The organism is Pedobacter sp. Leaf216 (assembly GCF_001421515.1).
GTDB lineage: Bacteria > Bacteroidota > Bacteroidia > Sphingobacteriales > Sphingobacteriaceae > Pedobacter.
Genome location: NZ_LMKM01000008.1, coordinates 57,672 through 115,342, shown reverse-complemented (window position 1 = coordinate 115,342; position 57,671 = coordinate 57,672). Strand labels below are relative to the sequence as shown.

General features: G+C 38.8%; 32 protein-coding genes (2 of these 32 cut by a window edge). 30 read left to right on the top strand and 2 right to left on the bottom strand.

What is annotated here, in order from left to right; translation table 11 throughout:
* The 3 genes from ASE74_RS08050 to ASE74_RS08040 form a co-directional block, all read left to right on the top strand.
* Positions 1-301, top strand: the end of a protein-coding gene (locus tag ASE74_RS08050; protein ID WP_082458696.1) for a malectin domain-containing carbohydrate-binding protein. Its footprint begins 3,344 nt before the window's first position; the window shows 301 of its 3,645 coding nt (coding positions 3,345-3,645); the start codon falls outside the window, past its left edge; it ends in the stop codon at positions 299-301.
* A gap of 98 nt (positions 302-399) precedes the next feature.
* On the top strand, positions 400-1,968 hold the full coding sequence (locus tag ASE74_RS08045; protein WP_055906849.1) for a sodium:solute symporter: 1,569 nt from the start codon (positions 400-402) through the stop codon (positions 1,966-1,968).
* A 59-nt stretch (positions 1,969-2,027) separates the two neighbouring features.
* A complete protein-coding gene (locus ASE74_RS08040) occupies positions 2,028-2,960 on the top strand; it encodes a dihydrodipicolinate synthase family protein (protein ID WP_055906846.1) in 933 nt (310 codons plus the stop codon).
* Positions 2,961-3,300: 340 nt separating this feature from the next.
* Here ASE74_RS08040 and ASE74_RS08035 read toward each other — a convergent pair whose 3' ends face one another.
* Positions 3,301-4,170, bottom strand: coding sequence for an AraC family transcriptional regulator (locus ASE74_RS08035; protein ID WP_055906843.1), 870 nt, complete (start codon positions 4,168-4,170; stop codon positions 3,301-3,303).
* 223 nt (positions 4,171-4,393) lie between these two features.
* On the opposite strand from ASE74_RS08035, the gene ASE74_RS08030 reads away from it, so the two are divergent.
* The 24 genes from ASE74_RS08030 (at position 4,394) to ASE74_RS07915 (ending at position 50,255) form a co-directional block, all read left to right on the top strand.
* Positions 4,394-6,031: a fucose isomerase gene (locus ASE74_RS08030; protein ID WP_055906839.1), complete on the top strand. Its 1,638-nt coding sequence runs from the start codon at positions 4,394-4,396 to the stop codon at positions 6,029-6,031.
* A 10-nt stretch (positions 6,032-6,041) separates the two neighbouring features.
* Positions 6,042-6,710 carry a DUF3826 domain-containing protein gene (locus ASE74_RS08025; RefSeq protein ID WP_055906836.1) on the top strand — a complete coding sequence of 223 codons (669 nt, stop codon included), beginning with the start codon at positions 6,042-6,044 and terminating at the stop codon, positions 6,708-6,710.
* Between the two features lie 513 nt (positions 6,711-7,223).
* Positions 7,224-10,385, top strand: coding sequence for a SusC/RagA family TonB-linked outer membrane protein (locus tag ASE74_RS08020; protein WP_055906833.1), 3,162 nt, complete (start codon positions 7,224-7,226; stop codon positions 10,383-10,385).
* A gap of 11 nt (positions 10,386-10,396) precedes the next feature.
* The gene (locus ASE74_RS08015; protein ID WP_055906830.1) at positions 10,397-12,283 is read left to right on the top strand and encodes a RagB/SusD family nutrient uptake outer membrane protein; all 1,887 of its coding nucleotides are present in this window, start codon (positions 10,397-10,399) and stop codon (positions 12,281-12,283) included.
* A gap of 45 nt (positions 12,284-12,328) precedes the next feature.
* Positions 12,329-13,315: a hypothetical protein gene (locus ASE74_RS08010; RefSeq protein WP_157255373.1), complete on the top strand. Its 987-nt coding sequence runs from the start codon at positions 12,329-12,331 to the stop codon at positions 13,313-13,315.
* Positions 13,316-13,985: 670 nt separating this feature from the next.
* Positions 13,986-17,237, top strand: a complete 3,252-nt coding sequence (locus ASE74_RS08005; protein ID WP_082458694.1) for a SusC/RagA family TonB-linked outer membrane protein — start codon at positions 13,986-13,988, stop codon at positions 17,235-17,237.
* 12 nt (positions 17,238-17,249) lie between these two features.
* A complete protein-coding gene (locus ASE74_RS08000) occupies positions 17,250-19,076 on the top strand; it encodes a RagB/SusD family nutrient uptake outer membrane protein (protein ID WP_055906821.1) in 1,827 nt (608 codons plus the stop codon).
* 392 nt (positions 19,077-19,468) lie between these two features.
* A complete protein-coding gene (locus ASE74_RS07995) occupies positions 19,469-21,124 on the top strand; it encodes a polysaccharide lyase family 1 protein (RefSeq protein WP_055906818.1) in 1,656 nt (551 codons plus the stop codon).
* A 1-nt stretch (position 21,125) separates the two neighbouring features.
* Entirely contained in the window at positions 21,126-22,766 is a 1,641-nt protein-coding gene (locus ASE74_RS07990) for a polysaccharide lyase family 1 protein (protein WP_055906815.1), read from the top strand.
* A gap of 116 nt (positions 22,767-22,882) precedes the next feature.
* On the top strand, positions 22,883-26,044 hold the full coding sequence (locus ASE74_RS07985) for a DUF6298 domain-containing protein (protein ID WP_055906936.1): 3,162 nt from the start codon (positions 22,883-22,885) through the stop codon (positions 26,042-26,044).
* Between the two features lies 1 nt (position 26,045).
* Positions 26,046-27,446, top strand: coding sequence for a glycoside hydrolase family 140 protein (locus ASE74_RS07980; RefSeq protein WP_055906812.1), 1,401 nt, complete (start codon positions 26,046-26,048; stop codon positions 27,444-27,446).
* Positions 27,447-27,571: 125 nt separating this feature from the next.
* Positions 27,572-28,501 (top strand): glycoside hydrolase family 43 protein, encoded by a 930-nt coding sequence (locus tag ASE74_RS07975; RefSeq protein WP_235526034.1) that lies wholly within the window; start codon positions 27,572-27,574, stop codon positions 28,499-28,501.
* A gap of 191 nt (positions 28,502-28,692) precedes the next feature.
* Complete coding sequence (locus ASE74_RS07970; RefSeq protein ID WP_055906809.1) at positions 28,693-30,525, top strand: hypothetical protein; 1,833 nt, start codon at positions 28,693-28,695, stop codon at positions 30,523-30,525.
* A 354-nt stretch (positions 30,526-30,879) separates the two neighbouring features.
* Positions 30,880-32,214: a sialate O-acetylesterase gene (locus tag ASE74_RS07965; protein WP_082458693.1), complete on the top strand. Its 1,335-nt coding sequence runs from the start codon at positions 30,880-30,882 to the stop codon at positions 32,212-32,214.
* The gene (locus tag ASE74_RS07960; protein WP_055906803.1) at positions 32,214-35,027 is read left to right on the top strand and encodes a glycoside hydrolase family 2; all 2,814 of its coding nucleotides are present in this window, start codon (positions 32,214-32,216) and stop codon (positions 35,025-35,027) included. The genes ASE74_RS07965 and ASE74_RS07960 overlap by 1 nt, the downstream gene beginning before the upstream one ends.
* A 201-nt stretch (positions 35,028-35,228) precedes the next feature.
* Positions 35,229-37,907, top strand: a complete 2,679-nt coding sequence (locus ASE74_RS07955; RefSeq protein ID WP_235526033.1) for an alpha-L-rhamnosidase — start codon at positions 35,229-35,231, stop codon at positions 37,905-37,907.
* A 120-nt stretch (positions 37,908-38,027) separates the two neighbouring features.
* Positions 38,028-38,693: a DUF3826 domain-containing protein gene (locus ASE74_RS07950; protein WP_055906931.1), complete on the top strand. Its 666-nt coding sequence runs from the start codon at positions 38,028-38,030 to the stop codon at positions 38,691-38,693.
* A 115-nt stretch (positions 38,694-38,808) separates the two neighbouring features.
* Complete coding sequence (locus ASE74_RS07945; protein WP_235526032.1) at positions 38,809-39,948, top strand: exo-alpha-sialidase; 1,140 nt, start codon at positions 38,809-38,811, stop codon at positions 39,946-39,948.
* A 61-nt stretch (positions 39,949-40,009) separates the two neighbouring features.
* Complete coding sequence (locus ASE74_RS07940) at positions 40,010-41,488, top strand: acetylxylan esterase (protein WP_082458692.1); 1,479 nt, start codon at positions 40,010-40,012, stop codon at positions 41,486-41,488.
* Positions 41,489-41,494: 6 nt separating this feature from the next.
* Positions 41,495-42,391 (top strand): sugar phosphate isomerase/epimerase, encoded by an 897-nt coding sequence (locus ASE74_RS07935; protein WP_055906794.1) that lies wholly within the window; start codon positions 41,495-41,497, stop codon positions 42,389-42,391.
* Between the two features lie 154 nt (positions 42,392-42,545).
* A complete protein-coding gene (locus ASE74_RS07930) occupies positions 42,546-45,098 on the top strand; it encodes an L-rhamnose mutarotase (protein ID WP_055906924.1) in 2,553 nt (850 codons plus the stop codon).
* Positions 45,099-45,166: 68 nt separating this feature from the next.
* Entirely contained in the window at positions 45,167-46,252 is a 1,086-nt protein-coding gene (locus tag ASE74_RS07925) for a Gfo/Idh/MocA family protein (protein ID WP_055906791.1), read from the top strand.
* 159 nt (positions 46,253-46,411) lie between these two features.
* Positions 46,412-48,001 (top strand): SLC5 family protein, encoded by a 1,590-nt coding sequence (locus ASE74_RS07920; protein WP_055906788.1) that lies wholly within the window; start codon positions 46,412-46,414, stop codon positions 47,999-48,001.
* An 88-nt stretch (positions 48,002-48,089) separates the two neighbouring features.
* Positions 48,090-50,255: an amylo-alpha-1,6-glucosidase gene (locus ASE74_RS07915; protein WP_055906785.1), complete on the top strand. Its 2,166-nt coding sequence runs from the start codon at positions 48,090-48,092 to the stop codon at positions 50,253-50,255.
* 478 nt (positions 50,256-50,733) lie between these two features.
* Here the strand turns inward: ASE74_RS07915 and ASE74_RS07910 are convergent, their stop codons facing one another.
* Positions 50,734-51,507 carry an IclR family transcriptional regulator gene (locus ASE74_RS07910; RefSeq protein ID WP_055906781.1) on the bottom strand — a complete coding sequence of 258 codons (774 nt, stop codon included), beginning with the start codon at positions 51,505-51,507 and terminating at the stop codon, positions 50,734-50,736.
* Positions 51,508-51,781: 274 nt separating this feature from the next.
* Here ASE74_RS07910 and ASE74_RS07905 point away from each other — a divergent pair, with 274 nt between their 5' ends.
* The 3 genes from ASE74_RS07905 to ASE74_RS07895 form a co-directional block, all read left to right on the top strand.
* Positions 51,782-54,541: a family 78 glycoside hydrolase catalytic domain gene (locus ASE74_RS07905; protein ID WP_055906777.1), complete on the top strand. Its 2,760-nt coding sequence runs from the start codon at positions 51,782-51,784 to the stop codon at positions 54,539-54,541.
* Positions 54,538-55,650, top strand: coding sequence for a hypothetical protein (locus ASE74_RS07900; protein ID WP_055906773.1), 1,113 nt, complete (start codon positions 54,538-54,540; stop codon positions 55,648-55,650). Before ASE74_RS07905 ends, ASE74_RS07900 begins: the two co-directional genes overlap by 4 nt.
* A gap of 160 nt (positions 55,651-55,810) precedes the next feature.
* A protein-coding gene (locus tag ASE74_RS07895) for a glycoside hydrolase family 2 TIM barrel-domain containing protein (protein ID WP_055906770.1) crosses the window boundary here: on the top strand, positions 55,811-57,671 show its 5' portion. The gene runs 563 nt beyond the window's last position; 1,861 of the gene's 2,424 nt are visible here — the first part of the coding sequence; it begins with the start codon at positions 55,811-55,813; its stop codon lies beyond the right edge, outside the window.

Here is a 57,671-nt window from a genome sequence, read left to right as displayed (position 1 = left end):
TAATGCTGTTGATCAGGGAAATTTAACCTGGCAGATTTCAGTTGGCGTTGCCGACACCTATTCTTTAACGATTAAATACCATAATCCATCCGAAAAGCCTTTAACAGGAAAATTAACTTTCTCTTTAGCAGATGGAACCTTGATGAAGACGGAAAATATTGAATTTGCGCCAACAAAAACCGGTAAATGGAATTATTTGAGCACCAATACAGGGAGCATGATAAATGCCGGAACATATAAACTTAAATTGATTGCCATAGATGCTAAAGGATTAGCGGTTGATGCATTGGATGTTCAATAAGATAAGATTATATAATATGTGGCCAAAATCTTATATTAATGTAGATATTTAGACATGCATATTTGTTTTAACCAAATTAATAAACGAGCCAACAAATAATGAAAGGACTTCCTGTAGTCGATCTTGCAATTATCTTCATTTATCTTGTTGGAATGATATTAGTTGGGGTTTATTTTTCGAGGAAAAATAAAAACTCCGAGCAATTTACAAAAGCTTCGGGCCTGATCCCCGGATGGGCGATAGGTTTATCTATTTATGCAACATTTTTAAGCAGTAATACTTTTTTAGGCGTACCTGGAAAAGCTTTTGGTAGTAACTGGAATGCATTTGTGTTCAGTATTTCAATGCCGTTGGCCGCCTGGATTGCTTCAAAATACTTTGTTCCTTATTATCGGAATACTGGTGAAATATCGGCCTATACTCATTTAGAAAAACGTTTTGGAGCATGGGCAAGAGTATATGCAGTGGTGTGTTTTTTGTTAACGCAACTGGCCAGAATGGGATCTATATTTTTTGGAATCGCTTTGAGTTTACAAGCACTTACAGGTTATTCCATGCAGATGATTATGATTGTAATGGGCATTTGTATCATTGTTTATACTGTTTTAGGAGGAATTGAAGCGGTAATATGGACAGAAGTGGTACAAGCTGTAGTGAAAACTTTTGGCGCATTACTGATTCTGTATTTAATCATTTCAAATATGCCGGGAGGGGTTTCGAAGATTGTAGAGATCGGACAATCGGCAAAAAAATTCAGTTTAGGTAGTTTTAAGCTTGATTTTGTTGGTTCTTCGTTTTGGGTGGTGCTGCTTTATGGCTTTTTTATCAACCTGAATAACTTTGGGATGGATCAGAATTACATTCAGCGATACCATACAGCATCATCAAGTAAAGCCGCTTCAAAGTCGATCTGGTTATGCGTATGGCTTTATATACCTGCATCCTTGCTGTTTTTTATTATAGGATCTTGCTTGTATGCTTATTACGAGATTAATCCTGATCTGGTACAATCGATTAAGCACCAGGTAGCGATTGAACGTTTGCCTTTACATGCTTCGGCCGCTGAGGTTTTGAAGGTACAAAATGCATTACAACCAGCAGATTATGGTGATAAAATTATGCCCCATTTTATGGTCACTAAAATTCCGGTAGGATTGGTTGGATTGATTGTTTCGGCCATTCTTTCAGCAGCCATGAGTACCATCAGTTCTGGGATGAATGCCTCGGCTACGGTATTTTCGGTCGACATTTATAAAAGGTATTTTAAGCCGGGTATCACCGAAAAGCAGAATTTATCACTTTTGCATTTGGCAACTGTTGGCTTTGGCTTACTCGGTATGATTGCCGGCATCGCCATGATTGGAGTAAAAAGCATTTTAGACGTTTGGTGGGAATTATCGGGGATTTTTGCAGCAGGAATGCTTGGTTTATTTCTCCTGGGGATTATCAGCAGGCAAACTAAAAATCACGAAGCCATCACTGCAACAATAATCGGAATAGCCGTAATTATATGGATGACATTTTCTTCACTTCTTCCTCCGGAATATGAAGCTTTTAGAAATCCTTTACATAAAAATATGATTATCGTGGTTGGCACTTTAACCATTTTTTTAACAGGACTTTTCCTGACAAAAATTAAAAAACAAAAAACTAAAACTGCCCATTAAGATTTTTTTAGAACTTATCCAGGCAAATTATATAGAAAATTTTACCATATCATAATATAATGGAAAACTCACAAAAAGGGTTCATCCCGGTCATGCTTACGCCTTTTTTAAATAACGGGAACATAGATTACCCGGCGCTTACACAGCTGACAGAAATTTACCTGCAAGCTGGCTCATCGGGCTTATTCGCAAATTGTTTATCGAGCGAAATGTTCGAGTTAGATGATAAGGAAAGAATCCAGGCTATAAAACATGTAATAAAAGTAGTTAATGGAGCAGTGCCTGTTGTTGCTACCGGAACATTTGGAGGAGAAATAAGTAAACAGGCAGATTTTGTAAAAGAAGTAAGCGATACAGGTGTAGAGGCGGTAATTGCCATTACCAGCTTGTTGGCCGATGAAACGGAATCTGATGAGATTTTTAACGAAAGGGTATTTGATCTTTTAAACCAAACAGATAAAATTCCCTTGGGATTTTACGAATGCCCGGTACCTTACAAAAGAGTATTGAAACCACAACAACTGGCCGATTTCGTATCAACTGGAAGGGTAATTTACCATAAAGATACCTGCCTGGATCTGAATCAGATTAAAGAAAAGTTGAAACTGACAGAAGGCAGCACATTCGGATTATATGATGCCTATATTGTACATGCGGTAGAATCGTTAAAAGCTGGTGCATCTGGTTTATCATGCATTCAAGGAAATTATTTTCCTGAATTAATTGTTTGGCTGTGCGACCATTACAATGATGAAGCTTTTAAAGATGAAGTACAGGTGGTGCAACAATTCTTGATTGATAATATGGATGTAATGCATAATGTTTATCCTGTGGTTTCGAAATATTTTCTGCAAAAACGCGGACTTAATATTTCTACTTTTACACGCAGAAATGTAGGATCATTTACGCCAAGTGTAGTAAAAGAGGTAGAAACTTTGTTTGATGATTATACCTTGCTTCGCAATAATTTGAATATTAAGGTTTTTATATAAGTTTTTTGTCGGTTCGTCATCCTAAACTTTGTTTCAGGATTTAATTATTGCTGATTTCTTGCTTATTCATCTTCTTTTAACGCGGTCGTCATCCTGAACTTGTATCAGGACCTAATTATTGGTGATTTTTGCTTGTTCATCTTCTTTTAACGCGGTCGTCATCTTGAACTTGTTTCAGGATCTAATTATTGCGGATTTCTTGCTTATTCATCCTTTCCAAGCTGATTGATAATCGCAATGTTTTGGTTATTTTTTTCTTTTGCATTAAGATTCCCGCCTGCGCGGGAATGACGACCAATCATTTAACGCGGTCGTCATCCTGAACTTGTTTCAGGATCTATTAATTCAAATACTTCCTTTTATAATCCAAAGGTGTCATCCCGGTAACCTTTTTAAAGTGCCTGTAAAAATTTGAAACATTATTAAAACCGCAATCAAAACAAATCATTTCGGTGGGTAATTTGTTCTCAATCAGGAAACGGCAGGCATGGCTCACCCTTATTTCGATCAGAAAATCATAAAAGGTTTTCTTTGTCATTAGCTTAAAATACCTGCAAAAAGAAGTCACGCTTAAATTACTTAATGATGCTACTTCTTCAAGTGTAATGTCCTTTTTATAATTGCTCAGCGTATAATTGCAAATTTTATTAATGCGGAGTGTTTCAGATTCATTACTTTGATAAAAGGTATTTTTACTCGTTACAATGGTAGCATATTCATCCGTTTCGGCCAAAGTTTTTAAAATGGATAACAAAATGATAATGCGGTCTAAATTTGTTGCATCTACAGCAGCCCGCATTAAATCAACCAGTTTGTCTTTCGCTTTGCCTTTTATCACCATGCCACTTTTAGCTTTTTCAAATAACTTCGGAATCAGGTAAGCTTCAGGTAAAGTAAGCATGTATTTGCCCAGGCAATCGGGTAAAAAATGAATAACCATGGCTTCAGTGGTTAAATCTGGATTATTTTGAAAATACTCATCTTTACAGCGCCAGGTATGTGGCAAGTTCTCACCTAAAAGCACCATCTCATCAGGCACAAAATTGCTGATGTTGTCGCCAATAAATCGAACGCCTTCACCTTTTATTACATAATGCAATTCCAGTTCAGGATGGTAATGCCAGATGTTACCAAAATCAGGTTTGATATCATGCCGGATGCTAAAGGAACTTTGTAAGGTAATCGGAACTTTATGAAAATGAGGTTTCATGTTACTTGTAAATATTTGGTTAGTGCTGTATATTTTACAATATAAATTGTACCACAGCGGGTTAAAGTTAATTAGTTTAATGATAACATCCTATATTAATTTGATAAAAACCATTAGAAAATTATGTTTTTCATTGTTGAGTTTTGTATATAGCCTTATAGGCTTAACCAAAATATAAGCTGACTAATTATTTTTATATAAATAATTTGTTCATTAATAAAATATGAGACAGGGTAAACAAGGAGAAATTCTATTGGTTTCTAGCGGGGATTTAAGGCTTTCGGCAAATCAAAACTGCTGGCCTGCCCAATTGGAAATGGAGCAAAAACTAACTAAAGCAATCGAGCAGTTTGGTTGGAAGGTTAAACGCGCCCATCCTTACAATTCAACAAAGAAACATGGCTTTATCGATTCGCAAAGGATGGGTATGGATATTTTTCGCAATATCGATCCTGAGCAGCCTTTAATTGTAGCAGAAAGTGTTTGGCAATACTCTCATCACGTACTTGCGGGACTTACCACGCACCGCGGACCTATTTTAACAATAGCAAACTGGAGCGGCCAATGGCCCGGTTTAGTGGGCATGTTAAACCTGAATGGTTGTTTAACCAAAGCAGCTATCCCTTACAGCACTTTGTGGAGTGAAGATTTTACTGACGACTTTTTCACTGAAGGATTACAGGAATGGCTCTCTACAGGTAAAGTTAGCTACGATCAAAGCCATGTTAAAAGTTTTGCCCTCAGTAAAATTCCAACCAGTGATGATAAGATAGGTAGAACCTTTGCCAGAAATTTAAAAGCACGCAAAGTAATAATGGGCGTGTTTGATGAGGGTTGCATGGGTATGTACAATGCTATCATCCCCGACGAACTGCTTCATAAAACCGGATTCTTTAAAGAACGGTTAAGTCAATCAGCACTTTATGCATCCATGTTACAAGTAACAAATGTAGAAGCTGAATCTGTTTTAGAATGGCTTTTACAAAAGGGAATGACTTTTAACTGGGGCACTGATGAAGAAACCGAGTTAACCAAAAGACAAACCCTTGAACAGTGCAAAATGTACATTGCAGCGGTAAGAATTGCTGATGAATTTAGCTGCGACACCATTGGCATACAATACCAACAAGGTTTAAAAGATTTAACCGTGGCCAGCGATTTGGTAGAGGGTTTATTAAATAATGAAGACCGGCCACCTGTATTTTCTATAGATGGGAAAGCACTTTATCCCAAACGCGCACTACCACATTTTAACGAAGTTGATGAATGTGCCGGTTTGGATGCTTTGGTAACCTATAATCTTTGGAAAGAATTGGGCATGACTGGCGAAAACACCTTACATGATATCCGTTGGGGCGAATATTATAAAAATGAGGAAGTAGATGGTTTTGTATGGTTATTCCTGATTTCGGGCGCAGCACCAGCAGCACATTTTATTAATGGTTATGCAGGCGCAAGCAGCGATAGGCAACCTGCCATGTATTTCAGGTTAGGTGGCGGCTCGTTAAAAGGAATAAGTAAACCTGGTTTTATTGTTTGGAGCCGTGTATACATTATGGATAATGAAATTCATTGCGATTTAGGTGTTGGCGAAGTGGTAGCTTTGCCTGAGGACGAAACAAAAAGACGATGGGATGGAACAACGCCTGAATGGCCAATTATGCACGCCATTTTAAAAGGAGTGAGTCGCGACCAGTTGATGGCCAGACATAAAGCCAACCACATACAGGTGGTATACACCAATTATGAAGCCGGAGCACATGAGGCTTGCAGGATAAAAGCTGCTGCATTAGATGAACTTGGCTTAAAAGTGCATTTCTGCGGAGATGTGAACCTTAATAAAAAAAGAAATTCAATTTAAAATTAACAACATGAAATCATCAATTTTAGCCTTACTGTTAACGTGCTCGAGCATTACGGCAATTTTCGCTCAAAATAATACCCCAGCCGATAAAGAGGCTTATACCAAAATGATTACTGAGCGTTCTGCTAAAATTGTGACCAATATAGGCATTACCGATGCCAAGAAAACTGAAAAAGTTACCGGGATTATCGGGGATCAGTATAGTGCGTTAAACGATATTTATGCTGCAAGGGATATTCGTGTTAAAGAGATTAAAGAGAAAAACAAAGAAAATAAGGTAGAGCGCGACTCGGCACTTGCAAAAGATGCTCGCATTGTAGAAACATCGCTTGCAAAACTCCACAAAAAATACATCAGCAAATTGTCTGCACAATTAACAAATGAGCAGGTTGAACTTGTTAAAAACGGCATGACTTACAATGTACTGCCCATCACTTACAAGGCTTATCAGGAAGAAATTTTAACATTAACAGATGATCAGAAAAAACAAATTCTAACCTGGTTAACCGAGGCCAGGGAGCATGCAATGGATGCAGAATCATCAGATAAAAAACATGCCTGGTTTGGTAAATATAAAGGTAGAATTAATAATTACCTATCTGCTGCTGGCTACGATTTGAAGAAAGAAGGAGCAGAATGGGAGAAGCGAAGAAAAGCGAAAGCACAAGTAAATTAGTATACATAATGGATCAGATTTAAATGCTCCATTATTTTTTTCTTTTTTATTTAAGAATATTTCATTTATATATGAATTTTATTGTATCTTGTTTAAAGAAAATAACTCATTAAATAGTTAATAGTTAGTGTATTACATTCTTTGTTAAAATGATATAGTATTTAACTGTTTATTAATAAAATACCCATGTTTCACGGTTATAATAAGCCCTGAAGTATACTTTCTAACCAAAATTAAAATTTATAAAAAAAAAGATATGAGAAATCTAAATTAAAAAATTATCGTTCGCCGAAAATTTAAAACGCTATCCGATTCTTTGCCTAACTAGCAAGCTTTATGAGCAAAAAGAATCCCAACTAACACCTCCTTAACCGGAAAATTTTATTGGATAAACTTTAACTGGCAACATCAAGCTTGCCAGGTATGGATATGTTACTCTTTAATAAAGCAAATGCTGCTCGATTAAGGATAAAATAAATCTAATTAGTATAAAAAACTAACCAAATAACAAATATGAACTTAAAATTTTTACGAAAAACCTCATGGGTTTTAGTGCTCATGTTATTCACATATACCGCTGTTTTTGCCCAACAAAAGCAGATTACAGGTAAAGTGGTAGACAAAAAAGATGGGCAGCCCGTTCCCGGAGTTACCGTTGGGATCCGCGGTAAAACCAATAATGTAAGCACCAATGATAAAGGTGAATTTGCTTTAATTGCAAATCCTGAAACAGATGCACTTGTATTTTCTTATGTAGGTTATGTTAGACAGGTAATTGCACTGGCAGGTAAAACCAATATAAACGTAAGCTTTGTAGAAGATAGTCAGAGTTTAGATAATGAAGCGGTTGTTGTTATCGGTTACGGAACGAAGAAAAAATCAGAAATTTTAGGAGCTGTAGCAACCATTAGCGGGGCTGAACTTCAGGATATTCCTGCGCCAAATTTAGCAGGAGCATTGAGAAACAGGATTGCTGGTGTTGGTGTAAGTCAATCTTCAGGTAGACCGGGTTCGCCAATAACATTAAATATTAGAAATTCTACCACCACTACAGCAGCGGCTGGTACCACTGATGAACCCCTTTATGTTGTAGATAATATTACGGTAACAAGAGAGGCTTTTGATAATATTGACGCCTCAATGATAGAAAATTTAACATTTTTAAAAGATGCCTCAGCTGCAATTTATGGCGCAGCCGGTGCTAAAGGGGTTGTACTGGTTACAACGAAAAAAGGTAGAATAGGCCGACCAAGCATCACCTACAACGGCTATGTGGGCGTTTCTGATGCGATTAAAGTTCCAAAAATGTTATCTGGTTATGAGCATGCCTTATTGTTAAATGATACCTTCCGCTCACAAGGTGCTGCTGCATCGGAATATTTTGCTCCTGAGGATTTGGAATATATCAAAACGCTGGATTATAAAAGCTGGTACGATGAAGTTTGGCAAGCAGCTACTACACAAAGACATAACATCGGTATTTCTGGCGGGAGTGATAAAATTACCTTTTTTGCAGGAGGAAGTTATCAGGGAGAAAATGGAAACTATGCAGGGATGAAGTTCAATAAATATTCATTTAGAAGTGGTGTAGTTGCAACATTAGCCAACGGTTTAAAAGCTGATGTAAACTTTAATGTTGATTATGGTACAAAGGAACTGCACCATAATGCACAAGATAATGATGCTCCCTTTTTTGAAAGGCTGATAACTGTTCCAAGATGGGTTCCGATTAGTATTGATGGTAAATTTGTAAATTATAATGTTAACGGGGTTAACACCAGTAATATCAACCCGTTAGCTGTTTCAGAATCTGGTTATTACAATAATGGATCCAATAAATCTTACCGCATCAATGCAGCATTAACATATGAGCCAACTTTTTTGAAAGGTCTTGTAATTAAAGGCCAGGTTTCTCAATCAAGTGGCTCATCAAAAAATACACAATATATACCACCTTTTACACTTTACAATTTTGCTAAAAGAGGTAATAACCTCGAATTGTTCACCAATCAATCACCGGTGGGTACTGCGGCCACCTTTCAGCCAACAAGTGCAGCTAATTCAAGTTATACCCCAGGCTTAATTGATAACAACAGCTATCAGTTTTTTCTAACGCTTCAATATGCAAAAACAATTGCAAAACATAGTTTTAGTTTTTTAGCTGGTGCGGAGCAAAGTGAAGGCAATTCACAAAATTCAACTGTACGTTACACCAATCAGCTCATCCCGGGTGTTGATCAATATTTTGCTTATGATATTAATACATTGGTGGCATCAAACTTAGATAAAACAGCAGTTTCAAAGCGTTCTGGTTTTGCTCGTTTTAGTTATGATTTTGATAAAAAATACCTCATCGAAGGTATCGCCCGTATTGATGCTTCATCTAACTTTGCATTGGGCAACCGTTGGGGTGTATCGCCAAACATTGGAATAGGATGGGTGGTGAGTCAGGAAAAGTTCTTTAAAAACAGCAATGCGCTCAGCTTTATCAATTTCCTTAAATTAAAAGCAAACGTTGGTATTACTGGTGATGACCGTGTTGGTGTACGGTTATGGCAAGATCGTTTTCAGATTGATGTAACCAATGGATACGTGTACGGCAATGCCAATTCGAACAGTTTAAACCGTTCACGTTTGGCAAACCCTGAAATTACCTGGGAAAAGAAACGAACAATAAATGTTGGTTTAGAAACTTCGATGTTTAACAACAAATTGGATATTAGTATTGAGGCATTTCAAAATTATACTTACGATGGTTTTGAGTTGGGTGCAAACAATCAATATCCACAATATTTTGGCACACAAGCACCGGTATTAAACTACAGGCAACTTTATAACTGGGGTTCTGAGTTCAGTATTGGTTATAAAGCAAAACTTGCTACAGATTGGAATCTAAGCGCGAGCATGAATTTTTCTTATGGAAATTCTGTTACAGATAGAATCCTTTACACACCAGGAAACTTGATTAACAACACCTTTCCTAACTTACAATTATTCGGTACCGACCCGCGCAAATACAATACAAGCAACTACGGTTTAAGAAACCTGGGCATGTTCAGAACGCAGGGAGAAGTGGATGCCTGGATGGCAAAATATCCGAACTACAGGGTTTACGATAGAATTCCACAACCCGGATGGTTATATTATGAAGATACAAATGCCGACGGCGTAATCTCAGACAGTGATTTATCTCCTTTGTACAACAACACAAATGCATTCTTTTCTTCTGGTATTTCCTTAAATTTAACGTATAAAAACTTCAGTTTAAACACCAACATTAATGCAAGGTTTGGTGGCAAAATTTTCTACGATAGCAGAGCAAGAACAGCACCCTCAAAAACCAGAAATACTTTAACGATATGGACAGATCGTTGGACTTTAGAAAATCCAACAGAAGGTAAATATCCTAGGTTTGATGATCCATCATTAGGCATAAACTCTGATTTTTGGGCTGTTGATGGCACCATGATCCGGATCAATACCATGACTTTAAGTTATAAGGCACCTAGTGCGTTTGCAAGCAGATTAGGAATTGGTGGAGCCCGGATTCTACTTACAGGAAATAATCTTTGGACCATTGTAAATCCTCTACCTTATAAAGACCCATACACCTCAAGTGCCTGGGATTATCCAATGTTGAGAACGATATCATTAGGATTGAGTGTTAACCTATAATTTTTTGAGCAATGATTAATCAATTAAAAAACAATATAAAAAAGGCCATAGCTATTTTAACATTAGCTGCACTTTTACCCGCTTGTGTAAACAAAGATGAGTTTTTTTTACTGCCGGATACAGGAGGTATCGATCAGGCCATTTGGGATAATGATGGTTCAGTACAGTTACACCTTAACAGGGTGTACGATGTAGCCATGTATCAATTTCCTTTGCAACTGGTTCCTGATCGTTATGGTGTTCATTATGCAAGTGATGAAAATTACTTTCCGGATGGTGATGCAAATGCAAAAGCAGCACTCGGGCTGCAGGGTGTGTTAGGAAATAATGATGTGAGGTATACCGGTAATACGTATGGTGGTAACCCAGGCCAAAATAAATACTGGGATATTGCCCGGTGCAATGATGCCATTGCCAATCTTCCAACGAGTACAATGCTCACGCAAAAAAAGAATGAATTGCTTGGGCAGTATTATGCGCTTAGAGCAATTACCTATTTTGAACTGGTTAAGGTTTATGGTGGTGTTCCACTTCCGTTAAAACCGCAGGGAGATGATACCATTTACGATGAGGGTAGAAGGCCTGCCAAAGAATGTTTTGCTGCAATATTAAGCGATTTAAACAACGCAATTATTCTACTCGAAGGCTTTACACCGAATGATGCCGATGGCAGGGGTAAAATTACCAAGCTAATTGCTACCTGCCTAAAAGCGAAAGTGTTATTGTATTGGGCCAGTCCGCAGTTTAACCCCTTAAATGATGCAAAGCACCCTTACCAGGCATCAAGATGGGCTGATGCTTTAACGGCCAATAAAGAAGCTTATGATATGTGTGTTTCGGCAGGTAAAAAATTAATGCCGAATTATTTGGATATTTTCCGGGTAGAAGGTACCGCCAATACAGAAGCAATTCTGGTTAGAACCTATTCAAACACCATACCAAACAGGGGCAATGGAACCGAACAACGTGTTAGACCATCATCTGAAGGTGGAAATCCGAATACGTTTTATATGCCAACTACAAAAATGTTGGATGCTTATCCAATGAAAGATGGGAAACCATTAAATACCTCTACAGCTTTTCCATATGATGCTACCATGTTCTGGCAAAACAGAGACCCCAGGTTCGAAGCTACTTTTGCCACAAACGGATCGGTATATCCTTTAAGCGGAAATGCAAATAGAAAACAATGGACTTACAATTTAGCTACCGGCGAAAGTAGTGGAAACGCTGTATATGTTAAGCGCTTTTCTACACCAACTTTAACAGCAAGTGCATCTGTTTACAATAACTCTATCGGAGGCGGAAGCGGGATGGATTGGATTGAGCTTAGATTTGCTGAAGTAATGTTAAATTATGCAGATTGCTTGAATGAAACAGGAAATATAGCTGGTGCAAAAGATCTGGTACGACAGATCCGCACGAGAGCTGGGGTAGTAGCAGGCGATTCTGATTATGGACTTGCCTTGGCTGGCAGTACGCCACAATTGCGCAACTTAATACTGAACGAAAGACAAATTGAATTCGCGTTCGAGAACAAACGTAATTCAGATTTAAGAAGATCGCGCACCATGCATTTGTTAACAGGGAATATGGCTAAATTGGAAGTGCAGCTGGTAAATCCACCATCAGGATCAGATCAAAAAGATAAAAAGGTATTAGAAGATCCAACAGTTCCAGGAGGTACAACATTGTTCAGAGAAACTTTAAATATTAATGATAAAGCCACTTATACCAGGTATTTTAAAAATGTGGTGGTTACAAATACAACCTATCTACCATATAATGTACCCGAATTTCATTATTTCTATACCTTCCATAATGATTTTGTAAGTTTTGGCAATAAAATCCTTCCTACAGTTGGATGGGCTGGTGGCACATTTGACCCGCTTGATTAATATTAAAGAATAAATGTTCAGTTGATCTGATTAAAAATTAAAATAATGAAAACTAAATATATTTATAAGGTACTCATTGGCTTGTGCGTAGTTTTTTGCGCATCCTGTAAAAAAGAGTCGGCAAACATATTTAATATGTTCGAAGATGTAACAGTGACTTTCAACAACAGCGATCCACGTTGTGTTACCGATTATAAAGTAATTAACGATAAGGAAGAGGTATGGATTGATTTCACCTTAAATTCTGCTAAAGAGGATATGTATTCTTATGTGTTTGAGGTTTCTGCAGGTACACAACAATCTACACGTTATACCATTGCAATTACTGATCCTACCCAACGCAGAAATTTTTCGGCAGTGATTAAACTTCCAAATACAACTTTTCCGGCGGCAGCGCTTCGTGATGGTAAACAAAGTTATCGCATTTGTGCTTTGAACGAAAAAGGAGTGTACATTGGTGATGGATACAAAAAAGTAACCGTTGATGTAAATCCAAGTTTTATGATTTATGCTAACAGAGATATCTTTTTACCGGATACTGTTGCCAAATCATTACCGAGCTTTTTTTCACTTACCGATGCAACAGGTTTTAGTTACACAAATGCAGCAGCAAATGCGGCTAAGATAGATTTTGGAATTTATAGAAAACCAGGCTCCAATTCAACAGCTCAAACGCCAACCTGGGTGGTTAATTTATATTCTCCAAGCGTAGCTACAAATCCACTAACGGTTTATGATATTAGTGGCTTTAGCCCAAAAAGGACTACTAAATTTAGTCAGCCGGTTACCGGGCAGGCTACTGCCTTTCTTACAACGGCCATTTCGGGTTCTTCTATAGAAACTTTGGCCAAAGCAAGGGCAATTACATTTAACGAAACTACTCAAACACTACCTGCTAATGGTATTGCGGCGGGTAACGCCGTGTTTTTTTTAACGCCAGAAGGTAAATATGGTATGATGTATATTAATGCAGTTACTGCTGATCTGCAAAAAAGGCCTTACGTTAATGTGAGTATAAAAGTTCAACGGTAAAATTTCAAAATTTTATGTATTTGGTTTAAAAAGAGAGCAGAAATGCTCTCTTTTTTTTTGGCATAAGCATTTTTTGGGAGTTAGAATAAAGGTATTTATGATTAACCCTGCAAGTGTTTATGTAAATATTTCCTTACCAAAACCTTAAAATAAACGTTAAAACAACGTTTTTTGTGTAATAATCGGGTAGCCAACAAAATTCTACTATATTTTTATTTAAATATTACATTTATATATGAATATTATTTTTACCTTGTATCTCGGTTATTGTTCAGCATAAAATCAGAAAGATTGCTTTTTATTCAATGATAATATGATACAATACCTGGCCAAAATTATACATGAAATAGTTTAATATTAGGTGCAATTTTGAATTATAATATACTTTCTAACCAAAAATAATTATTCAGATCAAAATAAAGAATGAGCCAAATTTCCCATTTTACATTAATTTTTCTATCAAAGTTAATGACTTAGTTTTTCATTAAGCCATATACATCAGGTGAAATACCGAGTATTTCATTACAAACCGTTAACGCCCTCCACTTAAAAAGTTTACAAGTTATTACATCAGTATAATTTTAGCATTTAAAAATGTTGAGAAAAATTGTAGTGTAAAATGGCAGGTTAAATCTGCCGAAAATTGAGTTGAAACTAACCAAATATTAAGATGAAATTAAAATTTTTACGCAAATTTTCATTGTCATTGCTAATTATGATCTTAGCAAGCACTGTAATCTTTGCTCAAGACAGGAAGGTTACCGGTAAAGTGGTAGATCAGGCCGACGGCCAGGGAATCCCTGGAGTAAACGTAAGTTTAAAAGGCGCACCAAGTAATGTAAGTACAAATTCGGATGGGGTTTACACCATTCAGGTAAAATCCAATGCCGATGTACTTGTATTCTCTTATATAGGTTATACCAGGCAAACCATACCAGTTGGTGCACAAAATACCATTAATGTCAAACTTGTTTCAGACAATAAAAATTTAGAGGATGTAGTAGTGGTAGGTTATGGTACCCAGAAAAAAATAACACTAACGGGAGCTGTTTCAACAGTGAACATGAAAGCCATTGAAGATGTGCCAGCCTTATCATTAAGTGCGGCATTGCGCGGCACTGCTCCTGGTTTATCCGTATCAGGAGGTACGCAGCGGCCTGGGCAGGGAACTACCATTCAGGTACGTAACCCGATTGTATATTCTAAAGACAGTCAACAAGGTACAAATCCAATATTTGTAATCGATGATGTAATCAGAACACAAGCAGATTTTGATCTATTGGATCAAAACGTGGTAGAAAGTGTTTCTATCCTAAAAGATGCAGAGGCTGCCATTTATGGTGTTTCTGGTGCCAACGGTGTGGTAATTGTTAGAACCAAAAGAGGAAAGTTAGGTGCCCCACGCATTAATTTTAGCAGCTCGGTAGGTTTTTCTGATGCAACACAATTACCCAAAATGATGTCGGGTTTAGAATTAGGGAATTTTGTAAACGATTATTTAAATGCACAGGTTTATCAGCAAACAAGTGCAGGAGTGCTTACCAATAAAATTGTAAATGCCAATGGTTATATCGAAACTGCTGGCGTGCCTGAACTAACCAGGACCCTTACTCAATGGAATACACCTGATGAATTGGATTATTATTCAAAAAACAACCATAACTGGCTTGCAGATGCATTTAAAACCTCAAATCTTTACCGTCAATCATTAAATATTAGTGGCGGTACCGATAAAGTGACATATTTTGTTGGCGGTGATTATGTTACGCAAAATTCAAACTTTAAAGGGGTAAACTCGAGTAAATATGGTTTACGTGCAAGTATCGATGCTAAATTATCTAAACGTTTAACGGTTTCAGCTTCAGTTAGTGCTGATGTATCCTCTTCAAGAAGTTATTATTATAAATTAAATGGTACTTCAGAGAGTTTAGATAACGATGTGGCAACATTACAGAACATTAATCCCTGGTCTGAATACTTCATTAATGGCAATCCTGTAGTTTTAGGAGCCAGCAATACCGGAGGTTTGGAGAATATCAATTTCTTCCTAATTCAAAACTCAGATAATTTTACAAGTTCAAAATCTTACGTAATGAATATGTTAGGCAAGGTTACTTATGAAATTCCCGGTGTTAAGGGTTTAACGGCAACTGCCACCATCAATAAAAATATTAACAGTTCTAACGGTAAACAATACGGAACAACTTTTAACTATTATAAGTATTCTGGTTTAGGGGCTAACAACCACATTCCGGGAGGCACGCTTCAAGGTGTTTTTCCAATCAAAAATGGCGATAGAATCAGGCTGAATCCAATATTTGCAGATAATTATCAGTTAAATGCTGGTTTAAATTATAATCGGTCATTCGGTAAACACAACATTTCAGCATTAGCCCTTTTTGAACAAAGAGAACTTTCATCAGAAGGCGTTGCAGCACAAGCTGAAGGCATTGTTGCGGGTGGCTTGCCTTACCAAACCTTTACCGTAGGCACACAAACATCAAATCAATCTGGCCAGGTAAGTGAAACAGGTTTTCAGTCTTTAATTACCCGTTTAAATTATGATTATGACAATAAGTACCTTTTGCAACTGGTTTACCGCAGGGATGGAAGTTCGCGTTTTGCCCCTGGTCATAATTGGGGTGGCTTTCCTGCAGCATCAGCAGGCTGGGTAGTTTCTCAGGAAAAATTCTTTAAGGATAATTTCAAATTTATCGACTTATTTAAACTAAGGGCTTCAGTAGGGTTAACCGGTACTGATGCAACTAAAGCCTATCAATACCTGCCATCATATAATTTAGGTACAGGAAGTAGCGGCGGTGCTGTTTTTAATGAGATAGACAGAAGCATCGCGATTAGAACGAATATTGCTATTCCGAATGAGCTGGTAGTGTGGGACAAATACCTGAAAACCAATTATGGTTTCGATTTGGGTATTCTTAAAAATAAATTAACCATTTCCGGAGAATATTTCTGGACACATGGCTATGGCTTATTGTCTACCTTAACCTCATCTGTGCCTGCACTTATTGGGGCGGCGGTACCAACAGAGAATTTTGCGAAGGCAAACATGTTCGGTTACGAATTTAGCGTTTCTTATCGCGATCAGATAGGAAAATTCAACTATAGCTTAACTCCTTTTTATACCTGGAGCGATAATCGGAACATAAAGTATGATGTTTCTACAGCACAGTTAGGCACGATAGACGATAATACAGGGTACTCAAGTGATAGAGGTTATATTGGTTATAAATCTTTAGGGATCATCCGTACGCAGGCAGAAGCTGATGCAATTATTGCACAAAGAATTAACGGATCGGCAGTGCAAAACGATCCTAAAAAGGTTAAAGTACTCAATGATATTTTGCAACCTGGAATGATCAATTATGAAGATGTTAACGGTGATGGTATTATTGATACCAAAGACAGGCAATTTGTTAGCTCCAGACAAAACAACCATAACAATTTGGGGCTAAACTTTAATGTAGGTTATAGTGGCTTAAGTTTAAATGTGGTAATGGGCTTATCATGGGGTGGTAAAACAAGTATTGGCGGCTTAAAACCGAGTGGTACAAGCCCATCGGTATATGGCAACAGGCCAGCCTATTGGGCCGATCATTGGACACCTGCCAATCCTAATGCCGCTTATCCAAATCCATACTTTACCAGTATTTACGAAAATACCGATTTTTGGCTCGTATCTGCCACGCAGTTTAACATTACCAATGCCAACCTGGCCTATACAATACCTAGTAAGTTAACAGAAAAGCTTGGTATAGCAAGTATCAGGGTATTTGCACAGGCTACAAATCCTGTTCAGTTTATTAATCCATTTCCAGGTAAATACAGAGATTTCTCAAGCCCGGTGGGTACATACCCAACGCTTAAAACATATTCATTCGGTTTAAATGTTGGCCTTTAAAAATTAATTGTCATGAAAAAGATTTCAATATTAATAGCATCAGCCTGTTTAGCAACACTTACGTTTAGCTGTAAAAAAGTTCTGGAAAAACAAGATTTAGGTAGCTTTACTGCCGATCAGGTTTACAATGATTCTACCACAACAAAATTAAGTATAGATTATATTTATAGTCAAAATCAACCAGCCTGGTTTGGCAATGTAGGTGGTTTAAGCGCATCTGTAAATTCGCTTTCTGAAGAACAATATGGCGACAATGTATTTGTTAAAGGCACAGCAACAATCGAATCAGTAACCGATTTAGGCAACACAAATACAGCAGGAAACTATGTGAAAATCAGAACCATAAATATGTTTATCAGGGATGTTAACGCGGGTACTTTAGATCCAGCCGTGAAAAATAGATTTATTGCACAGGCATATTTCTGGAGAGCTTTCAGGTATTTTGAATTGGTAAAGCTTTATGGCGGTGTTCCGATTGTGCTGGTTCCGCTTGATGCAGTTGGTGAAGATGCAAAAAAAGCTGCATTGTTACCACGAAATACAACAACCGAAACATTTGCTCAAATTGCAAAGGATTTAGATTCCTGCATTAAATATATTCCTGCCAGATGGCCAAAAAATGATGATTACGGTCGCATAACAAAAGGTGCAGCCCAAGCTTTTAAAGGGCGTGTTCTGCTCACTTTTGCTTCACCGGAATTTAATCCTGGTAATTTAATTTCAAGGTGGCAGGATGCATATACAGCCAATACCCAGGCAATAACCACATTATCTGCCAATGGATTTGGTTTGTATCCTAAATTTGATGTAACCATGTGGACTACTGAAGGCAGTAACGGCGGAAGTACCCCCCGTAACCCTGAAGCAGTTTTAGCAACGCTTTACAATGCGGCAACAACTGATATCGGCCAAAATAATAATACCTATCCAAATGCAACTGTTCCTAAATATATAGGTACCACCGGAGGATCAAATCTTCCAACTTGGGACATGGCACAGGCATTTCCAATGAAAGATGGTAAGGATATAGGTGTATCTACAAAATATCCATATAACCTGGGCACATTTTATAAAGACCGCGATCCGAGATTTGAACAAACAATTGCTTATAACGGCTGTAACTGGCCACTATCTGCCAACCCGAATTACCGTTTGTGGACGTATTATTACAGTAAAAATAACGTATTAACCTCAACAGAAAGCTCTGTTAGTTCAAGTGGTTTATACTTACGAAAAGCCATAGATCCGGCACTTACGCTTGCAACGTTTTTAAATGCAGGTACAGATTGGTTGGAAATCCGCTATGCTGAGGTATTACTGAACCAGGCAGAATGTGCTGCCGAAATTGGCAATATAGGGCAAGGCCAGGAAGCTTATGCCAACATCACAGCAATAAGAAAAAGAGCAGGGATAGAAGCTGGTACAGATGGGCTTTATGGATTAACGGCCGGGCTCAGCGGACCCCAGTTGGTTACAGCCGTAATTAAAGAGCGACAAATAGAACTTGCATTTGAAGGCAAGCGCTTTTGGGATTTAAGACGCCGTAAATTACTGGAAACAGTACTTAATGGTAAAAGAAGAATGGGGGTAACCATTGTATTAAAAAATACCGGCACTAATACCGATTATTTATTAGGCTCGCGTGATGCCGCTGCAAGCACCAATTTGGATGCACTTTACACATCGAGCTTTACCGTAACTACTAAACAATTGGATACCTATAACATCGCCTATCAGCCTGGAGTTTACTTCTTTGGAATTCCCACGGTATCTTTAAATAATAATATCAACTTAGTACAAAACAATACATGGGGTGGAGCTTTCGATCCCTTAAAATAAATGACTAAAACTTTTTGGGGCGGTTTGCTCACCGCCCTGGTTTTTTAAATTTGGTTTGAAAAAGGGAACATTAATTTGTTTCCTTTTTTTTATTCAAGAATGTTACATTTATATATGAATATTATTTCTATCTTGTAACATGGCTGAGAGAATGAATTTAATTTGTTACAGCCATTTTAGCCAATTGATAAGATGATACAATAGCTAGCCAAAATTATACATAAAATAGCCGCTTATTGCGTGCAAATTTGAAAGATAATATACTTTCTAACCAAAATTATTTACAAGGATAGATATAGAAATGAGCCACGATATTCGATATTAAAGATCAGTTTTTCTGCTGAATCAAAAATATTCCGTAACTTCTTTATCTTCCCACGAGCAAACACAAAATGAAAAAGAACTTTTTAAATCTGTTGGCTACAACAGCATTAATCCTCTCGGCAAATTATACCTTTGCACAATATCCGAATATTCCGGCTGACGTTAAAAAATCTTCTGATTCGATGATGAAAGAAGCCTATCATCAATCGGATATAGCATGGGAAAAAGCCAAGCCTATTATTGCAAAAGAAGCAGGTGAAGGCAAACCTTATATTCCATGGGCGGGCCGACCTACAGATTTACCTCAATCTAAATTATTGGCTTTTCCCGGGGCAGAGGGTGGCGGTTCCTACAGTTTTGGTGGCCATGGCGGTAGGGTAATTGTAGTCAAAAATTTAAATGATAAGGGTCCTGGTTCTTTACGCGATGCCTGTGAACAAGGGGGCGCAAGGATTGTAGTTTTCAATGTGGCTGGTATTATCAGGTTAAAAACTCCTTTAATTATCCGTGCCCCATATATTACAATTGCTGGCCAAACAGCACCTGGCGATGGTGTTTGTGTTGCTGGCGAGTCGGTTTGGCTAAATACCCACGATGTTATTGTTCGCTTTATGCGTTTTAGACGAGGCGAAACTTTTGTAGGCCGCCGTGATGATGCCATTGGTGGAAATCCGGTTGGAAACATCATGATCGACCATGTTTCGGCAAGTTGGGGCTTGGATGAAAACATGTCGATGTACCGCCACATGTACAACGATAGTACAGGAAAAACTGAGGAGAAATTAGGAACGGTTAACATTACGATCCAAAATTCAATTTTCTCTGAAGCTTTAGATTATTGGAACCATGCGTTCGGAAGTACTTTAGGTGGCGAAAATTGTGCCTTTGTACGTAACCTTTGGGCCGATAACGGTGCCCGTAACCCATCAATCGGATGGAACGGCATTTTTAACTTCGCCAATAACGTAGTATTTAACTGGAACAACCGCTCAACAGATGGTGGCGATTATACCGCACAATACAACATCATCAACAACTTTTATAAACCTGGTCCGGTTACTGAATTAAAAGACCCGATCAGTTACCGCATTTTAAAGCCAGAATCTGGCCGCAGTAAATTGCCATATGTGGTTTTTGGCAGGGCCTATGTTGCCGGAAATATCATTGATGGCAATGAAAAAGTAACCAAAAACAATTGGGATGGAGGCGTGCAGTTGGAGGATAAAAAAGGAAACCTCATGTCGTATGAGGCTGCAAGTAAGTATTTTGCAGCGATGAAAGCAAAAGATCCGTTTCCGATGCCTAAAATTAGCATCATTCCAACCCTACAAGCTAAAAAATATGTATTGGCAAATGCTGGTGCCACCCTACCAAAAAGAGATCCGGTTGATACCCGTGTAGTTAAGCAGGTTGCTACCGGAAAAATTGAAGTTCATCCTAATGCTAAACCATCTGCTTTTCAATTCGAACACCGCAGGTTACCTGGCGATTCTTATAAACAAGGTATTATAACAGAAGTTTCTCAGGTAGGAGGTTATCCGGAATATAAAGGAGCGCCATATAAAGACAGTGATGATGATGGTATGCCTGATGCCTATGAGTTGAAAAACGGATTAAACCCAAAAGATGCAGCTGATGCCGCAAAGATTACTAAAAGCGGCTATTCCAACATCGAAGTATATTTAAATAGTGTTGTTCCTGTCTCCATTGTAAAGCCTAACTAATATGCGTACCTGGAATTCAATTTTTAGCATAATTGCTTTATGCGGGCTAGGAAATGTTGCTTTTGCGCAATATCCGGTTATCCCTGAGGCAATGGAAAAAAAAGCCGATTCGCTATTAAAAAGCATTGAAGAACAATCAGAACTTCAATTTCTGAAAGTTAAACACATTGTTGATGAAGAGGCTAAACATGGTAAACCTTACATCCCATGGGCGGCCAAACCAAGTGATTTGCCTCAAGCCAAAACGGTTGCCTTTCCTGGTGCAGAAGGTGGTGGTGCTTATTCTTTTGGCGGTAGAGGCGGGAAAGTTTATGTTGTAACCAGTCTTGATGATTCGGGCAAAGGAACCTTACGTGAGGCCTGTGAACAAGGTGGAGCGCGAATTATTGTTTTTAATGTTTCTGGTATTATCCGGTTAAAAACACCATTGATTATCCGTGCACCTTACATTACAATCGCTGGCCAGAGCGCACCTGGTGATGGGGTTTGTGTGGCTGGCGAATCCGTTTGGATCAATACCCATGATGTTGTGATCCGTTACATGCGTTTCCGCCGTGGGGCAACTGATGTTACCCGTAGAGATGATGCAATTGGCGGTAATCCCGTAGGGAATATTATTATCGACCACGTTTCTGCGAGCTGGGGATTAGATGAAAATATGTCCATCTATCGCCATGTTTACGACAAAAAAGACGGTTCCAAACCTGAGAAATTACCAACAGTAAATGTTACCATTCAAAATTCGATTTTTTCTGAAGCTTTAGACACCTATAACCATGCTTTCGGCAGCACCATTGGTGGTTTAAATTCAACTTTTATGCGTAACCTTTGGGCATCAAATATCAGCCGAAATCCATCTGTTGGTATGTATGGCGATTTTGGTTTCGCCAATAACGTGATCTTTAACTGGTGGAACAGAAGTGCAGATGGTGGCGATAATGCTTCGTTTTACAGTTTCATTAATAATTATTACAAACCCGGACCAATTACACCTGCAGGCGAGCCGATTTCTTATCGTATCTTAAAGCCAGAGTCTGGAAGAGACAAAAAATTTGCTAATGAATTTGGCAAGGCTTATGTAACCGGAAACATTATCGAAGGGAATGAAAAAGTAACTAAAAACAACTGGGATGGCGGCATTCAGCCAGAAAGTAAGCGGGATAAGCAAAAGTTATTAGATTCGATAAAAGTGGATAAACCATTGCCTATGGCCAAAGTTTCAATCATCGATACTAAGAAAGCATACGATTATGTGCTGGCTAATGCCGGTGCATCTTTACCTGTTCGCGATGCGGTAGACCAACGCATTGTTAAACAGGTTACAACGGGTAAAATTGAACATGTTGAAGATGGGAAATTGCCTGCTAAACAGAGTTATGTAAAGCGTAGATTACCTGCCGATTCGTATAAAAAAGGAATTATTTCTGATATTGCACAAGTAGGTGGTTACCCGGAATACAAAGGAAAACCGTATGTAGATACAGACCATGACGGAATTCCGGATGCCTGGGAAACCAAAAATGGACTTAATCCAAAAGATGCCAAAGATGCCACAAAACTATCGAAATCTGGTTATGCCAATATTGAAATTTATTTAAATAGCTTGGTCGATATTAATAAGGTGAGGCCAGGTAAAGGTTAAAGACTAAAGCTGAAAGCGCAAAGGCTTGGCAGTCTTATAGCAATTTTGCTTTTCTTGTGTCGTGAAATGAATTCAGGGTGACGCGTGCTTGTAGAAAGTTGATTAAAAAAACATCAATGCCAAAAACTAACCATATATTAAAAACCATACAAATAAAAGCCTTACCGATTTTGGTCATGGCTCTTTTGGCGATTAACTTTTCTTATGCGCAAAAAACAAAGCCTGTTGAGCCTCCAAAGCCGATTTTTAAAGGAAAAGATGGCAAAATGGCTTACACTCCAGATGCGGAAGGAAACCGGATTCCCGATTTTTCTTATGCGGGTTACATGGCGGGCGAAAAAGCGATTCCCAATGCAACAATAAAGGTAGTTGTTCCTGTTTCAAAGGGCGATGCCACTTTAAGAATTCAATCAGCCCTAAATTATGTAGCTAAATTGCCAATCGGTAAAGATGGTTTACGTGGAGCAGTATTTTTAGAAAAAGGCACTTACGAAGTTGCAGGAACATTAAGGTTGTCAGCCTCCGGAGTGGTACTCCGTGGTAGTGGAATGGGCGAAAACGGCACAAAGATTTTTGCAACAGGTTTAGACCGGATTGGCGTAATCAGAATTTTAGGCCAAAAGAATAAGTTGGAAGAAAAAGCTATCGCCATTACTGATCCTTTAGTACCTGTTAATGCAAATAAAGTAACCTTAGCAAGTACCAGCGGATTAAAGGTTGGTGATGAAATTTTGATTCACCGTCCATCAACCAAAGAGTGGATCGAAACGCTAAAAACGGTAGAGTTTGGTGGAGGAGAAAGTGCTTTAGGCTGGAAACCTGGAACAAGAGACATCCATTGGGATAGAAAGATTATCGCCATGAACGGCAATACCATTACTTTTGATGCACCTATTACCACGGCTTTAGATGCTAAGTTTGGTGGAGCAACCATTTCTAAATACAAATGGGAAGGTAGAATTTCACGAACAGGTATCGAAAATCTAAAAATCGAATCAGATTACCATAAGGAAAATAGTAAGGATGAATACCATCGCTGGACAGCCATCTGCGTAGAAAATACCCAGGATGCATGGGTTCGTCAGGTTGTTTTTGAGCATTTTGCCGGCTCTGCCGTTAATGTACTTGAAACCGCTAAAAGAATTACAGTTGAAGATTGTAAATCACTTGCCCCAGTTTCTGAAATTGGTGGTGAACGAAGATTTACATTTTTAACCACTGGTCAGCAAACGCTTTTTCAAAGGTTATACTCAGAATATGGCTACCATGATTTTGCTGTAGGCTTTTGTGCCCCGGGTCCTAATGTTTTTGTACAATGCCAATCTTATTTGCCATTCAGTTTTAGTGGTGCTATTGATAGCTGGGCATCAGGTGTGTTATTCGATATAGTAAATATTGACGGACAGGCCTTAAGTTATTTAAACCGTGGACAAGATGGCCAAGGAGCCGGTTGGGGTGCGGCAAATAGTGTATTCTGGCAATGTAGCGCTGCAAGGGTTGATAATTTTCAACCACCAACAGCACAAAATTGGGCTTTTGGAACCTGGTCGCAATTTGCCGGGAACGGTTATTGGGATATGTCAAACGAACAGATCCAGCCTCGAAGTTTATATTATGCCCAACTTAAAGATAGATTGGGTAATGAAGCAGAAAAACGAAATTTTGTACTTCCTGTAGAAACAGAAGCATCAAGCAGTCCGCCTGTTGATGTAGCTTTAAAACTGACTAAGCTGGCGTATAAACCTGCTTTAACAGTTTCCGAATATATTGATGCCGTAACAGATCGGGATAAAATCATAACCGATGCCGGTTCTGCAAAAAGTATTGATAAAATTGGTCTTGATAAAGTTATTCAACCTGCACTTGCTGATGCAATGACGGTTAAAAACGGCTGGTTGGTGCGTGGCAATGAAGTTGTGGTGGGTAATCGCCAGGATGTTCCCTGGTGGAATGGGAGTGCCCGTCCGTATGGATTGAAAAATACTAAATTTCATATTACGCGTTTCGTTCCTGGCCGTTCAGGCAATGGCTTAACGGATGATTTGGATTCGATCACAGATGCGATGAAAAATGGCACTGTTAAAGTGCTCGATCACAATTACGGCCTTTGGTACGACAGAAGAAGAGATGATCATGAGCGAATCCGCCGTATGGATGGCGAGGTTTGGGCACCTTTTTACGAATTGCCTTTTGCCCGTAGCGGCCAGGATAAAGCCTGGGATGGTTTAAGCAAATACGACATTACCAAATACAATTTATGGTATTGGGACAGGTTAAAGCAATTCGCCAACCTTGCCGATCAAAAAGGCCTGGTTTTAATCCACGAAAATTATTTTCAGCACAACATTATCGAAGCCGGAGCACACTATGCCGACTTTCCATGGCGTACTGCAAACAACATCAACAATACGGGTTTTCCTGAGCCTGTGCCATATGCTGGCGATAAACGCATTTTTATGGCCGAGCAGTTTTACGACATCAGCAATGAGCATCGTAAAGCAATCCATAAGGCTTACATCAGAAAATGCCTGGAAAATTTTAATGGAAATACTGGTGTAATTCAGTTAATCGGTGCCGAATTTACCGGTCCGCTTCATTTCGTTCAATTCTGGATCGATACCATAAAAGAATGGGAGAAAGAAACAGGCAAACACCCAATTATTGGTTTGAGTGTAACAAAAGATGTGCAGGATGCCATTTTAGCCGATCCTGAACGTGCAAGTGTGATTAATTTAATAGATATCAGGTATTGGCATTATCAGGCCGATGGAACAGCTTACGCACCGCAAGGTGGTTTAAGTTTGGCACCGCGACAACATGCCCGTTTGCTAAAACCTAAGAAAACATCTTTCGAAGAAGTTTACCATGCCGTTTCCGAATATAAGAATAAGTTCCCTGAAAAAGCTGTAATGTATTCGGGAGATAGCTTTGATAGTTTTGGATGGGCGATTTTAATGGCAGGTGGTTCTTTATCAAACGTTAACGATATAGATAAAACAGTTTTAAGTGCTGCTTCTTCAATGAAACCTTTTCTTCTTGCAGGTAAATCGGCTAAACAATATGGGCTGGAAAATGCAGGTAAAGCTTATATTTTATACAATGCCTCACCAAATGCAATAGACCTCGATCTAAGTAAAAATACAGGGAAATTCAATGTAAAAGTGCTCAATACCAGAAATGGTAAAGTGCTAAAAGAAGAGAAAATTAATGGAGGTGCAATTGTAAAACTGAATAAAGTGGCAGCAGGCGACGAGGTACTCATCATCAATAAAATTTAATATGAACATTAAATATATACTATATCTACTTGCTTTAGTTTCTTGCCTTGCTTTTGGCTGTAAAAAGAAATTTCATTTTGGGGATAAAAGCCTTTTGGTATCAGAAAACGGAAGATATTTAACCACAGGGGATGGCAAACCCTTCTTTTGGCTTGGCGATACAGGTTGGTTACTTTTCGGGCGTTTAACCCGCGAAGAAGCAAATACCTATCTCGAAGACCGTAAACAAAAGGGCTTTAATGTTATTCAGGTGATGTTATTACATGATGTTCCTTCGAAAAATGTATATGGAGATTCGTCAGTTGTTCATGCTGATGTTTCCAAACCAATGCTCACACCTGACAATAATCCGAAAGATTCCTTGGCTTACGATTATTGGGACCATGTAGATTATATCGTAGATCTGGCCGCAGAAAAAGGTCTTTATATGGCTTTAGTTCCGGTTTGGGGAACCAATGTAAAGGCCAAAAAAGTAAATGAAAAGCAGGCAAAAGCCTATTCAGAGTTTTTAGCCAAACGTTATAAAGAAAAATGGAATATTATCTGGTTAAATGGTGGCGACATTAAAGGGAGTGAAGGTGCGGCTGTTTGGAACACCATCGGCAAAACCTTAAGAGCAAATGATCCGAATCATTTAATTACATTTCATCCAAGAGGCCGTACTGCTTCATCACAGTGGTTTCAAAATGCAAAATGGTGCGATTTCGATATGGTACAGTCAGGCCACCGCCGTTACGACCAAGACACTTCTAAAAATGAGCAACTGCATTATGGAGAGGATAACTGGAAATACATCGAAGCTGATTATAAATTAAAACCAACCAAACCAACTATTGATGGGGAGCCTTCATATGAGGATATTCCACAAGGTTTACATGATACACTGCAACCGCGCTGGACCGATAGCGATGTAAGAAGATATGGTTATTGGTCGGTTTTTGCAGGTGCATTTGGTTATACTTACGGTCACAATTCGGTAATGCAGATGTATAAAAAGACAGATTTAAAACCTGCTTATGGTCCTAAAGATCAATGGATAACGGCAATTAATGCCCCAGGTGCAAAACAGATGCAATACCTGAAAGATTTAATGCTTTCGCACTCTTATTTAGACCGTGTACCCGACCAAACTTTAGTTGCTGGTAAAAATGGAGATAAGTACGAGCGCGTTCTTGCTACAAGAGGCGAAGAGTTTGCAATGTTATACACCTATACTGGTAAAAATTTCAGTGTACAAATGGGTAAAATTGATGGTGACGAAGTAAAAGCTTCATGGTTTGATCCAAGAACAGGAAAAACTACGCCGATTGGAGAGTTTGAAAATAAAGGCATTAAGGAATTTAATCCACCAGGTGAACCTGCAAATGGAAATGACTGGGTATTGGTTTTGGAAGAGATATAGGAGAATAATTCGTCATCTCGAGTGAAGCGCAGCGGAATCGAGAGATCTTTTACAACAACTTTAAAAGATTTCTCCACTTCGGTCGAAATGACGACCAAACGAAAAAAAAATAACTAAAGAAAAAAGTGTTTAAACCCAATTCCATATCATCATTTCGCTTAGCTATAATTGGCCTGCTATTGTGCGGATTAAGTTCCTGTTCAAAACAGGCTTACCTATTTACCTCTTTCCACGAGCCGGCAAACGAAGGGTTAAGGCTTTTATACAGCTATGATGCTTACCATTGGACAGATTTAAATAAAACCTTTTTGAAACCAACAGTAGGTACGCAAAAAGTACTCCGCGATCCGTCAATTGCTCAAGGGCCAGACGGCACTTTCCATTTAGTATGGACTTGCAGTTGGAAGGGTGACAAAGGTTTTGGTTATGCCAGTTCAAAGGATCTGATCAATTGGAGCGAACAAAAATTCCTTCCGGTAATGGAAAGCGAACCAAAAACAATTAATGCTTGGGCACCAGAGATTTTTTACGATAACGAGAAAAAGGAATATATAATCATTTGGGCTTCAACTATACCATTCCGTTTTACTAAAGGAATAGAAGAGGAAGAGAACAACCATCGGATGTACAGCATTACCACGAAAGATTTTGTTAGCTTCTCTAAACCTAAACTATTTCTTGATCCTGGTTTTAGTGTAATTGATGCGGTGATTGTAAAACGCGCTCCTAAAGATTATGTATTGGTACTGAAAGACAATACCCGACCAAACAGGAATTTAAAAGTTGCTTTTGCAAAAGATGCACTGGGGCCTTACCAAAATGTTTCTCAAACTTTTAGTCCGAAATTAACAGAAGGACCAACGGTGGTAAAAGTAAAAAATGATTGGCTGATTTATTTCGATGCCTATGGGCAAAAGATTTATTCTGCCTATAAAACTTCCGATTTTAAGACATTTAAAGATGTAACAGCATCAATTTCAATCCCCGAAGGGCATAAACACGGAACGATTATACAAGTGAAAAGAAAAGTGATAGAGAATTTATTGAAGCATTAACCACAAAGACACAAAAGCACGAAGTAAAGAAATTCGTCATTGCGAACTGAAGTAAGGGGCAGAGCGAGCGTGTAAAGCAATCTATTTAGCAAAAAAGATTGCTTCGTTCCGATCAAGAATCGGAAACTCGCAATGACGCATAAAAGAATAAGATCTAGTGTCTTAGTGTCTTCGTGGTAAAAAATATAAACATGAAAATATTTAAAATACTTTGTATAAGCTTACCACTTGCATTTGCGATAACCACTTCGCATGCGCAAGATACAGTGCGCTATACAGGTAAAACCCTGGTTAATGCAGATTACCATCACGGTCAGCTTTCGCCGGTAATGGGTGTGCATAATATCCAAACTTTCCGTGCGAACAGAGAACACCCTGAACTGGCCGAAAACTTCGGTTGGACTTACAACCATGCCCCAATGCTGGCCTATTGGAACAATAAATTTTACATCGAATACCTGAGTGATAAAGTTGGCGAAAGCATCCCACCAGGTCAAACATTATTACAATCTTCAAATGATGGCTACACCTGGAGCAAGCCGGATGTTATTTTTCCGGTTTACCGAATTCCGGATGGTACAACAAAAGCGGGTAGAACCGATGTAGCTAAAGATTTAGATGCCGTGATGCATCAACGCATGGGCTTTTATGTTTCAAAGAAAAACGTTTTCCTGGCTTTGGGTTTCTATGCGATCAGTTTTGATGCTAAAGACGATCCGAACGATGGCCATGGAATTGGCAGGGCCGTAAGAGAAATTCTGCCAGACGGCAAATACGGACCTATTTATTTTATTCACTACAACCCCGGCTACTCCGAGAAAAACACTAAATACCCATTATACACCAAAAGTAAAAGTAAAGCTTTTATTGAATCTTGTAATGAGTTGTTAGCCAATAAATTAATTACCCAGCAATGGAATGAGGAAGCAGATAGAAAAGATCCGCTAATTACTTTACAAAAGCAATATAAGGCGTTTAGTTACTATCATTTACCTGATGGCAGAGTTGTGGGTTTATGGAAAAATGCCTTAACTGCAATTAGCAATGATAACGGTAAGAGCTGGCCGGAAAATGCTTCCAGGGCACCCGGTTTCGTGAATAGTAACGCCAAAATATGGGGACAGAAAACTTCTGATGGCAACTATGCAACGGTTTATAATCCATCTGAGTACCGATGGCCGCTAGCCATATCAACAAGTAAAAACGGACTCGATTATACCAACCTTCTACTCGTACACGGTGAAATTACGCCAATGCGTTATGGTGGTAACTATAAATCATACGGGCCACAATATGTACGTGGAATTATCGAAGGTAATGGCAAACCTGCTGATGGTAAATTATGGGTAACCTACAGCATGAACAAAGAAGATATTTGGGTTTCTTCTGTGCCAGTACCCCTTAATGATAAAGCAACACAACATGTAAACGATGATTTCGGTAAGATGCCAGCTGATAAAGCACTCGAAACATGGAATGTCTACAGTCCACTTTGGGCCCCTGTTAAGGTTGAAAACGGCGTTTTAGTATTGAAAGACAAAGATCCTTTTGATTATGCCAAAGCTGAAAGGTTTTTTCCAGCAGCAAAAAAAATAATCGCCTCATTTTCTGTTACGCCGAAGCAAAATGACTTCGGTTTATTGGAAATCGAATTGCAGGATGTTAAAGGAACAGCTACCGTGCGCCTTACTTTTGATACCGCAGGAACTTTAAGCGCAAAGGCAGGCGCACGGTATAAAAACTTTATGAAATACGAGGCAGGTAAAAGTTACGACATCAAATTAAAATTAGATGCCTTTATGCGTTTTTACACCATCACTGTAAACGGCAAAGATGTATTAACCAGCCTGGCTTTTCAACCTGTTGCTGATGTTTCCAGAATTGTTTTCCGCACCGGTGATGTTCGTCGTTTTCCTGATGTAGATACACCAGCGGATCAAACCTATGATTTGAAAAATGCCGGGGAAGCAGAGAAGAAGGAAGCCGTTTATTCGATTAAGTATTTAAAAACGGAGGGATTTTAGATGAGAAAGTTTGGAGTTTTGGGTTTGGAGTTTGGAGTTTTCCCATTATTGAGTGCTAAGGCGTTCGGCATTCCGGCCACATCATCGTCAGTACGAGGGGGCAAGGCTCGGCAATCTTTCCTAAGCGTCATTTCGACCGTAGTGGAGAAATCTTTGAACCATGCGGAAATGATTTCTCGGTTTCGCTGCGCTCCATCCGATAGCTATCGGATCGAAATGACGGGAGAGAATCCTAGCACCTGTAGCATTAAGATTCCCGCCTGCGCGGGAATGACGGCACTAATTATCCTTCTTTCTTTATTTTCCTTTTCCGCCAACGCAAAAATCCTTTTGCCTCAAATTTTATCAAGCAATATGGTTTTACAGCGCGAAAAACCAATCAATATCTGGGGTTTTGCTTCACCTGATGAAAAAGTAGCAGTAGTTTTTGCAGGTCAGAAAAAAGAAACAGTTGCCGATAAAAACGGAAACTGGTCGGTGGTTTTAGCACCATTAAAAACAGCTATAAACCCCCAAACCATGACCATCAGTGGCTCAAATAAAATTGAGCTTACCAATATTCTAGTGGGCGAGGTTTGGGTATGTTCTGGTCAATCCAATATGGAATATGCCATGCGCAAACTGGCCAAAATCCCAAAACCTAAAAATGAAAAATTAGGTTTCCCGTTTGATGAAGTTGCAAAGGCAAAAAATGATCAGATCAGAATTTTCCTGGTTAACCGAAAAACTTTAATCAAACCTGATTCGCTTCATAAAAGCTGGGCAATGGCGCAAGATTCAGCATTACGTGCTTTTTCAGCCGTTGGTTATTTCTTCGCCAAAGAAGTTCAGGAAAAATTAGGAATTCCAGTGGGCCTGATTTCTTCGGCCATTCCGGGAAGTGCAATTGAGCCATGGATTTCAGAAAATGCATTTGCATTGGAGGATTATTTCGAAAATCAAAAAATAGGTAACGATCCGGGTAAGTTTTATTCAACGATGATCGAACCTTTAACACAATTTAAAATCCGTGGTTTTTTGTGGTATCAGGGCGAAACCAATTGCTTTTTGAATGAAAAGATCAATTACGCCTATAAAATGAAGGTATTGATTAATAGCTGGCGAAAAGCCTGGAAAGAAAAGAATCTGCCTTTTTATTATGTTCAGATTGCACCTTTTAACTATTCCAAAACCAAAGGCAAAGTACCTGTTGATGAAAATACCGAACCTGAATTTTGGGAAGCGCAAACACAATTGTTGCGTTTACCGAACACTGGAATGGTTTCTACAAACGATTTAACCGACTCCAATGAAGATTTACACCCAACATATAAATGGGAGGTAGGCAGAAGATTGGCACTTTGGGCTTTGGCCGAAACCTATAATCAAAAAAATGATTTCTCAGGGCCTGTTTATCAATCAGTATCGTTTAAAAATGGGAAAGCCGAATTGAATTTCGATTATTTAAAATCAGCTTCATCCGGTCCTATTACCGGTTTTACCATCGCAGGAAATGACGGAAAATTTGTAAATGCTGATGCTGTGATAAAAGATGGAAAAGTTGTTGTTTCTTCAAAAGAAGTTAAGACACCTGTAGCCGTGCGTTATAACTGGACGGAAAACCCAACAGGAAACTTTTATAGCAATGGTTTACCTGCTTTGCCTTTCCGAACCGATAATCCATTAACTAAAACTTTTAAAACCAATTAATGAAACGCAGATTTATACTTTTCTTGTGTTTAACAACCCTATTCTGCTCGCTAAAAGCCCAGCAAACGGAGAAATTATACCTATCGGGAACAGGGAACGACAATACCGTGAACTGGGATTTTTTCTGTACCGCTGGCACAAATTCGGGCAAATGGACCACTATACCAGTTCCTTCAAATTGGGAACTGCAGGGTTTCGGAAAATATAATTATGGTTTCAACAAAGAAGAAAATAAGGGAAAGGAAGAAGGGCTTTACAAGTATAAATTTAAAGTTCCAACTGCCTGGAAAAATAAGGAAATCAATATCGTTTTTGAAGGCTCAATGACCGATACCGAAGTAAAAATTAACGGTCAGTTGGCTGGTGAGATTCACCAGGGTTCATTTTATGTTTTTAAATACGATATTTCCAAACTGATTAAATTTGGCGACGATAATTTACTTGAAGTAAAAGTATCCAAGCATTCTGCTAATGAATCGGTTAACAATGCCGAACGCAAGGCTGATTTCTGGATTTTTGGTGGCATTTTCAGACCTGTATATCTCGAATCACTGCCGCAAACCCATATCAATCGGATTCAGATCGATGCCAAAGCTGATGGCAGTTTAAATGCGCAATTAAATTATACTGGTGATGCAGATAAAATTGAAGTGGAGCTTTTAGGAAAAAATGGGAAAAGATTTGGTGATCGGTTTACAACTTCAATAAATAAAGGAAATAAAAACATACAACTCAATCATCAATTTTCCAATCCGGCTTTATGGTCTTCAGAGTTTCCGAATTTGTATACGGCAAACTTCACATTAATTAAAAATGGGAAAGAGATCCATCAGATTTCCAAAAAAATTGGTTTTAGAACAGTTGAAGTAAAAGAACGTGATGGCGTATATGTTAACGGAGTAAAAATGAAGTTTAAAGGTGTAAACCGGCATTCATTTTATCCGTCGTCGGGCAGAACAACCAGTAAAAAAATCAGCATCGCCGATGTTTTGTTGATGAAAGAAATGAATATGAATGCCGTCCGGATGTCTCACTACCCACCAGATGGCCATTTTTTAGACGTTTGCGATTCGCTTGGCTTATTTGTAATGGACGAACTGGCAGGCTGGCACGGCACTTATGTTACGCCTACCGGAACGAAGTTGATGAAAGAAATGATGTTGAATGATGAAAATCATCCATCGATTATATTTTGGGCCAATGGGAACGAAGGTGGTCATAACCGCGAACTTGATCATCTTTTTGGCGAGGAAGATCTTCAAAAAAGACCTTTAATTCACCCTTGGGAAGTTTTTAACGGTTTTGAAACCACACATTACCGTGAATTTAATTACGGAATTGGCAACTACGATCATGGGCACAATATTTTAATGCCTACCGAATTTCTGCATGGTATGTGGGATGGCGGTCATGGTGCAGGCATTGAAGATTACTGGAATGCCATGTGGAACAATCCACTTTCGGCTGGCGGTTTCTTATGGGATTTTGCCGACCAGGCTGTGGTGCGTACCGATAAAAATGGTGAATTGGATACTGATGGAAATCATGGCCCTGACGGAATTGTTGGGCCTTATCATGAAAAAGAAGGTAGTTTTTTCACCATTAAAGAAGTTTGGAGTCCGGTTTTTATAGCAAAAAGAGAAATGACATTTGGCTTTGATGGCTCGTTTACATTAGAAAACCGATATGCTTTTACCAACCTCAATCAATGTACTTTTAACTGGAAATTGAAGAAATTAAAAGCTGGGACAGATGCTGCATTTAAGTCTGGCAAAGCCGATGCACCAAACATTAAACCCTTCGAAAAAGGAAAATTACAGGTTAATCTTCCAGCAGATTGGAGAAGTTTTGATGCCCTTTATCTTAGCGCAAATGGACCGGATGGTAAAGAATTATTCACCTGGAGTTTCCCCATCACTTTGCCTATAGATGATGCTGAGAAAATTATTGTAAAAACAGGTTTTTCGAAAATAAATCTCAAAGAAGACGCTAAATTATACCTTGTTTCTGCAAATGGTATTGATTTAACGTTCGACAAAACAACTGGTTTGTTGCAACAGGCCAGGAATGCTAAAGGGATAATGCCTTTTTCCAATGGTCCTATTTTGCAGGAGGGTGTAAATAACTTTAAAGGTTTTACTCAAAAAATGGATGGCGAAAATTTAGTGATTTCATCTAAATTTGATAAAAAGGAAAGCTGGAATACCCTACAATGGACGATTTACCCATCTGGATGGTTAAAAATGGAAGTAAAATATTTTCCATCAGATTACTTTACCACTTTCGTTGGTGTTAACTTTTCTTATCCAGAAACAGAAATTAAAGCCGTTGAATACAAAGGTAATGGGCCATACCGCGTTTGGAAAAACAGGATGAAAGGAACGGAGTTTGGCATTTGGAAAAAGGATTATAACAATTCGGCAACAGGAGAAGCACCATGGCAATATCCAGAATTTAAAGGCTATTATTCAAATATGTACTGGTGCGAATTTATTGGCAAGCAACAATCATTCAAAGTTGTAACAGATCGGGAAGATGTTTTTTTAAGGTTATTTACACCAAAAAAATCAAAGGATACAGAATACGATAATATGAGTCCGACATTTCCGAATGGTGATATTTCCTTTATGAATGCCATTTCGGCAATTGGTACAAAAACCCAAAAACCAGAAACAACAGGGCCAATGGGAATGAAGAATATTTATTACGATTTTGATAAAGATCCAAGTAGGGCATTGAATATGACCTTGTATTTTGATTTTTCGCTCCATAGTTCGTCATTGCGAGGAGGAACGACGAAGCAATCTCAATAAAGAAATTATGGAACACAATAACATTAGCAAAAAAGATTGCTTCAGCTCGCTCAGGCCAAGCTTCGCAATGACGAATTTTTTTAAAAAACAATAATACAATTAGTATAATCAATAAATCTGTGCAATCAACCGCGAAGCGTAATGAACATTAAACTCCACCTAGCGATCATCAGCATTTGCCTCATATCCTTTACAAAAGTGATGGCGGAAATCTCGTTGCAGCACACCACCTGCGAGATGCTCGAAAATCCGTTGGGCATTGATGTTGTAAAACCCCGCTTTGCATGGCATATCATTTCTAATGAGCGTAATGTAATGCAAACCGCTTATCAAATTTTAGTTGCATCATCGGCAGAAAAATTAAAGGCGAATGAAGGCGATTTATGGGACTCAGGAAAGGTTAAGGAACCAGAATCTATCCATGTAAGCTATAACGGTATGGCATTAACTAGCCGTATGAAAGCCTACTGGAAGGTTAAAGTATGGACAACTGCTGGTCAAAGTGAATGGTCGGCTAACAACGCTTTCACTATGGGTTTGCTTTATTATAAAGATTGGCCAAAGGGCTGGATTGGTTTCGACCGGGCTTTCCCATGGGATAACATTAAAACGGATTCACGTTTATCAGCACGATATTTTAGAAAGGAGTTTCAGTCTATAAAACAAATCAAATCTGCCACCGCATCTATCATTGGCTTAGGTTTATACCAACTCTATATTAATGGTAAAAAAGTGGGGAATGATGTTTTATCGCCGTCGCCTACTGATTATACCAAAAACGTAAAGTACAATACCTATGATGTAACCAGTTACATCCAGAACGGTAAAAATGCAGTGGGTACGATACTCGGAAATGGCCGTTTCTTCGCAATGCGCCAAAATGAAAAACCGTATAAAATTAAAACATTTGGGTTTCCGAAAATGCTCATGAACATCAACATTGTTTACACCGACGGAACAACGGCAAATATTGATACCGACGATAGCTGGAAGGGCACAACAGATGGACCGATCAGAGCAAATAACGAATACGACGGCGAAGAATACGATGCTACAAAAGAAGTTTCAGGCTGGAATAAAGTAGGTTTTGATGATAGTAAATGGGCAAAAGTAGAATTTGTACAAGAACCTACCGGAACTATTGAGGCCCAGATGAATGAAAACATGAAAGTGATGAATACCATTAAGCCTGTTTCAATCACTAAAATTTCGGGTGGTCGGTATATTTTGGATATAGGTCAGAACATGGTGGGCTGGCTGCAAATCAAGGTAAAAGGTATTAAAGGCAACCAGATTAAAATGCGGTTTGCTGAATCATTACAAGATAATGGCGAACTCTTTACCGCTAATCTCCGCAATGCAAAATGTACCGATTTATACACCTTAAAAGGTGGCGAATCAGAAACCTGGGAACCAACATTTGCCTACCGCGGGTTTAGATATGTAGAACTTACAGGCTATACCTACCAACCATTACTAAGCGATTTCGTTGGCAAAATGATTTACGATAGCATCAAAACGGTCGGAACGTTCGAAACTTCGGATGCTTTGACTAATCAGATTTTCAAAAATGCCTGGTGGGGAATTGCCGGGAGTTACAAAGGGATTCCGGTTGATTGCCCGCAACGCAACGAGCGCATGCCTTGGTTGGGCGATAGAGGCGCAGTGGCTTATGGTGAAAGTTTTCTTTTTGATAACGGTAGATTCTACGCCAAATGGTTGCAAGATATTAGAAATTCGCAAAAAGAAGATGGTGCCATTCCGGATGTTGCACCAGCTTTTTGGCGCTACTACAGCGACAACATGACCTGGCCCGGAGCAATGCTTTTAGTTACCGAAATGTTATATAAGCAAACTGGTGATGTATCTGCCGTACAGGACAACTATCCGGCAATGAAAAAATGGCTTGCTTACATGCAAAACCGTTACATGAAAGATTATATTTTGACCAAAGATAGTTATGGCGATTGGTGTATGCCGCCCATTACCATCGAATTTGGCCGTGGTAAAAGTGCAGATAAAAAGTATCCGTCAGAATTGATTTCGACAGCATATTATTATCATTTCACCCAATTGATGATGGAGTTTGCGAAGGTAAGCGGCAACAATGAAGATATAAAGGCATATGAGCTTTTGGGAAATAAAATCAAAGACGCTTTTAATCAAAAATATTATAACAACAAAGGCTACTATGCCTCAAATGCACTAACCGATAACATCATTCCGCTTTACTTCGGGATGGTTCCTCAAGACAATGTAGATAAAGTTTTTAAGAGCATTACTTATACGGTAGAGGTTACAAATAAGGGGCATTTGAGCAATGGCTTAGTGGGAATTCAGTGGTTAATGCGCTGTTTAAACGATTATGGCCGACCAGATTTGGCCTATACCGTGGCCACACAAAAAACTTATCCGAGTTGGGGCTACATGGTAGATAACGGCGCAACCACCATTTGGGAATTGTGGAATGGGAATACAGCCGATCCAAAAATGAATTCACAAAACCATGTGATGATGCTTGGCGATTTACTGATCTGGTATTATGAAAATCTGGCCGGAATAAAATCCGAAAGTGCAGCTTTCAAAAAGATCATCATGAAACCGGAAATAATTAATGGCTTAAACGCTATAAATGCCACCTACAATTCGGTTTATGGGCTAATTAAAAGCAATTATAATAAAACAGCAAAGCAATTTAACTGGAATATCACCATTCCGGCAAATACAACTGCAATGGTTTATATTCCTGCAAATAATAAAAATGATGTTTCAGAAAAATCGAAATCAATAAAGGATTTAAAATTTATAAAAATGGAGAATAACAGGGCCGTTTATGAGCTCGGCTCTGGAGATTATTCATTTGTGGTAGAACGGAAATAAAAATGAAATAAGTCGTCATTGCGAGGAGGAACGACGAAGCAATCTATCCTGCCAAGAAAGATTGCTTCGGTTGATGAAAAATCAAGCCTCGCAATGACGATTAAAAAAGAAAACACAATTATGAGAAAGTTTTTTAAACCATTTATACTGATAACCTTACTGCTAACCACAGTAAACGCATTCAGTCAAACGAAGGACATTGCGGTGCCGGAAGAAATTGTAACCAAAGCCAAAGAATGGGCCTCAGCAGTAAATTTAACTGATGCAGCGAAAAAATCAGCAGTAGAAAATGCAATTGCAGTTCACTTAACAACAATTAGGGATTGGCATAACGATCATCCATCATCTACAGTTCCTGATGGAATAAATCCGGTTACTGGAAATAAATTAAGCGATTTAGACAAACAGATTATTGCCGATTCTGCAATACCTTCTACCGTTCACCAGGTTTTAATGGATGGGTTGAGAAAAAACTTAACTCCAGAGCAGGTAGAAACCATATTGGATAAATACACCATTGGTAAAGTAGAATTCACCATGAAAGGTTATAAAGCCATTGTTCCGGATTTAACTGCTGATGAGGAAGCCAAGATTTTGGCTTACTTAAAACAGGCCCGCGAGCAAGCTGTCGATTATAAAAACATGAAGCAGATTTCAGCCATTTTTGAGATTTACAAAACAAAATCTGAGCAAATGCTAAATAATAATGGTCGAAGCTGGAGAGCACTTTATAGTGCCTATACAAAAAAGATAAAAGAAGAGAAAGCAGCGAAAGCAAAACAATAACGTGAATTTGCTTCACCTCATCGTCATTGCGAGGCACGAAGCAATCTTACTACGGTAGCTATAGCATTAGGATTGCTTCGTGCCTCGCAATGACGACCTTTTTTAATAAATAAACATGATGTTAAAAAGAAAAATACAAATTACACTGGTCTTTATATTTGCCACCTTTATCAGCGCCAATGCCCAGGTAGAAAAATGGCAAACCGGAATCGTAAAACAAGAATTTCTTTACGACAAAGCACCGTTTCCTTCATGCCATTCAGCTACAATAGCAGAAACGCCAACAGGTTTAGTTGCTTCATTTTTTGGCGGCACAAAAGAGCGGAATCCCGATGTAGAAATCTACATCAGCCGCTTTGTAGATGGCAAATGGTTGGCTCCGTTTTCGGTTGCCACTGGTATTCAGCCTGATGGTAAAAGATTACCAACGTGGAATCCTGTTCTTTATCAGGTTCCTGGCGGAGATTTGCTGTTATTTTATAAAATCGGACCAAAACCATCTGAATGGTGGGGGATGATGAAAACTTCGAAAGATGATGGTAAAACCTGGTCGGATGCTACAAAGCTACCTGATGGTTATATTGGACCTGTAAAAAACAAACCGGTTTTATTGAGCAACGGAAATCTCTTTGCACCATCAAGCAAAGAGGGTGATGGTTGGAAAATCCATTTTGAAGTAACAAAAGACAATGGTAAAACCTGGAGGAAGGTTGGCCCGCTTCCTGAAAACGGCATAAAAGCCATTCAACCAAGTATTTTACAATACGGAAACGGAAAGTTGCAGATTTTGGCCAGAACCGCCAACCGTGCAATCGTAGAGGCATGGTCTAACGATAATGGTGAAACCTGGTCGGCATTAACCAAAACCACATTACCCAATAATAACTCTGGCACAGATGCAGTAACCATGAAAGATGGGCGGCAGGTATTGGTATACAACCATGTTTTGCCTCCGGGTGATTTAGCTAAAGGACCTAGAACACCATTAAATGTATCGGTTTCTAAAGATGGCAAAGAATGGTCTGCTGCATTGATCTTAGAAGATTCACCGATCAGCCAGTATTCTTATCCGGCTGTTATTCAAACTGCTGATGGTATGTTACATTTTATTTATACATGGAGAAGGGAAAAAATTAAACATGTAGTGGTAGATCCTTCAAAGTTAAAACTGAAGAAAATTAAAAATGGTGTTTGGCCGAAACTGAAAGGATATACGGCACCCGTAATTACTGAAACTAAAAATGAGGAAGGTTAAGATGGTAAATTCAATTAAAGAATTCATTTCTAGGTCGTTGCGATCGTCATTACGAGGAGGCATGATGCGGCAATCTATCCTATCAAGAAAGATTGCTTCGGCTGATGAAAAATCAGCACTCGCAATGACGACCAGGGTGCTGAGATTTTTTGCTGTATTATTTATTTCCTATATATTCCCTGTAAACAACCTCTCTGCTCAAATTCAAAACACTGATAATCTCTATAAAAAACCACTTATTGATGTTTTGAAAGAGATTCAAACGCGTTTCAAAGTACAAATTAAATACTCAGAACCTCAGGTAAAAGATAAATGGGTAAACTATGCTGATTGGCGTTTCCGGGCTGATGTAGACGAAACACTTACCAATGTGCTTATGCCTTTGGATATGAAGGTAAACAAAGAAAAGCCTGGTGTTTATAAATTAAAAGAATATGAATATTACCGATGGGAAGTGCAGGATGGATGGGCATATTTAGATCAATTGGCTACAAAATATCATGATCAGGCAAGTTGGGAAAAACGTAAAGCAGAAATTAAACCTGAACTATACAAAGCTTTACTGCTATCACCGCTACCTGCAAAACCAAATTCAAAACCGATTGTAACGGCAAAAAGAATTTTTGATGGCTATTCGGTAGAAAACATTGCATTGGAAATCTTACCAGGTGTATGGATTAACGGTTCCCTTTACAAACCATTAAATTTTAAAGGAAAAATTCCTGTGGTGCTTAGCCCTGATGGACACTGGGAAAAACAACGTTATAGGCCCGATTGCCAGATCCGCTGTGCAATGATTGCCAAAATGGGAGCAATGGCCTTTAGTTATGATCTTTTTGCCTGGGGCGAATCGATGTTGCAGTTTAAATACGAAGACCATAGAAAAAGCCTGGCCCAAACCGTTCAAGCTTTAGGCGGTATCAGAATTTTGGATTATTTCGGCTCGCTAAAAGAAACAGATACCAACCGGATCGGAATTAGCGGTGGATCGGGCGCCGGAAGTCATTCTATTTTAATGACAGCCATGGATGACCGGATTAAATTGAGTGCACCCGTGGTTGCCATGTCATCATACTTTTATGGCGGTTGCCCATGCGAAAGCGGAATGCCAATCCATCAATGTGGTGGTGGTACCGATAACGTAGAATTAGCCGCAATGGCTGCTCCACGTCCGCAATTACTGGTGTCAGACGGTAGCGATTGGACAGCACATACACCAGAACACGATTTTCCTTACCTGCAGAAAATGTACGGTTATTATGGGGCTAAAGATAAAGTGGAGAATGTTCATCTTCCTGATGAAAAGCACGATTTTGGTGTCAATAAACGCGTTGCGTTATACGATTTCCTAATTAAAAATTTCAAATTAAATGCTTCTGGGGTTAAAGATAAAACCGGTAAATATGATGAAAGTAAGGTAACGATTGAAAAGGAGAATGCTTTATATGTATTTGGCGATAAAGGTGAAAAATTGCCTAAAAATGCGATGATGGGCTTTCAAAATTTAGAAAAATTATTTCCACTAAGCACGAGTAAATAACTGGATATGCAACATCAAAACAGAAGATCTTTTATTGGTAGCATGGCCTTGTTAACGGGAGCTTTTATGTTTCCCAGTCAATTGCTTTTCGCCGCAGATAAAAAGAACCGTTTTAAAGTTGCCGTTATTGATTTAATGATTTTAAAACGTCAGAAAATCAGTGCTTTGCCACTTGCAAAAGAAATTGGTGCCGATGGACTTGAAATTGACATGGGTGGTTTGGGTGATCGCGAAACTTTCGACAATAAACTGGCCGATCCAAAAATCAGACAGGAGTACTTGGATAAAGCAAAAGAGCTGAATCTCGAAATCTGTTCGTTAGCGATGACTGGTTTTTATGCGCAATCATTTGCCAAACGCCCAACTTATCAGAAAATGATTCAGGATTGTTTAGATACTGCTAAAGCAATGCATGTTAAAGTAGTCTTTCTGCCATTGGGTATTCAAGGCGATTTAATTAAAAATCCAGAACTGCGCGAACCTATTGTAGAAAGGTTAAAAGTTGCGGGAAAAATGGCTGCTAAAGCTGGCATTACAATTGGAATTGAAAGTGCTTTAGATGCCAAAGGAGAATTACAATTATTAAAAGATATCAATTGCAAGTATGTTAAAAGTTATTTCAATTTTTCCAATGCCATTAAGAATGGAAGAGATTTAAACGATGAACTCATGATTTTGGGCAAGAAAAACATCATTCAGATCCATGCTACAAATGAAGATGGGGTTTGGTTACAGAACGATCCAAAAATTGATTTGAACAAAGTTAAAGAAACTTTAAATGATATGGGCTGGAGCGGTTGGCTCGTTGTAGAAAGAAGCCGGGATGCCAAACAGCCAACAAATGTAAAATATAATTTCAGTGCAAATACAAGCTACCTGAAGTCAGTTTTTCAACCGAAATAGTATAAATATAATGAAGTGCTTTTTGAGAAAAATTTATAGCTTTTATAACCAGTCGGTACGTGGAGACAAGTACTGGGGCGATATATCCATGCCTTGGTTCATATCTTCTTTACCTGCTCCTTGGTCTCTGTGGTTACAGACCAACCAACTATCTATGCTAAAATTTAAATCTCTAACGCCTTGGTTCGGGTTTCCACGAACCAAACAACTACCACTTTTTAGCCTCTCGATTCTTTTTTCTTTATTGTGTTTTAATGCTAATGCAACAGATATTTATGTATCAATAAATGGATCTGACACCAATTTAGGCACTAAAGAAAATCCTTTGGCAACACTTCATTCAGCCCTACGTAAAGCGCGCGAATTTAGACGTTTAAACGATACATCAATTAAAGGTGGTATTAGAATTATAATTGGCAAAGGTTTTTATCAATTGGATGAACCGATAATACTTAGACCAGAAGATTCAGGTACAAACAATAGTCCGACACAGATAATTGCCAATGATAAGGTTGTTTTAAGTGGTGGGGTAAAAATTAAAGGTTGGAGAAAACTATATGGTACCATCCCAGGCTTACCAAAAGAAGCAACGGGCAAAGTTTGGGTTACAGATGTTCCAAATTTTGACGGGAGCGATCTGCAATTCAGGCAGCTCTGGGTAAACGATAAAAAGGCCATCCGTGCAAAAAATTACAATGGCGTAGAAATGGGAAGGATTTTGTCATGGGATAGCAAGAAACAAACCTGTAAAATTCCAAGGCAAGAAGGTATTAATTTAACCAATATCAAAGGAATGGAAATGCTGATCCATCAATGGTGGGCTATTGCAAATCTCCGTGTTAAATCAGTTAAAGTGATTGGCAATACAGCTGAGCTTTCTTTTATGCAACCTGAGAGCAGAATACAATCCGAACATCCCTGGCCAGCACCATGGATTTCAGACAAAACAGGAAATTCAGCTTTTTACCTCAGCAATGCCATCCAGTTTTTAAATGAACCTGGCGAATGGTATGAAGATCTGCAAAATCATAAACTTTACTATTGGCCAAACGCTTCAGAAAATATGCAGAATGCCGAGGTAATTGCCCCAGCACTGGAGACACTTATTAAAATTGGTGGAACGATAGATCAACCAGTTTCTTTTGTGAGCTTTAAAGGCATTTCTTTCGAACATGCTACCTGGTTGAGGCCATCAAAACAGGGGCATGTGCCACATCAGGCTGGTATGTATATGCTCGATGCTTACAAATTAAATAAAGCCGGCACACCGGGTAAACCAACTTTAGAAAATCAGGCATGGGTTGGCCGGCCGGCAGCTGCTATTAAGGTTAGTTATGCTAACAATACCTCATTTCAATCCTGCCGTTTCGTCCATCTCGCTTCTACAGGTTTGGATTATAATAAAGGAACTACAAACAATGAAATTAAAGGAAATTTATTCAAAGATATTGGTGGTTCGGCCATTTTGATTGGAACTTTCTCCGATGAAGCTGTTGAAGTGCATTTGCCATACAATCCGACTGATAAAAGAGAAATTTCGGGCAATAACAACATCGAAAACAACCTGATTACAGATGTTACCAATGAAGATTGGGGCGCAGTAGGTATTGGGGCAGGTTATGTTTGCGGCATTAAAATTCTTCATAACGAAATCAGTGATGTTTCTTACTCGGGCATCAGCATGGGTTGGGGTTGGACGAAAACCAAAAACGCGATGGCGAACAACATAATTAGCGGTAATAAAATACACCATTACGGAAAACATATGTATGATGTTGCCGGGATTTACACTTTGTCTGCCCAGCCAGGATCATCTATAACAGATAATGTAGTCGACAGCATTTATAAGGCGCCTTACGCGCATTTGCCAGATCATTGGTTCTATCTGTATACCGATGAAGGATCATCTGATTTCACCATCAAAAACAATTGGACACCAACAGAAAAGTATCTCCAAAATGCCAACGGATCAGGTAATGTTTGGGAAAGCGACGGACCAAAAGTTTCAGATCAGGTTAAGCAAAATGCCGGCTTAGAAAGCGCATTTCAATATTTATTAAAGGAAAAAGCCCACTACGCCAAAAGAGGGATTAATGAGGCTGTAAATCAATCAATTGTATTTGAATTGGTTTTTAAGTCGGATAATCTTCCAGGCAATAATACTTTAACGACTTTTGCAAAAGAAAATAACCTTTTGGCAAATTCAATTTATAAGTGGAATAACCGATTGGTGATTTACACCTCTAGCTTAAAAGTAGAGAGCTTAAAACAAACCCTAAAACGCCTTAACGCATCCGAAATTAAGTTATACGATAACCTGTTTTATGATTTCAACAGAGAAAAAAACTGCGGAGATAAGCCAGTTGAAGAATGGGATAACATCATTTTATCGGCCAACCTGGTTAAGGATGAAAAAATGCAAAAAGAATATTTAGATTATCATAAAACACAATTTCAAAAATGGCCCGAAATATCAAAGGGGTTTTGTAATGCAGAATTTCAACGATTGGCCATTTTTAAAAATGATCGGCAGCTTATGCTGATTATTAGCATCCCAAAAGGGAAAAAATTAGATGATTTAAATCCAAAAACTACCGAGAACAATCCAAAGGTGGATGAATGGAATGCCATTATGAAAAAATACCAGGAAGGAATTGAAGGCACAAAACCCGATGAGGTTTGGGTGTTCTTTAAACCGATTGGTTAGAAGTATTATTGTTCCCTTTTGGAGGGGGCAGGAGGAGGAAATATTAAACGCTTAGAAAAAATAATATCATGTTAAGATTAGGGATTTTAGGTTTAGGAGAGGGCAGAAGCACAATTTCAGCATCACTATCAAGTAGAAAATTTAAGCTCATCCAGATTTGCGATGCCAATAAAAAGCTTTGCGAAGAACGTGCTTTGGAGTTCGATTTTGAAAACTGGACAACCAATTACGAGGATATGTTAACCAGCGATAAAATCGACATGATTGCGATTTATACGCCAGATCACCTGCATTTTGAGCACATTAAATTGGCACTGGAGCACGGAAAACATGTGGTTTGTACCAAGCCATTTATTGATGATTTAGCTCAAGCCAATGAGCTGTTGCAGTTGGCAAAGAAATCGAGAAAAAAGATTTTTGTAGGGCAAAGTTCACGCTTTTTCGAGCCTGCAATGCGCCAAAAGAAAGATTTTGATGAAGGGTTAATCGGAGAATTAATCACAATAGAAAGTCATTACCATGCAGATCACCGTTGGTTTTTGGAGAAAGGCTGGTCTTTAAAACAATCATTTAAATGGCTGTATGGAGGCTTAAGTCACCCGGTAGATTTTATCAGGTGGTACATGCCTGATATTGAAGAAGTAATGGGCTATGGCATGTTGAGTAGCAATGGCTTAAAAGCCGGACTGAAAAACCAGGATACGATGCACTTTATTTTCAAGGCAAAAGATGGCCGGATTGCAAGGGTTAGCGGTGCGTATACAGGCCCAACACAACCCGCCAGTCGCGATAGTGGCATGAGCTGCATCCTCCGCGGAACAGAAGGGGCAAGCCAGGCCGATTACCATGAACTGCGTTATTCGGTTACTACAAAAACCGGCGAAGAAAAGATAATAACCTGGGGCGATTCGACCTTAAAACATTATTTCCGTTTTGAAGGACAAAGCCACCATGCAGGAGAATACCAGAATTACCTGGATTATTTTGCAGATAGCATCAACAACAACTTTACCGCTTATCCCGATTTAAAGGAAGGAATTGGAACTGTGGCTTTGCTACAAGCAATGGATCAATCGTTAGAAACTGGTTTACCTGTAAAAGTTGATGAAATTTTGAAAGCAAATCACATTACAAGGGAATCCATAGGATTGTAAAAGAAAAATCGTCATTGCTGAGGAGGAACGACAAAGCAATCTATTTGGTAAAATAGATGCTGAAATGAATTCAGCATGACGTAACTATAAAAATGGTCGTCTGGCTCCGTGAATTCCGTGTTTCCGTGGCAATAAATAAAACTAACCAAAATAAACCTAATGGGAAACATTGTAGAACGTTTAACCAGTTTAGATTACTTCATCGTAATCGCTTACCTTATAGTGCTGATAATCATTGGGTATCGCGCCAGTTTCTCTAAAAAGAAAAATGATGATGAAACCTTATTTCTGGCCAATAAATCTTTAAACTGGAGCAGCATTGGTTTCAATATGTGGGGCACAAACGTTGGCCCTTCAATGCTATTGGCCTTTGCAAGCATTGGTTATAGCACCGGTATTGTGGCCGTCAACTTCGATTGGTATGCCTTTATATTTTTATTCTTACTTGCAATTGTTTTTGCGCCAAAATACCTTGCCGCTAAGGTTAGCACCATGCCCGAGTTTATGGGTAACCGTTACGGCGATTCTACACAAAATATCCTCGCCTGGTATGCGTTGGTTAAAATTTTAATCTCTTGGTTATCATTGGGTTTGTTTGCAGGCGGCTTTTTAGTCCGCCAGATTTTGGGCATTCCCATGTGGCAATCTGTTACGGTATTGGTGGCTTTTGCTGGTTTGTTCACCTTTTTCGGTGGATTAAAGGCCATTGCCAAAGTGAACGTTTTTCAAATGATTTTATTGATTGCCGTTTCGCTTTCCCTGATGCTTTTAGGCTTAAACAAAGTTGGTGGGGTTTCTTCATTGTATGCAAAAACACCCAATCACTTCTGGAATTTAATTCAGCCCGCCAGCGATCCAAAATACCCATGGTACGCCATATTATTAGGTTATCCTGTTGCAGCTGTAGCCTTTTTCTGTACTGATCAATCAATGGTTCAATCCGTTCTCGGTGCTAAAAATTTAAAGCAGGGGCAATTGGGTGTGAGTTTTATCGGCTGGTTAAAAATCCTTTCCCTACCCTTGTTTATTGGTACTGGAATCCTTTGTTATGTGCTTTTTCCAGGTTTAAAAGATCCGAACGAAGCATATATGACCATGGTAACCAATTTATTCCCTCCAGGTATGAATGGCCTGGTTATCGTAGTACTCATTGCCGTGTTGGTGGGCACTATCGGGTCTTCCTTAAATTCATTAAGTACCGTTTTTACCATGGATATTTATGTAAAGAAAATTAACCTCCAAGCCAGTAATAAACAGATTATCCGTATTGGCCGTTTGGCAGTTGTTGCGGGATGTATTTTTGCTGTTGTTGTTGTTTTGGCTATCGATAACATTAAAGGGCTAAATCTATTCGACGTTTTTCAATCAGTTTTAGGCTTTATTGCACCACCACTTTCTGTTGTATTTTTACTTACCGTTTTCTGGAAAAGAACGACGAGAAAAGCGGTAAATTTTACCCTGTCAATCGGCTCTGTTTTAAGTTTAGGTGTGGGGGTAACTTACCTGTGGATTTTGCCTTCAGATCAATATACATTTTGGCCCCATTACCTGATGTTATCATTTTTCATTTTTGCCGGATTACTAATTATCGCGATTTTAATTTCTTTATTGGATAGATCACCAAGTATATACACGGTTAATAAGGAACATGAAGCCAACATCGAAAAACCTGATCGAACAGTTTGGATCTCATGGATTGCATTAGCAATAGTGATGGTTGCACTTTACCTTTTCTTTAATGGGCATTAAAAATAATGAGCTACAGATGAAAAGGAGGCACACAGATATAAAAATCTGTGCTCATCTGTGTTGAGCTGTGTTTAAAAAATTCAATAATATGAAAAACTTAAAAAAACTTATCCTAATTGCCATTTTCGCAAGCTCGGCAGCACAACTTTTTGCTCAAAAAGCCTCATGGATCTGGTACCCTGGAGATTTCGATATCTACATGAGCAATGTAATGCAGAACCGTAGAACCGAAAGAGGATCATTTTTCCCAGTATTCTGGAAAATGGACAGCCACTATGTGCTGGTCGATTTTCATAAAGAATTTACCCTTACTCAGCCAGAAGAAGTTAAGTTGTTTGTAGAAGGCACTTACAATGTGAAAATAGATGGACAGGCGATTTCCGGTTTTCCTAAAAGTATCCAGATTCCCGCTGGAAAGCACAAATTGAGCTTAAAAGTTTATAATCAGGCTAATGTGCCAGCAATTTTTGTTCAAGGCAAGACCGTAGTTTCTGATGAAACCTGGTTAAGTACTTTCGAGGATAAAGAATGGATAGATGCCAGTGGAAAAACCTCTGATAAATCAGGAACTACTTTTGTTTCGGCAGGTTCATGGAACTTATCTGATCCGACAAAATTGCCTTCACAATTTAAATTGCCCGTAGTTGCGCAATCGGCAGTTAAAACCGAAAAAGTAAATAAGGGTGCAGTTGCTGATTTTGGAAAGGAAACTTTTGGGTTTATAAAAGTACACGGTTTGAAAGGAAAAGGACGATTGAGTATTTATTATGGTGAATCGAAAGAGGAGGCTTTATCAACAGATAAATGTGAAACTTTGGATGATCTGGATATTGACCTCCCTCAGAAAAAGGATTCCATTATGCCGCTTTCAAAAGCTTTCAGGTATGTCAATTATCAAGCTCAAGGTTCGGTATCAGCTGATTCTGTTTCCATGCTGTACGAATATGCTCCTGTAACAGAAAAAGGAAGTTTCAAATCTTCCGATAGCGAACTCAATAAAATCTATGATGTTGCTAAATACACTTTCCACCTCAATACCCGCGAGTTTTTTATTGATGGCATAAAACGCGACCGTTGGGTATGGAGTGGTGATGCCTATCAAAGTTATTTAATGAACTATTACTCGTTTTTTGATGCGCCAACAGTTAAACGCACATTGCTTGCTCAGCGTGGTAAAGATCCGGTAACGGCACACATCAATACCATTATGGACTATTCTTTTTATTGGTTTTTAGGGATTTACGATTACTATAAATTTACAGGCGACCAGAAATTTGTACAGGATATTTATCCGCGAATGCAATCGCTGATGACCTACATTGATGGCAGAAAGAATAAAAACGGCTTGTTGGAATGGATGCCTGGCGATTGGATTTTTATCGATTGGGCAGACAAACTGAGTAAAGATGGAGAAGTGAGTTTTGAGCAGCTCTTGTATGCGCGCAGTTTAGAAACCATGGCTTTATGCGCCAAATTGGCCAATGATACCGAAGGCATGGCAAAATACGATAAGCAGGCAAAACAACTGAAAAGCAAGATTTTCGAACTCTACTGGAACCGAAATAAGAGTGCATTGGTGCATAGTCGCGTTAACGATAAGCAAACCGATAATGTAACCCGTTATGCCAATATGTTTGGGATCTTTTTTGATTATTTTACTCCAGAACAAAAACTGGCTGTTAAAAAGAATGTATTGCTAAACGATCAGATCGCCAAAATTACTACTCCTTACATGCGTTTTTATGAATTGGAAGCATTATGTGCCATGGGCGAACAACCTTATGTACTTAAGGAAATGAAAAATTATTGGGGCGGAATGTTAAAACTGGGCGCCACTTCTTTTTGGGAAGAATATAACCCGTATAAAAAGGGAACAGAACATTTAGCCATGTATGGCAGGCCATTCGGGAAAAGCCTCTGTCATGCCTGGGGTGCGAGTCCGATTTATTTATTGGGAAAATACTATTTAGGAGTTCAGCCAACCAGCCCTGGTTACGAAAACTACACCATTGAACCCAATTTAGGCGGATTGGAATGGATAGAAGGCAAGGTGCCAACAGCCAATGGCGATATTGCTGTTTTTTGCAGTAAAAAAGAAATTAAGGTGTCTTCGGCAACAGGATTAGGAAAATTGCGTATTAAAAGTAAATCGAAACCAGTTGTAAAAGATGCAGAAGTAAAAGAAATTTCGAAAGGAATTTATGAGGTAACGATTGAAAAGGGAAGAGAGTATAATGTGAAGTATTCGGGCTAGAAACCTTAAACCTCGCAGTTTTGGTAAACCTGCGAGGTTTAAAAGAAAATCTCAATACGGTAGTTTCGCGTTGGGGGTTGTACCAATTCCTCATCGGTACCGGAGCGAAGTGGAGACTTTATTTTGCCGGTCATATTATTTAGAAAAGCGGGGTTCGGTGCTTTTAGGTTATGAAAGCCCTGCTCTCCCTCCAAGTCCTCACTCATTCTTCGTTCCGGGCTTTCCGTTCTATCAGGTTTATTTAACCAAACTCAGTTGTTCTTGGCTATACATCTCCCTATCTATAGCTTACTGCAACAAATACTGCGTTAGGGATTGTAAGGGTTCAGTACCGATCCTTCATCGGTACCGAAGCGAAGCGGAGCCCTGAAAAGCCCGACCCCTTGCGTAGCTTGGGAACGCCCAAATCAGTTGGCAATTGCAGTTAGCAGTTATATTAACGATTAGAAAGTCAAAGCCCCCATCAGGGGGTTGGGGGTTAAACTCCAATCCGTTGCTCAATCTTTTTAACGCATTTGTAGGCCTCAGCAAGAATTACATCATTGGCAATCGTTTGATCTACATTTAGCGCATTTAACATCGAAATGGTTAAACAGGCAATAATGCCGTTGTTGCTTGCTACACCGATTGGCACAGAAATGTCGGTAACGCCCGAAACCGAATCACTGTTTTTAAAATAAGAACCTGTTTGCTGAATATCCGTTAACGAATTCAAGAAATCTTCTTGTTGTGCCTTAGCATATTTTTTAAAAATAGAATTGTTTTTTAAGGTTGTATTACGTTCATCATCAGGCATATACGACAATAAAACCTTGCCTGATGCAGTTAATGGTAGTGGGAATAAGTTACCTTCTTCAATAGAAAGTGCAATGGGGCCAGGACTTTTTGCATGGATAATTACCATTACCTGGTTCATGTATAAAATACTCAGGTGGCACGATTGGCGAATGGTATTGGCCAATTCCTCTAACGGAAATTGTGCAGCTTTACGCAGTTCATCAATTGGCGAGTGCCTGTGCGAAAGGTAAAAAAGCTTAAGCGATAGCCTGTACTTACCCGAAACCTCATCGCGTAAAATGTAACCCCGACTTTCTAAACTCATCAACATCCTATAAATTTCGTTAGGTGTTTTCTCAATACCAACGGCAATTTCAGTTTGAGATAATGGGACAGATTGTGATGATAAATACTCTAATATATCAAGTCCTTTATCCAAAGCAGGGGCTTGGTACTTCGATTCTTTTTCGTTCATACGGGTTTAAATTTGGCTGTAGCGTATTTTTTACAATATCAAACATACAAAATGCTTTCTTATTTATACAACAGAAGATTTTGCATAATTTAAATACGAATATATGTTTTCATATTTAAAAAAAACATTTATATTTGAATTAGAGATAGCAATTTAAAGTTACGAAATTTAAAGTGCTTAATTCAAAAAGAATTTGGCATTTATTTCTAAAATAGTTGTATCGCTGATAACCATTTATAAACCTAAGCAAGCACCTAAAATGGTGTAAAAATTGATGAGTAAACTCGTAATCTTTTCTTGGCTTTACCTGTTAAGCATTCCGCTTTTTGCGCAAGATATTAAGGTTGCCCGATTGGATTGTGAGTATCGGAATAATCCGATTGGAATTGATGTACAATCGCCGGGTTTAAGTTGGAAACTGCAATCATCAAAACACAATGTGATGCAAACGGCTTACCAAATTTTAGTTTCGGGCAGTAAAAGCAATTTAGATAAGAATATTGGCGAAATCTGGGATACAAAAAAAGTCAATTCAAGTCAATCTATTCAAATACCTTATAAGGGAGTCAAGCTTTCATCAACTCAAACCTACTATTGGAAAGTCCGTGTTTGGGATAATTTCGGTCATCAGTCTGACTGGAGCAGTTTGGCGTTTTGGCAAATGGGATTGCTAACCGTAGCGGATTGGAAAGGCGCAAAATGGATTGCCTATGAAAAACTGGCTGATTCTAACAAAAACAGCTTACCAACAGACGGCAAAAAAGACAAATATAATGGAAATAACGTGTTGCCTATGTTCCGCAAGGGTTTTACGGTTACAAAGACCATTAAAAAAGCAACCGCTTTTATTTCTGGTTTAGGCCATTTCGAAATGACTTTAAACGGTGCTAAAGTTGGCGATGATTTTTTGGCACCCGGCTGGACAAAGTATGATAAAGAGGCATTGTACCTCACTTATGATTTAACTAAACAGCTTAAAAAGGGTGAAAATGCAATCGGCGTGATGTTGGGCAATGGTTTTTATTATATTCCACCAGTTAAAGAAAGGTATAGAAAACTAAAGGTTGCAAATGGTTACCCAAAAATGATCTGCCGGGTATTGATTGAATATACAGATGGTACCAATGCAAACATTATAAGTAACCAAAGTTGGAAAACCGCACCATCGCCCATAACTTTTTCGAGCATTTACGGTGGGGAAGATTACAATGCCAATCTTGAACAAAACGGCTGGAATTTAGATGGTTTTAACGATCGAAAATGGAAATTATCGTTACTGGTTAATGGTCCGGAATTAAATGCGCAGAAAGAAGAACCAATAAAAATCTTCGAAAATTTTGTCCCTCAAAATATCAATCCAGTTACCAATGGCGAATGGGTTTATGATATGGGGCAAAATTCATCAGCCATTATCGAATTAAAAGTCCGCGGTAAAAAAGGCGATACCATTCGCATTACACCAGCCGAATTATTAAAAGCTGATGGTTCGGTAACGCAAAAAAATATTGGAGGGCCATCTTATTTTACCTACATATTAAAAGGAGAAGGTTTGGAAACCTGGCGACCAAAATTCTTTTATACAGGATTTCGTTATCTTCAGGTAAAAGGTGGGGTACCAATTGGAAAGGAAAATACAACTGGCAAAGCTGTAATAGAAGTTTTAAAAGCCTTACACATTAGAAATGCAGCTGAGCAAGTGGGTAAATTTTCCTCCTCAAACGAATTATTTAATAAAACTTTTAGCCTGATCGATTGGGCGATAAAAAGTAATATGGTGAGCGTATTTACCGATTGCCCGCACCGCGAAAAACTAGGTTGGTTAGAAGAATTGCATTTAATGGGCAGTTCTGTACGCTACAATTACAACGCCGCACCGCTGTTTAAAAAAGCCTTGCAGGATATGAAAAACTCCCAACTGACTAACGGATTAATCCCTGAAATTTCCCCAGAATACGTAAAGTTCGAATATGGGGGCGATATGTTCCGCGATTCTCCTGAATGGGGCAGTAGCGGGATTTTGATGCCATGGTATTTATATCAATGGTATGGTGATCAACAGGCGATGCATGATTATTACCCGATGATGCAGCGCTACATTAAATACCTTGATACTAAGGCAAATGATCACATCTTATCACAAGGTTTAGGCGATTGGTATGATTTAGGCCCGAATCCACCTGGTGTTTCCCAATTAACCCCAATGGGCGTTACCGGAACAGCCATTTATTACTATGATTTAAATATCATGGAAAATATTGCCACGCTTTTAGGTAAAAAAGCTGATGCACTTGCTTATGCAAAACTCGCTGTAGAAGTGAGAAAATCTTTCAATAACAAGTTCTTTAATGCAAAAACCAAGCAATACGCAACAGGTTCGCAAGCAGCGAATGCGATGGCAGTTTATATGGGTTTGGTTGAAGAAACAGATAAAACTTCAGTAATTGAGAATTTAGTTAATGACATAAGAAATCGTAAAAACAGCTTAACAGCAGGGGATATTGGTTACCGATATGTGTTACGCGTTTTAGAAGATGCGGGGAAATCGGACTTGATTTTCGACATGAACAGCCGTTCTGATGTACCTGGCTATGGCATGCAGTTGGCTAAAGGCGCAACAGCCTTAACCGAATCGTGGGCAGCCTTACCAACCGTATCCAATAATCATTTTATGCTGGGCCACTTAATGGAATGGCTGTACAGTGGCGTAGGTGGCATCCGCCAGGAAGAAAATTCAATTGCCTTTAACCACATTAAAATCGAACCGGAAGCAGTTGGCGATTTAACCTCAGCTAAGGTAAGCTATAATGGCCCTTATGGAGAAATATCGAGCAAATGGACCAAAACAGCTAAAAATTTTACTTTAGAAGTTAACATTCCTGTAAATTCTTCAGCTACCGTTTATTTGCCTGTTTTACCGAAATATGCTATCTCAGAAGAATTTAAATCATCATTTAAGGAAGCAGGAAAAGAGAATGGTAAAAACAAGATAGCTATCGGTTCTGGTTACTATAAATTTAATTTAACGTACAAATGAAAAAGATAATCCTCGTATTCTTCCTTTTTGTTAGTGCATTGAATTTGAATGCCCAAACCCTAAATCCTGTTTCAGCAGAAACGATGGAAAAAATTTACCAGGAAGTTAAAACCCCTTATAAATATGGTTTGGTGATGGTACCAGCAGATAAAGACCATAAAATGGATTGCCCGACTATTTTTAAAAAGGGTAAATATTGGTACATGACTTACCTGATTTTTAGCGGTCGCGGTTACGAAACCTGGCTAGCAAAAAGTAGAGACTTACTGCATTGGGAGAATCAAGGCAAACTCATGTCCTTTGGCGATGTAGGCCATTGGGATGATAATCAAAAGGCAGGTTATAATGCTTTATTGGATACCAAATGGGCTGGCAGTTATGGTGTAAACAAGTTCGATGGCAAGTATTGGATGTCTTATTTCGGTGGTAAGGAAAAAGGATATGAAGTGGAGCCCTTATCCATCGGCATGGCCTATACCAAACAAGATCCATCCAAAGTTCAGGAATGGAGCCGGTTAGATAAACCTGTTTTAGCTTCTGGCGATGCAGATGTGCGCTGGTGGGAAAACCGTGATAAACTTTTTAAAAGCACCGTAATTGAGGATAAACAAAAGTTAACTGGACATCAATTTGTGATGTACTACAATGCTGTTGGCGATTCGCTGGTGAATAACAAAAAAACACGCTGGTATGAGCGAATTGGAATGGCCGTTTCTGACGATATGATTCATTGGCAGCGTTTTAATAAAAATCCTGTGGTTTATCATCCAGTTGGTATTACCGGAGATGCTGTTATCCAGAAGATTAACAATACATGGGTCATGTTTTACTTTGGTGCCTTTTGGCAAGATAGAAAGGGTTCATTTAACCGCTTTGCTGCCTCCAATGACCTGGTAAACTGGACCGATTGGACAGGCGAAAACCTGATTGAGTCATCAGAAAAGTATGATGAGTTGTATGCCCATAAATCTTTCGTTTTAAAGTATAAAGGTATTGTATATCATTTTTACTGCGCTGTTAACAAACAAGATCAGCGAGGCATTGCCGTGGCAACTTCCAAAGATTTAGGTAAAAGTATTTTGAATTTTGTAAGTGAAACGAAGAATTAAGATGAAGAGGCTACCTAATTTTAAAGTTGTAATTTTTCTGACATTCGGTTTGTGGGCATCACGTCATTGCGAGGCACTGCCTGTCCCGACTTTTCGGGAATGCAATCCTAATGCGAAAGAACGGCCAACCCATAGTAGTAAGATTGCTTCGTGCCTCGCAATGACGACCAATCGAGATCAGATTAGGCCGGAACCCCGCACTAGAACCAGCTTTAACAAAGATTGGAAATTCTTCTTGGGTGATGAGCCAAATGCAAAATCATCTTCATTTAACGATTTGAACTGGAGAAAACTCACTTTACCGCACGATTGGAGCATTGAAGGGAAATTTGACGAGAAAAATCCCGCAAAACCAGAAGGTGGTGGTTTACCCACGGGCATAGGCTGGTATAGAAAGGAATTTATTGCCCCTGCCAATTTTAAAAACAGGTTAATTAGCATCGAATTCGATGGCGTATATAAAAACAGTGAAGTTTGGATCAACGGTCAGTATCTGGGCAAAAGGCCTTACGGCTACAGCTCTTTTTCTTACGAGATCAGCAAATTTTTAAAAGTCGGAAAAAATAGTATCGCGGTTAAAGTGGATAATTCAGCACAGCCCGATTCTCGCTGGTATTCCGGCTCAGGAATTTATAGAAATGTGTGGTTAACCTCGGCTGCAGCAGTTTCAGTTAAAAGAAATGGTGTTTTTGTTAAAACTGATGTTATTAATGGCGATAAAGGTCAAAGCATTGAAAACCGGATTTTATCTCCTGGTGAAAGCCTGGCATCAATTGCTGTTGATGTCGAACTTGAAAATAAATTCAACACAGCGGGAAATTATAAAATCCTGACTACCATTTTCGATGACAGAGGAAAGAAACTTCAACAAAAGCAATGGCCAATGGCTATTAATCAAACCAATTCAAAATTAGTCATAAATGGGTTAAGCATTGCAAACCCCAAATTATGGTCGGTTGAACAGCCGGTGATGTATAAGTTAGTTACTGAAGTGATGCAAGCCGATGGAAAAATTATCGACCTTTATACCACACCTTTTGGGGTTCGTGAATTCAATTTCGATGCAACTAAAGGGTTTTCTTTAAACGGAAAATCAATGAAAATTTTAGGTGTTTGCCTGCACCACGATTTAGGTGCCCTGGGAGCTGCTGTGAATGTTCGGGCAATGGAGCGGCAGCTGGAAATTATGAAAGCAATGGGAGTAAACGCCATCCGTACTGCCCATAATCCACCTGCTCCTGAGTTTTTAGATTTATGCGACAAAATGGGTTTCCTCGTTATGGATGAAGCCTTTGATATGTGGGTTAAAAAGAAAACCAAAAATGACTATCACCTCGATTTTCCGGAGTGGCACAAAAGAGATCTCGAAGAAATGATTAAACGCGATCGCAACCACCCATCCATTATTCTATGGAGTATCGGTAACGAAATCCGCGAGCAATTCGATAGTACAGGTGTAGCCATTACAAAAGAATTAGTTGGTATTGTTAAAAATCTCGACAAATCCCGCCCCGTAATTTCAGCACTAACAGAAACAAAAGCTGAAAAGAATTTTATCTATCAGGCCAATGCGCTTGATATTTATGGATTAAACTATAACCATAAGCTGTATAAAGATTTCCCTAATAATTATCCTGGTGTTAAATTTTTGGCTTCAGAAACTACTTCTGCGCTACAAACCAGAGGTTTTTATGATACAGCCGATACCATTCGCCGCTGGCCAAAAGATGGTAAAACTAAATTTACTGAAGGCAATAAGGAATGGTCGGCATCTGCTTACGATAATGTTTCGGCATATTGGGGTTCTACACACGAAGAAACCTGGGCAGCAGCTAAAAAATACGATCATGTATCTGGTTTGTTTGTGTGGACTGGCTTCGATTACCTTGGCGAACCGCTGCCATATCCATGGCCGGCCAGAAGTTCTTATTTCGGTATTGTCGATTTAGCGGGTTTCCCAAAAGATTCCTATTATATGTACCAAAGCGAATGGACCAATAAACCCGTGTTACACATTTTGC

Bases quoted from the DNA above. Each gene is read 5' to 3' on its own strand.
- ASE74_RS08045 (WP_055906849.1), top strand. From the start codon at position 400: ATGAAAGGACTTCCTGTAGTCGATCTTGCAATTATCTTCATTTATCTT.
- ASE74_RS08040 (WP_055906846.1), top strand. From the start codon at position 2,028: ATGGAAAACTCACAAAAAGGGTTCATCCCGGTCATGCTTACGCCTTTT.
- ASE74_RS08035 (WP_055906843.1), bottom strand. From the start codon at position 4,170: ATGAAACCTCATTTTCATAAAGTTCCGATTACCTTACAAAGTTCCTTT.
- ASE74_RS08030 (WP_055906839.1), top strand. From the start codon at position 4,394: ATGAGACAGGGTAAACAAGGAGAAATTCTATTGGTTTCTAGCGGGGAT.
- ASE74_RS08025 (WP_055906836.1), top strand. From the start codon at position 6,042: ATGAAATCATCAATTTTAGCCTTACTGTTAACGTGCTCGAGCATTACG.
- ASE74_RS08020 (WP_055906833.1), top strand. From the start codon at position 7,224: ATGAACTTAAAATTTTTACGAAAAACCTCATGGGTTTTAGTGCTCATG.
- ASE74_RS08015 (WP_055906830.1), top strand. From the start codon at position 10,397: ATGATTAATCAATTAAAAAACAATATAAAAAAGGCCATAGCTATTTTA.
- ASE74_RS08010 (WP_157255373.1), top strand. From the start codon at position 12,329: ATGAAAACTAAATATATTTATAAGGTACTCATTGGCTTGTGCGTAGTT.
- ASE74_RS08005 (WP_082458694.1), top strand. From the start codon at position 13,986: ATGAAATTAAAATTTTTACGCAAATTTTCATTGTCATTGCTAATTATG.
- ASE74_RS08000 (WP_055906821.1), top strand. From the start codon at position 17,250: ATGAAAAAGATTTCAATATTAATAGCATCAGCCTGTTTAGCAACACTT.
- ASE74_RS07995 (WP_055906818.1), top strand. From the start codon at position 19,469: ATGAAAAAGAACTTTTTAAATCTGTTGGCTACAACAGCATTAATCCTC.
- ASE74_RS07990 (WP_055906815.1), top strand. From the start codon at position 21,126: ATGCGTACCTGGAATTCAATTTTTAGCATAATTGCTTTATGCGGGCTA.
- ASE74_RS07985 (WP_055906936.1), top strand. From the start codon at position 22,883: ATGCCAAAAACTAACCATATATTAAAAACCATACAAATAAAAGCCTTA.
- ASE74_RS07980 (WP_055906812.1), top strand. From the start codon at position 26,046: ATGAACATTAAATATATACTATATCTACTTGCTTTAGTTTCTTGCCTT.
- ASE74_RS07970 (WP_055906809.1), top strand. From the start codon at position 28,693: ATGAAAATATTTAAAATACTTTGTATAAGCTTACCACTTGCATTTGCG.
- ASE74_RS07965 (WP_082458693.1), top strand. From the start codon at position 30,880: ATGGTTTTACAGCGCGAAAAACCAATCAATATCTGGGGTTTTGCTTCA.
- ASE74_RS07960 (WP_055906803.1), top strand. From the start codon at position 32,214: ATGAAACGCAGATTTATACTTTTCTTGTGTTTAACAACCCTATTCTGC.
- ASE74_RS07955 (WP_235526033.1), top strand. From the start codon at position 35,229: ATGGCGGAAATCTCGTTGCAGCACACCACCTGCGAGATGCTCGAAAAT.
- ASE74_RS07950 (WP_055906931.1), top strand. From the start codon at position 38,028: ATGAGAAAGTTTTTTAAACCATTTATACTGATAACCTTACTGCTAACC.
- ASE74_RS07945 (WP_235526032.1), top strand. From the start codon at position 38,809: ATGATGTTAAAAAGAAAAATACAAATTACACTGGTCTTTATATTTGCC.
- ASE74_RS07940 (WP_082458692.1), top strand. From the start codon at position 40,010: ATGATGCGGCAATCTATCCTATCAAGAAAGATTGCTTCGGCTGATGAA.
- ASE74_RS07935 (WP_055906794.1), top strand. From the start codon at position 41,495: ATGCAACATCAAAACAGAAGATCTTTTATTGGTAGCATGGCCTTGTTA.
- ASE74_RS07930 (WP_055906924.1), top strand. From the start codon at position 42,546: ATGCTAAAATTTAAATCTCTAACGCCTTGGTTCGGGTTTCCACGAACC.
- ASE74_RS07925 (WP_055906791.1), top strand. From the start codon at position 45,167: ATGTTAAGATTAGGGATTTTAGGTTTAGGAGAGGGCAGAAGCACAATT.
- ASE74_RS07920 (WP_055906788.1), top strand. From the start codon at position 46,412: ATGGGAAACATTGTAGAACGTTTAACCAGTTTAGATTACTTCATCGTA.
- ASE74_RS07915 (WP_055906785.1), top strand. From the start codon at position 48,090: ATGAAAAACTTAAAAAAACTTATCCTAATTGCCATTTTCGCAAGCTCG.
- ASE74_RS07910 (WP_055906781.1), bottom strand. From the start codon at position 51,507: ATGAACGAAAAAGAATCGAAGTACCAAGCCCCTGCTTTGGATAAAGGA.
- ASE74_RS07905 (WP_055906777.1), top strand. From the start codon at position 51,782: ATGAGTAAACTCGTAATCTTTTCTTGGCTTTACCTGTTAAGCATTCCG.
- ASE74_RS07900 (WP_055906773.1), top strand. From the start codon at position 54,538: ATGAAAAAGATAATCCTCGTATTCTTCCTTTTTGTTAGTGCATTGAAT.